The organism is Adlercreutzia sp. St.1H8 (genome assembly GCF_059728655.1).
Genome location: NZ_AP039376.1, coordinates 460,637 through 518,307 on the forward strand (window position 1 = coordinate 460,637; position 57,671 = coordinate 518,307).

Consider the following 57,671-nt stretch of genomic DNA (forward strand, 5'->3'; position numbering starts at 1 on the left):
CCCCTGGCCTGCGCGGGCCGGCGCGGGGCTGGGGGCTGCTGCGGACGTGGGGCTGGGGGGGGCTGCTGCGGGGCGCGGCAGCGGCAGCGCTCGCGTCCGCCGTGCCGGGTCGGCGTGGCTGGCGCGGGGCGCGTGGTCGGCCCCCGCCCTCGTCGCGATGTCCCCGCGTCTCGCCCGTCGCGCGCGATCCGCGCGAGACGATGGTCTCGGATGCGGCGCGGGCGCCGGTGGCGCCAGTCCACGGCTGCAGGCGTTGCGGGCGCCGGGAGCGCGGCGAGCACCGGCTTCGTCGGCGCGCCTCCCGCAGACGGGGACGGGGGACGCGACGCTCAGCGCTCACGGCAGCGGCGCTCGGCCAGGAGCAGCCAGGCGAAGGCGCCGGCCATGACGGCCAGGCCGAAGCCGTCGAAGGCGACGAACCGCATGATGCCGCCGGCCAGGGCGGCGTGGTCTGCGGGCAGTCCGGCCAGGATGGCCGTCTCTCCGGCGAGCCCGACAACCTGCTGGGCCAGCACCACGCCGGCCAGCGCGCGATGGCGGGCCGGCCGCCAGATGACCAGCGGGTAGGTGCAGTTCCACATGAGGAAGGCCACGCCCATGCCGCGCGTAGCCGCCTCGCCCGCCACGCCGGTCAGCTCAAAGCCGCCGGCGTACGAGGCAGGGTCGACGGCAAACGATAGCGCGCAGTGCACGTTGACGGCGAACACGAGCGCGAAGGCGGCGCGACAGGCCCAGATGGCGGCCCGGACGCCCGCGTCCGAGCGCGTGGGGGCCGCGGTGCCGCCCGTCCGCCAGGCAGCGGTTCGGGCGGGGTTTGCGCTCGCGCTGATCTTCGCCATGCCGCCTCCTCGCGCTCTCGTGTCTTTCCCCGATGCTAGCACGCCCGCGTTCCGCCCCGCTCCATCGCCGCCAATCCGTTGCCGGGCCGGTCGTCGCGCCCCCCGCCTCGCGAGCATCCTGGGCGAGCGGTCTTTTTCCGTCCGATTCTGCCCCTGCGCGCTTCCGCTCAGGCAAAGTGGCCAAAAATGACGACCTGACGACGTTTTCGGCGCCTTTTCTGCCCTGCTGGAGCCTTTTTCGTTCGAGGCTCTGCGGGGCGGCTCTCCGTGACCTGGGGTTTTGGAGCGTCGCCTTTGCGTCGTTGCGGTGCCTTTGTCGTCAGGTCGTCATTTTTGGCCACTTTGCGCTCAGGTTTTGCCCGCGTCCGACGGTTGCCTGCTGGGTGCGGGGGTTTGGTGTTAGCATGGCGAGCGAGAATGCTGCCGTGGCGCCGTCGGGCGCCGCGCACCGCGCACGAGAGGGGAGGCCCCATGAGGGAGCGTAGGAACACGGTGCTGCTGTTCAGCAAGCTGCCGGAGGCCGGCAAGGTGAAGACGCGCCTGACGGTGCTGAAGGATGGCGTGTTCCAGCCGGACGTGGCGTCGGCGCTCTACCACTGCATGCTGTTCGACGTAGTGGAGATCATCTGTGGCGCTTTCACCGCGCTCGAGGCGCGCCCGCCGGCGGTGGACGCCGCCACGGGCGAGGAGATCCGCGATACCTACGACCTGGTCATCTCCACGGCGCCGGCGGCCAACGTAGAGGCCATGGAGAAGCTGTTCTCCGACGCGGGGGAGTGGCCCCGGCCGCTCACGTTCATCGCCGACGAGGGCGCCAGCTTCGACGAGCACTATAATCACGCCTTCCAGCAGGCGTGGGAGCGCGGGGCCGACTGCATCCTGTCCATGGGCGCCGACATGCCGGCGCTCACGGCAATGGACGTCGCGGCCGGCTTCGACGGGCTTCACGCGCTGGACGCCGTGCCCGGCGGCGGCATCGTGCTCGCGCCCGACCAGGCCATGGGCGTGTCGGTCATCGGCTGGACCCACGATACCGACTTCGACCACACGGGCGTCTACTACAACCGCGATGGCCTGACCGTGCTGCCCGCCTATATCGCCAAGGCGCGCGAGGCCGGGCTGCCGGCGCGCTACCTGCCCCCCATCCCCGACGTGGACACCATGGGCGACCTCATGCACGCGGTCACCGTGGTGGAGGCGCTCAACTACACGGCCGCCTTCGACGGCAACACGCCGCCCTGGCGCACCGCCGACGCCCTGCGTCAGATGGGCTGGGACGAAGTGCGCGTCCCGCCCAACGACCTCTTCGACCCGCGCGACGAGATCGACAAGTAGGGAGCGGGGGCGCTACCCCCGCAGCGCATAGAAGGCCACGGCGCTGGCGGCGGCCACGTTGAGGGAGTCCACGCCGTGGTCCATGGGGATGCGCACCGTGTGGTCGCAGCGGGACAGGGTGGCCTCCGCCAGGCCGTCGCCCTCGGTGCCGAACACGAGCGCGAGCGGCTGCGGTTGCGGCTCGGCGGACGCGCCGAGGGCGGGTGCCCCCGCCGGTTCGCCGTCGCTCGTCGCCGCGCTCGCGCCCGCGGCCCCTTCGTGTGTCGCGCTCCTCGCCGCGGCCGCGCCCGCCCGCGACGGCCGCCCCGTCAGCGCGGCCAGCTCGTCGAGGGTGATCGAGTCGTCCGAAAGCGCCATCGCCGCCGTCGTGAACCCCAGCTCGTGCAGCAGAGGCACGCCCTCGGCCGCCCAGTCGCGCACGTCCTCGCCGATGCGTGTCCAGGGAATCTGGAACACCGTGCCCATGGACACACGCACGGCGCGGCGGTAGAAGGGGTCGTAGCAGGCGGGGCTCACCAGCACCGCGTCCACGCCGAGCGCCGCGGCCGATCGGAAGATGGCCCCCACGTTGGTGTGGTTGGTGATGTTCTCCAGCACGGCCACCAGGCGCGCGCCGGCCACGGCCTCGGCCACGGTGGGCAGCGCGGGGCGGCGGAAGCAGCCGAGGGCCCCGCGGGTCAGCTCGAACCCGGTCAGCCGCGTCAGCTCCTCGCGGGGCGCCACGAACACGGGCAGTTCGGGCGTGACGGCCTCTGCAGCAGCGATGACCGGCGCCAGGGGCTCGAGCCACTTCTCCTCCATGAGCAGCGACACCGGCGTGAGGCCGCCGGCCAACGCCCGCTCGATCACCTTGCCGGACTCGGCGATGAGCTGCGCCCGCTCGGGCTCGATGCGGCTGCGCAGCTGCGTGTCGGTCAGGCGCGCGAAGGCGTCGAGGCGCGGGTCGTCCAGGGAGCTCACGTATTCGAGGGACATGGTGGGGCCTTTCTGCAAGGGTTTGGCGAGATTTTGGACATTTGCTTCGAAATTCCGAGGTAAGCCGTCGTAAAAGGGAGGCTTTTCCTGCCAGGCTGCCGTCGCGGTCGAAATCGACCTGGGCAAATGCCGGAAACCCTGCGACCGACCTGTCCGCCACCTCGGAATTTCGAAGCAAATGTCCAAAAACGGAACGAAAAAAAGCGCGCACCCCGGAGGATGCGCGCCTTCGTGCTCAAGAGCCGTGCGGCTGAGAGCAGCCCTTAGGCCAGGGCGTCGATGAGGGCCTTCATCTGGTTGGAGCCCAGGCCCTGGATGCGACGGTCGGCGGGGATGCCCAGCTCCTCCATGAGCTTCTCGGTCTTGACCTTGCCGTAGCCGGGCAGGGCGCTGACGAAAGCCTTGACCTTCATGCGGCCGACGACCGGCTTGTCGCTCATGTCGAGGACCTCCTTGGGGGTCATGAGACCCATGGAGAGCTTCTTGGTGAGCTCGGAACGCTCGGCGCGGACGATGCGGGCCTTCTCCAGGGCAGCGGCGCGCTGCTCGGGAGTCATGGTAGGTGCAGCCATGTTGTAACTCTCTTCTCTCGTTCTCTGCGCGCTACGTTTCTGAAGTGCGCGCAAACTTGGCCAATAAAACAAGCGGCTACAGATGTTAGTTGAAGTGGGCCGCGTTTGCACGTCTTTTTTGCGAAATAAGCGGTCGGAGCAGGTTTTTCAGCCCGTGCGGGGGAGAAAACGGGCCTTCGGCGCCAAGGAAGAAGGCCTGGTGGGAGAAATTGTGGGGGCGGGGTAACGAATCGGAGGAGGGGCCTCGGCGGTATAATCGAGCCGTCCCAAGCTCCATTCGCGCGCCCCGGGCGCGCCTGTCAGGAAGGCCTGCCATGACCCAGAAGAAGGTCGCGGACATCACGCCGCGCCCCCACCCCGACTTCGATGCCTTCGCGGCCACCATCGAGGCCCTGCGCGCCCCCGACGGCTGCCCCTGGGATCGCGAGCAGACGCACCAGTCCATCGCGCACAACATGATAGAGGAGGCCTACGAGGCCGTGGACGCCATCGAGGCGGGCGATATGGCGCACCTGCGCGAGGAGTTGGGCGACGTGCTGCTCCAGGTGGTGCTCCAGTCGCAGATAGCCGCCGACGCGGGCGAGTTTGACATCGCGGACGTGTGCCGTGACGTGAACGAGAAGATGATCCGCCGGCACCCCCACGTCTTCGGCGACGCTGCCGCGGCTGACGCCAACGAGGTGCTCGACCTGTGGGACTCGGTGAAGCTGGCCGAGCGGGAGGCCGCCGCGGCCGACGCGCCTGCTGACGTGGAGCCAGCCGGCCTGCTCGACGGCGTGCCCGCCAGCTTTCCCGCGCTCATGCAGGCCCAGAAGGTGTCACGCAAGGCCGCGGCTGTGGGCTTCGAGTGGCCGACGGTCGACGAGGTGTGGGAGAAGGTGGCCGAGGAGGAGGCCGAGCTGCGCGCCGCCTATGCCGCCGCGCCCAAGTCCGCCGACGGCAAGGTGCTCGCCGAGGCCGATCCCGCCGCAGCCACGGCAGTGGAGCTGGAGTTGGGCGACGTGCTGTTCTCGCTCGTGAACGTGGCGCGCAAGATGGGCGTCGACGCCGAGGGCGCGCTGCGCGCCACCTGCGTGAAGTTCCGCCGCCGCTGGGCCTTCATGGAGGGCGCCGCCTGGGGGCAGGGGCAACGCGTCGAGGATCTCTCCGCCGCCGAGCTGGAGGAGCTCTGGGCCGCCGCCAAGCTGCTCGACCCGGTCGAGTAGGGGCGTCCTGCCCCTGCGGATGGCATTGCGCCCCGAGCCCGATGCTGAGCTTTGCGGCCGGGGCTCTCGGGCCTGACACGGCATCTCGCGCTTGACTTAAAGCCGACTCCAACTATTACCATGGGAGACAACGCGCTCCGGCGTTTGCCATTTCGAGAGACGAGGAATCCCATGAGAGAAGACCTGGCATCCATTTCCAAGATGGGCTTCGGCTGCATGCGCCTGCCCCTCATCGATCCCGCCGATCCCACCTCCATCGACATCGACCAGTTCAAGGCTATGGTCGACGTGTTCATGGAGGCTGGCAACACCTACTTCGACACCGCCTTCCTCTACCATGGCGGCGCCTCGGAGGCAGCGGTGCGCCAGGCGCTGGTCGAGCGCTATCCCCGCGAGTCGTTTACCGTGGCCACCAAGTGCCCGGCTGCGTTTCTGCCCACCAAGGAGGCCGCCCATGCCACGCTGGCCACGTCGCTTGAGCGGCTGGGCGTTGCCTACCTCGACTTCTTCCTGCTGCACAACCTGGGCAGCACGCGCACGGCCACGTTCGACGAGTACGGCATGTGGGAGTTCGCGCAGCGCGCTAAAGAGCAGGGGCTCGTCCGCAACATCGGGTTCTCGCTCCACGACGGCCCCGAGGCCCTCGACGAGCTGTTGACGGCCCACCCCGCCCTGGACTTCGTGCAGCTGCAGGTGAACTACCTCGATTGGGACGACCCCCACGCCCAGGCCCGTCGCCTCATGGAGGTGGCCGATAGCCACGGCGTGCCCGTCGTCATCATGGAGCCCTGCCGGGGCGGGCGCCTCTGCGAGCTGCCCGAGGAGGCGGCCGCCATCCTCGCGGAGGGCCACCCTGCCATCACCCAGGCTGAGTGGGCCTACCGGTTCTGCTGGGACTTGCCCAACGTCATCACTGTGCTCTCGGGCATGTCCACCCTTGAGCAGGTGGAGCAGAACACGGCCTCCTATCGCGCTCGTCGGCCGCTCTCGGCCGATGAGCGTGGTACGCTCGGACGTGCTGTCGAGGCTATTCGCGCCCTCGCCGTCGTCCCCTGCACCGGCTGCGGCTACTGCGTGGAGGGGTGTCCGGCCCACGTGATGATCCCCGATGTGATGGAGATGCTCAACTTGGAGGCCATGACGCGCAATCCGGCCTTCGCCAAGGCCACCTACGGTTGGCGCACCGAGGCTGGCCGCGCGTCGTCGTGCATCGGCTGCGGCGCCTGCGAGGCCATGTGCCCGCAGCAGATCGACATCATCCACCAGCTTGAGGTGGCGGCTGGGAAGTTCGAGTAGCCTGGGCTCCCGGCTCCCGCGCCAACCCCGCAGCCATCTTTTCCCGGAAAGATGGCACAGAACGGCAGTTTGGTACGGTTGCGCCGCCCCGGCGGAGTCGGCGAGCGTCGGTTCGAAACGCGCGACCTGGGGTTTTGCCGCGCGCAGGTCGCATCGGGGCTGCCTTCGGTCGTCCAGCGGGCTGCCGTGCCGTACCAAACTGCCGTTTTGTGCCATTTCCGGCCCGAAAAGTGGCTGCGCCTCCCGCGATCGGCTTTCGTGGGCCCGATCTGACCGCGGAGGAGCGTCCCGCCTGCGACGCTTGCACGGCCCCGCCGCCCGCCCGCTAATCCGTAAACACGCCCGAAACACGATAGTTGTTTGATAAGGGTGCCCGGAAACACCATAATGAGCGAATCACTGCTTTAGCGTGTTGGAGCGCATAAGAGGAAAGGGGAAACCTGATGAAGATGAAGAAGTGGGGCGTGCTCGCGGTCAGCGCCGCGATGGTGGCCGCCCTGGGTCTGTTCGGCTGCTCCGGCGGCGATGCCAAGCCGGCCGAGGACAAGAAGGCTGAGGAGCCCAAGACCGAGGCCCCGGCCGAGATGACCCTCATGAAGGAGGGCACGCTGACCATCCTGAGCTCGCCGGACTACCCGCCGTTCGAGAACCTGGAGAACGGCGAGATCGTCGGCTACGAGGTTGACCTGTTCAACGCCATCGCCGACGAGATGGGCCTGAAGCTGGAGATCCAGCCGCTGCAGTTCGACGGCATCATCCCGGCCATCCAGGCTGGCGGCCAGGGCGACGTGGGCGTTTCCGGCTTCTCGGTTGACCCCGAGCGCGCCCAGCAGATCGACTTCACCGAGACGTTCTACATTGACGACCAGGCCGTGGCCGTCATGAACAGCAACACCGAGATCACCAGCGACAACGCCGCCCAGGCCCTGAACCAGGAGGGCGTCATCATCGCGGTTCAGTCCGGCACCACGGGCGAGGCCTACGTTCAGGAGAACTTCCCCAACGCCACGGTCCAGCCCTACGGCAACGGCACTGACTGCTTCGCTGCCATGCAGTCCGGCCAGGCCACGGCCGTGTGCACCAACCTCGCGGTGGTGAAGCGCATGCTGGCCGACGCGTACCCGGATGCCCACATGGTGCTCGAGATCGCTACCGGCGAGGAGTACGCCGCCGTGGTCTCGAAGGACAACCCGGAGCTCACCAAGGCGCTCGACGCCGCCATCAAGAAGCTCCAGGAGAACGGCACCATCGATCAGCTGCAGGACAAGTGGTTCTAATTCTCTCCTGCAGACATCGCTAGGTTTCAAGGCCCTCCGGTGCCCATCGGCTCCGGAGGGTCTTTCCCGTCCAAGACCCGTTTTTGAGGTTAGGCTATGAACAAGACTCCCTGCTTCCCCCCAGTATTCTCCGGCTTTGCTTTACGGGCCCTTGGTCGCTTGGCGTCGGTCGTGCTGGCAGCGATGATGCTGCTGGCGCTGGTTCCGGCCTCGGCGCTGGCCCTCGACACCGCCAAGTGCACGGCGCGCCCCAACGGCTCCACCGGATCCGAGGTCTACGGCGGCACGGAGACGCGGGTGACCTGGGAGGGCCAGGCCGATGCCGACGAGGCCATCACCGGGCTCTCCATCGTCTTCCCCCAGGGCACTACCTTCAACGACGACACTACCGGCAAGGCGCGCATCACGCTGCTCACCGCCGACCAGAGCCAGCGCCTGGGCTTCTTGGACGCCGACTATTCCCTTGATGGCGAGACCTTCACCGCCACGCTGGACGAGCCGGCCCAAGCCGGCGGCTATCTCCGGGTGGAGATCTACGGCGTGTTCTTCCCGGTGGCGGGTGGCGAGATGGCCCTCAACGGCAGCTACGCCTTGGAGGACGGAACCACGTTGCCGGTGGAGGACATCCAGCCCCTGACTGTCACCGGTGTGTCCACCACCGGCCAGATCACCTCGTGGCTCTCTGATCAGGAATGGGTGCAGGCCTGGAACTCGAACCGCTTCCTGCGCATGTTCCTGAATCCCGTCATCATCGTGGACAGCTTTCCCATCGTGTTCCAGGGCTTCCTGATGGCGGTGGCCATCGTGGCCATCGCCTTCCCTCTGGCCATCCCGCTGGGCCTGTGCCTCTCCCTCATGCGTATGGCTAAGCTGCGGGTGCTGCGCGGCTTAGCGTCGCTCTACGTGAACGTGGTGCGCGGCACGCCGTTGTTCCTGCAGATCTACATCGCCTTCTTCGGGCTGCCGCTGGCCGGCCTCAGCATCGACAAGTTCCCCCTGGGCGTCATCGTGCTGGCCATGAACTCCGCCGCCTACCTCTGCGAGATTTTCCGCGCCGGCATCCAGTCCATCCCGGCGGGGCAGAACGAGGCGGCGCGCTCGCTCGGCATGAACGGCGCGCAGACGATGATCTTCGTCATCATCCCCCAGACGGTGCGGCGCGTGATTCCCACCATGACCAGCGAGTTCATCCTGCTGTACAAGGACACCTCGATGCTGGCCGCCGTGGGCGTCATGGAGGTGGTCATGTACGCCAAGACCATCGTGGCCTCCACCGGCTCCATTACGCCCTACATCGTGGCTGCGTGCTTCTACCTGGTGATCACCCTGCCGCTGGCGAAGGTGGTGGGCCGCCTGGAGGCGCGTCTTGCCGGCGGCGGTCGGCGACGCAAGCGCCAAGGCGGTGCCGGCGCGGCTCGGCCGCTGCAAGGGACGGACTCCGCGGGTGTCACGGCTTACGTCACCGACGCGCTGACCTCGCAGCCGGTGATCAAGAACGATGCTCCCGACGCTGGCCGCTAGGCCCCGAGCCCCCAAGGAGGACTTCATGGACGAGAAGACCGGCGCCGCCGGCAGCCACGTGAACTACGACGAGCCCGTCGTGCGCATCGAGGGGCTCAAGAAGGCCTTCGACGACAACGTCGTGCTGCGCAACGTCAACCTGGAGGTGTATCGCGGCGAGGTGGTGGTCATCCTCGGGCCGTCCGGCTCGGGCAAGTCCACCATGCTGCGTTGCATCAACCTGCTGGAGACGCCCACCGACGGACGCATCTTCTTCGAGGACGCCGAGATCACGGGCAAGAAGACCGACATTAATAAAGTACGCGCCCAGCTGGGCATGGTGTTCCAGAGCTTCAACCTGTTCCCGCACCTCACGGCCAAGGGCAACGTCATGCTGGCCCAGCGCAAGGTGCTCGGCCGCTCCAAGGAGGAGGCCGAGCGCATCGCCGTGGAGGAGCTGACCAAGGTGGGCCTGGGCGAGCGCATCGACTACAAGCCGGCGGAGCTCTCCGGTGGCCAGCAGCAGCGCGTGGCCATCGCGCGCGCCTTGGCCATGAGCCCGCATGTGATGCTGTTCGACGAGGCCACGAGCGCGCTCGATCCCGAGCTCGTGCGCGATGTGCTGGGCGTCATGAAGGAGCTCGCCCGCGGCGGCATGACCATGATCGTGGTCACCCACGAGATGGGCTTCGCCCGCGAGGTGGCCGACCGCGTCATCTTCATGGACGGCGGCGTCATCGTGGAGGAGGGCACGCCGGAGGAGGTCTTCGACCATCCCCAGTCCGACCGCACGAAGGACTTCCTCGGCCATATCGCGTAGGTGATCGGTGCTGGCGCGGGCGTTCGCTCCGGCTCACTGCCGGGCCCCGCGGGCGGTTGGCTCGCGGGGCCTTCTTGCGTCGGCGCGCGACCTCGTTGCGGCAGCCTTCGCTCCTTCTTCTCTCCCGAGTGCGCCGAGGGCGGCCGTCGTGTACGCGGCTCCGCCTGCGCCCCGGCGGCCGCGCGGCCGCGTCGCGCGCCCATCCTCCTTCGCTGGTCTGCGGTTTTCCCATCGGCAAGGTCAACTTCGTCATACTTAGTTAATGCACCTGTTACCAAAAGGTGGTATAACGTCACTGCACGTAATAACGAAAGGAGATTTTCATGACGAAAATCGTCAGCTCGTGGAACGACTGGGATCCGCTGAAGCGCGTCATCGTCGGCCGCTGCGACAACTCCGTCATTCCGCCGGAGGAGCCCGCCACCTCCGAGAAGGTGCCCGTTGATTCCGAGATGCGCGGCATGTGGGGCCTCCGCCCGCTCGAGACCGTCGAGCGCGGCAACGAGTGCCTCGAGAACCTCGTGAAGATCCTCGAGGATCACGGCGTCATCGTTGACCGCCCGACCCCGCTGCAGTGGAACCAGGCCATCGGCACGCCGGACTTCCGCAACGACTCCATGATGACCTGCATGCCCCCGCGCGACATCCTGCTGACTGTGGGCAACGAGATCATGGCCGCTGCCAACTCCTTCCGCTGCCGCTACTTCGAGTACCTGGCCTACTGGCCGCTCATGGAGCAGTACTTCGAGGAGGACCCGGAGTTCAAGTGGACCCAGGCCCCCCGCCCGCGCCTGACCGACAAGTCCTACAAGCACAACTACTACGATGAGAAGATCTCCCTGGAGGAGCGCCTCGTCCGCACGGCCAACAAGGACTTCGTCACCACCGAGGTGGAGCCCATGTGGGATGCCGCCGACGTGATGCGCATGGGCAAGGACCTGTTCATCCAGCACGGCCTGACCACCAACCGCGCCGCCATGGACTGGTTCCAGCGCTACTATCCCGACCTGCGCGTGCACGCCGTGAACTTCCCCGGCGACCCGTATCCCATCCATATCGACGCCACCTTCGTGCCGCTGCGTAAGGGCCTGATCATCAATAACCCGGTGCGTCCTCTGCCCGAGGAGCAGCGCGCCATCTTCGAGGCCAACGACTGGCAGATCGTCGAGGCTGCGCAGCCGGCCCACACCGAGCCGCCGGCGCTGTGCTACTCGAGCGTGTGGCTGTCCATGAACTGCCTGGTGCTCGACCCGAAGACGGTCATCGTGGAGGCTTCCGAGGTGTACCAGCAGGAGCAGATGGACAAGCTGGGCATGAACGTCATCCCCTGCGACCTGCGCGACGCCTACCCGTTCGGCGGCGGCCTGCACTGCTCCACCGCAGACGTCTACCGCGAGGGCAAGTGCGAGGACTACTTCCCGAACCGCGTCCCCGACCCGACGCTCGTGCGCCCGGAGATGTGGTCCTAGGCCGCAGCTCGCAAAGGCGCCGGGATGCTTACGCCTCAGCGCTGATCTGGACGAAGGGGCCCGCTTGAGAGAGCGGGTCCCTTTTTTTGTGCCCTCGCGGGGGGTGAGGGGGGCGGTTGGGGCGTGGGGCGGGGTGTGGCGGCCGAGCGAGTTCGCGTGAAACTGTGCAAAATCGACGACTTTGCGACAAACTCATCGGCAACACCCTAGGCGGGCCCCGCAAATCACCAGGTCAGCGGGAATCCTGACTCCTCCCCCAACGAAAACGCGCCGAAGGGGCCGCTGAAATCCCCCGCGTTTGTCGCAAAGTCGTCGATTCTGCACAGTTTCGGCGGCATTGGGCGCGTTCGCGCGTGCGGCTGGCGCGGGCGTGAGGCGATGGGCGCGGCAGCCGTTTGTCGGGGGGGCGAACCTGGCGACCTCGGCGAGCGTCGACGGAGGCGGGGGGGTCGGCTGGCGGCGGGGGCGATGGATGCGGGGCGCGAGGCGGGGCATCGGGCCGCCAAGCCCGGCGGGCGCGGGCGTGCCGGGGCCCCGCCGGCGATCCAGCCGACGCCTCCCGCATCAGTGCGAGAGCCAGGATTCGCCTGCCGCGGGCGGCCCGCTTCGGCTTGCGCGCTGCCCCGCGGGGCCCTACCCGGTGAAGATGCCGGCCCAGGTGGTGGCGGCCCGCTGGACGATGCCCACGAGGCGCACGCCGGTGGCCGGCAGGATGACGTTGTGATACAGCAGGCGCACGGTGGGGCCCACTACCAGCAGGTTCACCGCGATGGCTACGGCCACGGAGAGGGGAGCCTCGGCGGCGATGACGGCCAGCGCTCCGTCGGGGCCTTGCAGCAGCAGCGTGACGACGGCGCACATGAGCGGCGCCATGATGCTCACGTTCAGCACGACCATGGCGACGTTGAGGGCCGCCCCGCGAAGATGCGGACGAATCCAGCGCCCGGCTATGAAGCCCGCGACGCGGTTGGCGAAGCCCAGCTTGAGCGCCACCGCGATGCAGTAGGAGAGCGGATAGAGCCAATGCGAGGTGAGAAAAAAGGAGATCCCGCTATGGTGCATCCCGTTGAAGGTGGTCATGATGGTGACCATACCGCCTACCATAAGCAGCAGGAAGAGGGCGGCGCCAGGGCCCTCCTTGGGAGCGGGGACGGCGCCTCGCAGGCAGTCGAGGTAACCGTATCGACGCTCGCGGGAGGCGACGGGGCGAGACGCGCTCGCCGAATCGAGCGCGCAGGAGGTCGGGGCCTGGTCGGCCCGCTTGTTCGTATCAGCGGATTTCATGGCTTCAGTGTACTCCCGCGCCTGGGTCGGCCATCATTCCTCCACAGCCTTATTCCACGAGCGGCGGCGGGCGGCGCTCGTGGCGGTCGCGCATCGCGCCCGGCAAAGGAGAATGAGCGCTGCCCCATGTTCCCGAGGGCTTGGCCCGTGTACAATGGCGGGGCTGATCTTGAGGGAAGGACGCGCGGTGGCGAACGACGACTACCAGATGAACCGGCGCCTCGGCGTGGCCGCGGTGCTGGTGGCCACGACGGGCATGGGCCTGTCGGGCCTGCTCACGCGCGGTGCCACGCGCGTCGACTTCTTCGGCGCCGAGCTGGTGGGCGGCGAGTCCGTCGGCGCCTTCATGACCGTGGGGCGTATGGTGATGGGGCTCGCCCTGTTCGTCGCGCTGCTGCTGGCCACGGGCAAGGGCGGGCTCTTCCGCCGCACGCGGCTCACGCCTGCCATCGCGCTGGGCGGCCTGCTGTCGGGCGTCTCCTTCGCCTTCTACATGGTGGCGGCGCTGCTGACGACGCTCGCCAACGCGGTGTTTCTCATCTACACGGGCCCGCTGTTCTGCACGCTGCTCGCACGCGTGTTCCGCAAGGAGCCCATCAGCCGCTTTCAGGGCATGTGCTTGGGGGCCGTGTTCGTCGGCATGCTGCTGACCTCGGGGCTCGTGAGCTTCGATGAGGCGGGCCTGACGGTGGGGTCGCTCCTCGGCGCGGCCTCCGAGGAATATCCGCTCCAGGGACTCGGTAACGCCATGGGCCTGCTCTCGGGCGTGCTCTACGGGGTGTCGTTGTTCTGCAACGGCTATCGAAAGGACTGCGACTCCACGGTGCGGGGCGTGTGGAACTTCCTGTTCGCCAGCGCAGGCTCGCTGGCCGTGGCCGTGGCGATGACCGGCGCGTGGCCCCTGGGCGAGGTGGCGCTGGCACCGGTCAACTGGGCCTTCGCCGTGGCGCTGTGGGTGATCTGCGGGCCGGTAGGCATGGGCTGCCTGCTGGTGGCTGGGCGCAACCTGCCTGCTGTGGAGTACGCCACCATCTCGTACTGGGAGTGCGTCGTGTCGCTGGCGGCAAGCGCGCTCGTGTTCGCCGAGCCGCTCTCAGCGGCCACGCTCGCGGGCGGGGCGCTCATCATTGCCGGCGGCGCCCTGCCTGCGCTGAGCGTTCTGCGCGCGCCGGCCGCCCAGCCCGATGCCGCTGTCGCGCCGGCATCGACACCGGCGCCCGCCGAGGCGGAACTCGACCTCGACTTCGATCCCCGAGGCGCCTAGCGCGTCCGGCGTCGGCGTCCTCGCTAGGTACCGCCCGCCCCGCGCGCTCCCTGCCTCGGGTGCCCCCTGCTCCCGCCCTGCGCGCCCCCGCCTCGGCCCTCGCCCCCCCCGCGTGTGCCCCCCCTCCGCCTCTCCCGCCGTCTGCGGCCCCCTCGCGCTGGTCTCGCCTGAAACATGGCCAAAAACGACGACCTGACGACACTCGCGCGCTCGCGCATCGCGGGTTTTCGCGCAAAACCCCAGGTCACGGTTTTCACGCATGAGGTAAAACGTTCCCCCGCCGCGAAATTCGCCTCCCTGCCGTCGTCAGGTCGTCGTTTTTGGCCATTTTCCGCGTCAGATTCGCGCAAGCCAGCAAAGCCTCCCTGCTCTGCGAGCCTTGCCCGCGGTATGATTTCGCCCCTGCCTGTCAGGAGGGCCCGTCGACGGTACCTCCATGCACCATCTGCGGAAATGCCGACGGCCTCACGTGCCACGCCTCCGGGCGGCTCGCTTGTTGCGTATGAGTCTCAACGTTTCGTTCAATCCCCTGCAAGGCCCCGCTTCTGGTGCCCTGGCCGGCGCGTTTGGCACACTGGCCCCGTATTCGACGGCGACGGGAGATAGGGGATCTCATGACGCTTTCCGTGTCGAAGTTCGGTGTTCAAGCGGGCCAGCTCACTCCCGCGCAGCGGTGGCTCTGCTTCTCCGCGCTGTTCTTCTTGGGCTTCACAGCCACGTTCAACCAGTTCAAGGTGGCGCCCGCCATCCAGTACATCGGCATCGACCTGGGCATACCCGTTGACATGCTCAGCCAGATCATGGGCGTGTTCTCCATCGCGGGCATGCTCTTGGCCTATCCGGGGATGTGGGTGATGCAGCGCTGCGGGGTGAAGTCGTCCATCGTGGCAACGGCCTGCATCCAGCTCATCGGATCGGCGGTGTGCGCCGTGGCCACTACCGCACCGGTGTTTCTGGTAGGTCGCACGCTCGAGGGCGTTGCCTACGGCCTGGTATGCGTTATCGGGCCCAACATCATGCCGCGCCTGTTCCCGCTGCGCAACCAGGGAGCGGCCATGGGCATCTGGTCGCAGTGGACGCCGATGGGCGTGGTCATCGCGTTCTTCTCGGCGCCGCTCATCTACGACGCGGCCGGCGGCGTCAACGTGGCGTTCTCGTGGCAGCCTATCTGGTACGTGTCGCTCGTGATGGAGGCCGTGGCCATCCTGTGGCTGCTCGTCAGCTGCAAGATGCCCGCTGTGCCCGAGAACGAGCTGGTGGCCGGCGACCCGTCGCGCCGCCGCGCGCCCGGACGCAACTTCCTGCTGGCCGGCTTCATGGTGTGCGCCGTGTTCTTCGTGTGGGTGTACGTGTACGTGGCCAACATCAACACGCTCTACCCGACGTTCCTGCAGAACGTGAAGGGCCTCGGCGTGTTTGACTCCTCCATGCTGCCCAACTGGACGGCCATCATCACCATTCCGCTCGGCATCGTCTTCGGCATCTTGGCCGACCGCTACCGATTCCGCAAGGCCATGGTGGTCGTGGGCTACCTGATCGTGGCCGTGAGCGTGGCGTTCTTCTTCTACACCTCCGGCGTCGACATGGTCGGCCCTTGGGCGGGCTGCGTCCTCATGGGCCTGGCGGGTGCCCTCGTGCCCACCGGCACCCGTGCCATCGCGCCGGTGCTCGTTCCCGAGCCGCGCAAGACCGACCTGGTGCTGGCCACTATGGCGTTTGCCACGGGGCTTGCGCAGGTGGTGGGCGGCTACGTGGTGTCGCCGCTCGTGACGCAGCTCGGCTATCAGGTCAACGCCCAGGTCATCCTGGCCCCGATGGCGGTGCTCGCCGCGGTGCTGGTGGCCGTGTTCGTGAAGTCCGACCGGGCCGTGGCCCAGGTGCGCGCCGAGGAGGAACGCGGTTAGAGCCAGGTTTCGGCGCCATTTTGGCAGTAATCGGCAGTTTGGTACGCCTGGTTGCGTCCAAGCGCGCGTGGCGCCGCGCAAAACCCCAGGTCGGCGAAAGCTAGGAAGCCGGCGAGACGCTCAAGCAGCCGCCAGGGCCGTCGAAAAGCGTACCAAACTGCCGATTACTGCCATCTCAGAAGGAAAAAGTGGCAGTGGCCTCGGCCTGCGGGCTGGAGGCGCCCGAGAAAGTCCGACAGGTGCGAAGAGAGGAGACCCATGAGGACCAAGGACAGAACCGTCGTGCACAACCTGGGCCTGGAGGCCTGCGGCGGCGGCGCCAACATGGTGGCGGCCGACGTGCTCGACGGCAAGCTGGTACGCATCCGCCCGATGCGCTTCGATGGCGACTACACGGAGGAGGAGCTCAACTACTGGCGTCTGACCGGCCGTAACGGCATTACGTTCGAGCCGGGGATGAAGACGCCCACGCCCAACTTCCCCCTCACCTACAAGCGGCGCACCTACTCGCGCAACCGCGTGCCGTTCCCGATGCGCCGCGTGGACTGGGACCCGGAGGGCGAGCGCAACCCGCAGAACCGCGGCACGAGCAAGTACGTGCGCATCAGCTGGGATGAGGCCTGCCGCCTCATCGCGGCCGAGATTCGCCGCGTGCACGAGGAATACGGCCCCTACTCCATCCTCTGCCAGGCCGACGGCCATGGCGAGAGCAAGGCCGTCCACTGCTGCCATGGCTGCCAGACGCGCCTGCTCGACCTGTGCGGCGGCTACACGGTGCAGGCACGCAACCCCGACAGCTGGGAGGGCTGGTACTGGGGCGCCAAGCACGCCTGGGGCATGGATCCGGTGGGGCAGAACACCTTTTCCACCAACACCGCCCAGGACATCGCGCAGAACTGCGACGCAATGCTCTACTGGGGCTGCGACCTGGAGACCAACACGTCAGCCTGGGGCGGCCAGCTGGCCAGCCGCCTGGCGTACTGGTTCGATGACTGCGGCGTGAAGCACATCGCCATCGCGCCCGACTGCAACTACACTGCGGTGGTGCATGCCGACAAGTGGCTGCCCGTGCTGCCCAACACCGACGCGGCCCTGCAGCTGGCCATCGCGTACGTGTGGATGACCGAGGGCACCTACGAGAAGGAGTACCTGGAGACCCACGCCATCGGCTTCGACTGGTTCGAGTACTACGTGCTCGGCAACGAGGACGGCGTGGCCAAGACGCCGGAGTGGGCCGAGCCTATCTGCGGCATCCCCGCCTACAAGATCAAGGCCCTGGCGCGTTACTGGGCCAAGCACAACGTGTCCATCGCCCACTGCAACGGCGGCTCGTTCATCCGCAGCGCGTTTGCCACGGAGCCGGCGCGCCTGGAGGTGTACCTCATGGCGATGCAGGGCATAGGCATGCCGGGCCGCACCACCATCAAGTTCATCGAGTGGACGCTGTTCGGCATGGCGTCGTGCAGCCCGCTGCCGCCGTCGAAGGTGGCGCCGTCCACGGCGGCCTGCTTCAACGGCTGGGTGATCGGCTCCAACCCCGACCACACCATCGCCAAGTGCCACGTCCACAAGGCGCTGCGTGGTGAGCGGCTTTCCTGGTACGGTCACGGCACCGCCGCCAACGACCGTCCCGACCAGTTCATCGAGCTGGAGTTTCCCGTGGGCGACAACGCGCCGGTGAAGATGCTCTGGTCGGACAACCCCGCGTTCTCCACCAGTCTAAACGGTGGCAACGAGTACCTCGACGCCCTGCGCAGCGAGAACCTGGAGTGCTACGTGGTGCAGGCGCCCTGGTTTGAGGACGATGCCCGCTTCGCCGATATCGTGCTGCCCATCACCACCAAGTTCGAGTCGGCCGACTTCGGCACCGACGCCGACTCGGGCCAGTGGAACGCCGTCATCTACGAGGAGCAGGCCATCGAGCCGGTGGGCGAGGCCCGTACCGACTGGGAGGCGGTGCAGTCGGTGGCGCGGGCGCTCGAGTCCTACGGCGGCGTCTACGAGAACCTGTGGCAGCGCCTGACCGAGGGGAAGGATACCGAGCAGCAGGTGCGCGAGGGCTACGAGGCCTGCGGCATCCCCGAGGCCGAGCGCGACTGGGAGGCGTTCAAGGAGCGCAAGTACCAGCTGATCCCCACCGTAGAGGGCTGGGAGCAGCAGCGCGTGGGCCTGTCGGGCTTCTACGAGAACCCGGAGGCGTTCCCGCTGTCCACCCCCACGGGCAAGATCGAGTTCTATGCGACGGGGCTGGCCGAGCACTTCCCCGACGACGCCCTCCGCGGGCCGGTGGCCCACTGGATCGAGGCGGGCGACGGCCACGATGACCGCCTGTCGAGCGAGCGCGCGCAGGCCTACCCCTTCCTCGTGGAGTCCAACCACCCGCGTTGGCGCGTCCACGCCGAGTTCGACGACGTGGAGTGGTTCCGCGAGATCGAGACGTGCAAGGTGGTGGGCCCCGACGGCTACGCCTACGAGCCCGTGTGGCTCAACCCCGCGGATGCCGCGCGCCTCGGCATCGAGAGCGGGGACGTGGTGCGCGTGTTCAACGAGCGCGGCGGCGTGCTCGGCGGCGCGCGGGTGACCGAGCGCGTGCGTCCGAGCGTGGTGTACATGGACCACGGCGCCAACAGCGACCTCATCGTGCCGGGCATCGGCGGCCTCGACCGCGGCGGCGACATCAACCTCATCTGCCCCACGGCCACTACCTCGCGCAACGCGAGCGGCGAGGTGACGAGCGGGTATCTGGCCGGCGTGGAGAAGGTGGACGTCTTCGAGCTGGCGCGGCGCTATCCCGAGCAGTTCGCCCGCGGCGCCAACCGCGGCGGCGCCGGCGGCGACGTGCGCGATTACCTGGAAGGGGAGGAGTAGGACATGAAGACCATCCTGGTTGACCTCGACCGCTGCAACGGCTGCTTCAACTGCCAGCTGGCCTGCAAGGACGAGCACTGCGGAAACGACTGGCGCCCCATCGCGGCGCCCCAGCCCACCACCGGCCAGTTCTGGTGCCGGGTGGACCAGCGCGAGCGCGGGCGCGTGCCCGTGGTGAAGGTGGCCTACACGCCGGTGTTCTGCGGCATGTGCGACGACGCGCCGTGCCTGGCCGCGGCCACGGACGGCGCCGCCTACCGGCGCGAGGACGGGCTCGTGGTCATCGACCCGGAGAAGGCGCGCGGCCAGCGGGCCATCGCCGAGGCGTGTCCGCTGGGGCTCGTCTACTGGAACGAGGAGCTGGAGACCCCGCAGAAGTGCACCGGCTGCGCCCACCTGCTCGACGACGGCTGGACGGAGCCGCGCTGCGTGGACGCCTGCGCCACCGGCGCCCTGCGCTACGTCGACGCCGAGGAGGCCGCGGCCGAGCTGGCCGCCGCCGAGCCGGCCGATGAGCTGGCGGAGCTGGGCTCGCATGTGCGCTACCTGCACAAGCCGCGCCGCTTCGTGGCGGGTGCCGTGGCCGACCGCTCGGTGAACGAGGTGGTCATCGGCGCGCGCGTGACCGTCCGCGATGAGGGGGGCGCCGTGGTGGCCGAGCTGGCCACCGACGAGTTCGGCGACTTCTCCTACGAGGGCCTGGCCGAGGCGCGCTACCGCGTGTCCATCGAGGCGGACGGCTACGTGCCCGTGGAATTGGAGGCCGACTGCACGGAGCGCGACGTGGTGTTCGACGACGTGCTGGTGGTGCGGGCCGACGCCTAGGGCGGACGGCCCTGCGGGGCGCGTGAGGCGCGCCTCAGGGGATGGAGGGCCCGCGCCCCGCGCGCGGGCCACGTGGGGGCGGCGCGCGGCGCGGCCCCGGAAGGAGCTGTATCTATGAAGCAGAAGAGCATGCCGCTGCGCCTGGGCATCACGCTCATCGGCCTGGCGGCCATCGCGGCGGCCTACCTGGCCCCGGCGCCGGCCGGCCTTACGTCGTCGGCGCTTACGGCGCTCGTCGTATTCCTCGTGGCCATCGTGTTCTGGGTGACCGAGGTCATGCCCATCGCCATCACCGGCTGGGCCATGGTGGGGCTCTTGCCCCTGCTGGGCGTGCTCACGCCCGACGAGGCGTGGGCGGCCTCCATCAACAACGCCATCATCTTCTACCTGTGCTGCTTCGCGTTCGCCTGCTTCATCGGGCGCTCGTCCATCGCCACCCGGCTCACGGGGATGATCCTGCGCTGGGCGGGGACGAGCTCGTCGCGCGTGCTGCTGGGCTTCATGGCGGTGACGGCGCTCATCTCGTCGCTCATGGACAACCTGCCCCTGTGCGCCGTGATGCTGCCCATCGCCTATGGCGTGCTCGACGCCAACGACACGCCCCTCGGCCGCAAGTCGCCGTTCGCGAAGTGCCTGGCTATCGGCATTCCGTGGGCCGCGGCCATCGGCGGCATGATGACGCCCGCCGGCTGCATCATCAACGTACTCACCCTGAGCCTGCTCGAGCAGAGCTTCGGCCTGCAGATCAGCTTCGTGCAGTGGATGGCCCTCGGCATTCCCGCGACCATCATCCTCGTGCCGGTGGGCTGGCTCGCGCTCACGCGCATCTTCAAGCCTGAGGCGCTCTCGCAGCAGGCGGTGGACGCCGGCATCCGCCAGGCCGACGAGCTGCCGGCCATGCCGCGCACCGAGGTGGCCGGCGTCATCGTGATGCTCGGCACGCTGGCCGTGTGGGTGGCCGGGTCGTGGATCCCCGTGCTCAACACCACCGTGGTGAGCCTGGTGGCGCTCGGCCTCATGTTCTTCCCCGGCGTGGACGCCATCCAGTTCGACGACTTTCTGGCGGACAGTCCCTGGGGCATGATGCTGCTGATGATGGCCGTGAACGTGCTCGTGGCCGGGCTTGTCGTCACCGGCGCCATCGAGTGGGTGGTGGCCGTCATCATGGCGCCCATGACCGCATGGCCGCTCGTGGTGACCATGGTGGCCCTGTCGGTGATCGCCTGCCTGCTGCACAACGTCATTCCCGCCGGCCCTGCCTGCGCCGGGCTCATCGCCGTGCCCTTCGCCACCATCGTCGTCTCCATGGGCGGCAACTTGGCGGCGGTGTGCGCCATGGTGGCGTGGTGGTCGGCCATCGCGTTCATGCTGCCGCTCGACGGCGTGCCGCTGCTGTCCTACGCGAGCAGCCGCAAGTACTTCTCGTTCGGCGACATGCTGAAGGTGGGCTGGGCGCCCAGCGTGGCCCTCGTCATCGTCACGGTGACGCTCACGCCCGCCACCTGCCTGCTGCTGGGCCTGGCCTAGGGCCTGCTGGGGCGCGCGGGGCGCGGTCGGCCGACCGCGTGGCGGGCGGATCTGCCCGCAGATCCGGCTCGCGCTCGCGCCGCGCCCCGCTTGCGGTGTCCTGCCGATGCTTTGCCGTTCGCGCCCAAGGTGGTACCCTCGCCTTGGGCGCGGCTCTTTGTGGGGAAGGATGGGCGGTATGAGGACGAGCTACCTGCGACACTTCGTGGATATAGCCGAGCTGGGATCCATCGCGGCGGCGGCCCAGCGCAACTACATCACCTACCAGGGGATGAGCCGCTCGCTCTCGGTGCTCGAGACCGAGCTGGGGTGCGAGCTGTTCAAGCGTACCCCCAACCGCCTGACGCTCACCTCCTGCGGTGAGGCGCTGCTCGGCGACGCGCGGGAGATGCTCGCCCTCCAGCAGCGCATGACCGAGAAGGTGGCCGCCTTGCGCGAGCGCACCGTTCAGGCTTCCGAGCTGCCCATCAACGTGTTCCTCAACAACATCGCCTTCGACGCGGCGCTGTTCAGTCCCCTTACCGACAGCTTCGAGGGCATCTTCGCCAACGCGCGCTACCTCCAGTGCGACAACGCCGGCGTGGTGGACAACCTCATCGCGCGGGCCGACGACGGGCAGAGCGTCAACCTGGGGCTGCTGTGCCTGTTCAGCACCGATGACCAGCGCAACGAGGAGCTCGTGGAGCGCCTGCGGGCCAACGGCTTCGTCTACCAGCCGTACCTGCACTCCTTCGACTCGGCGCTCGTGTCGAGTCGCTCGCCCCTCGCGCGGAAGAAGGCGCTCAGCCGGGCTGATGTGCTCTCGCAGCCCATCGTCTCGTCTGATGGCGATGTGCGCCGCGTGGCCGAGCGGCTCTTCGGCGAGCAGGCCATCCGCATGGTGACGAGCGACAGCGCCTTCCGTTTCCGCGTGGTGGCCAACAACGAGGGCATCACCTTCGTGCCCGCCTTCCACGTGCTGGTGGATGCGGCGGGGATGGAGCGCGATGCCACCGTCATGGTGCCGCTCAAGGAGCCCTACTACCTGGAGGTGGGTTTTGCCGCCCGGCGCGAAGTGTGGGAGAGCCCCTATATCCGCAGCGTGCTCGCGCGGCTCAACGCCTACTACTCGCGGTTTGCGGACTCGCCCTACCTCACCCTCATCGCGAGCGACCTCACGCTGATGCAGCTTGCCGACGGGGAGCAGCGCGGCTGCGACGAGCATCGGCTGAGCGTGCTGGCGGCCGCCTACGACCTCTCGCCGCGTGAGCGTGACGTGTTCCGCCTGCTCGCCGACGGGTTGACTGCCGAGCCGGTGGCCGAGCGCCTGTGCGTATCGGTGCCCACGGCCAAGAGTCACATCTACCGCATCTACAAGAAGCTCGGCATCCACTCCCAGAAGGAGCTCATCGTCCTGGCGGCGGGGGAGGACGTCGGCTGACGCGCTTGCGCGTGTTTCGCGCCCCGGGGGCGGCCTGCGCCCTGGAGGCGGCTGCGTCTTCGGGGGAGTCCGCGTCCCGGTGCGCCCCCACTACTCGGTGCGCCCCCTGTCCCGCCCCCCGTCCCCCCCCGCGCTGGCTTCGTCCGCAAAAGTGGCCAAAAATGACGACCTGACGACGGCTGGACGCCTGCATGCCGCGGGCTGCCGCGCAAAACCCCCAGGTCACGGTTATCCTCGGCGAACAAAACGCCCTCGTACCGCAAAATCCGCCCCTCTTTTGTCGTCAGGTCGTCATTTTTGGCCACTTTTGCGGGCCAGATCTGCGCGTGATGGCGTTGGCTCTCCGCCGGGGGGGGGCTGGTGGCCCTCGGGTGTCAAGGCTCGCGGAGGATGCCGATCCGCCTGCTCCCGCCCCTCCTGCGTGGGGCACACGAGCGCCGTTGGGTTAATTCCCGGGGCGCGTGTCCTCCAGGTGCGGTATGCTAGAACCGGCCCTCGGGGGAGGGGCACGTTCGTTAACAAGTAGTCAGCAGGTCGATGCGCTGGATGCGCCGCCACGGGCGGCAAGGCAAGGCATCCGCGGCGCGGTGGCACGCGGCACCGACCCGTAGACTGGTTAGTTGGCTCTCTTGTCCTTCACGCGAGGCGTAACTGTCCGCGGGTTCGCCGATGCCCGGCTTCGGCGCGTCCTCGTTGGTTGGGAGAAGCTATGAGCCAAGCCACCGCCGCTCCGGAGGGCGGCATCGTCAAGAAGGTCGCGCTCTCGTCGTTCCTCGGGAACTTTATCGAGTGGTTCGACTACGGATCCTACGCGTACTACGCCGTCATCATCTCGGCCGTCCTGTTCTCGGCCGACGACCCCGACACCGCCGACCTCATCGGCACGTTCGCGGTGTTCGCCATCTCCTTCGTCATGCGTCCCATCGGCGCCCTGTTCTGGGGCTCCATGGGCGATAAGAAGGGGCGCAAGTGGACGCTGTCGGTGTCCATCTTCCTCATGTCGGGCGCCACGTTCCTCATCGGCTGCTTGCCCACCTACGCGGCCATCGGCTTCGGCGCGCCGCTGCTCCTGCTGCTGCTCCGCATGATCCAGGGCTTCTCGGCGGCTGGCGAGTACGCCGGCGCGGCCACGTTCCTGGCGGAGTACGCGCCCACCAAGAAGCGCGGCCTGTACTGCTCGCTCGTGCCGGCGTCTACGGCGGTGGGCCTGCTGGCGGCCTCGGCGCTGGCCTTCGCCACCACCGCGTTGCTGTCACAGGAGGCCGTGCTCAGCTGGGGCTGGCGCGTTCCGTTCCTCTTGGCCGGGCCGCTCGGCTTCATCGCCCACTACATCCGTACCAAGCTGGAGGACTCGCCCACCTACCAGGCCATGCAGGAGGTCGTCTCCGGCGAGGAGGGCGACACGCCGCATCCCGTCCGCGACCTGTTCCGGGGGCACCTGCGTGAGCTCATCATCTCGTTCGGCGCCTGCACGCTCAATGCCGTCGGGTTCTACGCGGTGCTCACCTACCTGCCTACCTACCTTGAGACCGCGGTGGGCATGCCCACCGGCGAGGCGCAGATGGCCACCAACATCGCGCTCGTGGTGTACGTGGCGTTCATCTTCATCTCGGGCAAGATGTCCGACCGCTTCGGCCGCAAGAAGATGCTCGTCACGGCCTGCGTGCTGTTCGTGCTGCTGACGGTGCCGGCGTTCATGATCCTCAACACCGCCCAGTTCGGGCTGGTGCTCATCGCCGAGCTGGCGCTGTGCTTCATCCTCACGCTCAACGACGGCACGCTGTCGTCGTACCTGACCGAGACGTTCCCCACCGAGATGCGCTACACCGGCTTCGCGCTGTCGTTCAACCTGGCCAACGCCATCTTCGGCGGCACGGCGCCCATGATCAGCACCTGGCTCATCGCCGTGACCGGCTCCACCATGTCGCCGGCCTGGTACATGGTGGCCGTGGCCCTCGTGGCGCTCGTGGCCATGGCGCTGTCCCACGAGAACTCCCACAAGCACCTGGACGAGATCTAGGGGCGTGCGGAAAGCATCCCAGCGAGAGGGGCCCGGTGCAGCACCGGGCCCCTCGCTTTGCGTTGGGTGGGAAAACTTGACTGAGGAACGCACGGCTCGTTAGTGTCGAAAGACCTACGGATGCCTGATGACGAGTGTAAGGAGGCTGGCTCCCACGGCGGAAACCTATGCTCTGCTGCGTCTTGGTCTCCCCCTCGGACTGACCGCTTCGGTCATCTGGGGAGGATGCCGGGGCGAGCGAGTCAAAGTCGAAGGCGTCTGTTCTCCTGCTGAGCATTCGACGGAGCGGGCCTTCGTCTCCGGATTTGGAGCGCCTGAAAAATCCGATGGCTTCTTCATTGGGTCGCTCCTGCCGAACCGCCTGCTTGACGACCGGGTGTTCAGCGTCTTTCCTTTGACTCGCTCCCACTGCTTAACAATGGTGCCCTCATCGTCCCTCTCTCCTTCGACTGGGAAAAGGGCGACACGGAGGAAAGGTGCGCGCCCGGAGTGATGCCTATCGTGTCGCCCTTTTGTGTTGAGGGAGTGGCTGGCTGATATACTTCTCCTGATACCGGTTTGCTTTGCAGTAGGAAGGCGGGTGTGCTATGCCGGAGATCAGCCGCTTCTACGGCATCATAATCAAGATGGTCTATCAGGACACCGGGCAGCACAACAAGCCTCATGTTCACGTTTACTATGGTGACTATCGGGCATCGGTGGGCATTGATGGCGAGCTGCTGGCGGGTTCTCTGCCTGTCAAGCAGATGAAGCTTGTGTCGGCATGGCTCACGCTCCATGAAGATGAGGCGTATGGTGCTTGGAACAAAGCAGTGGCCGGCATTCCCTTTGAGAGAATCGAGCCGCTTCGTTAGGAGGTTCTTATGTATGTGGTCGATGGCGTCGCCTATGCGGGTGAGCTCGTATCGGGCATAGAGATAGTGGCGGCACGGGTGGTCGACGAGCTCTCCATGCTCGTCGAGTTCTCTACCGGGGAGACACGGCTGTTCGATGCGGCGTACTTGCTTGAGATGCCAGCCTTTGCCCCTTTGGCCGACAAGGCGGTTTTCGATGCTTTCTTCATTGATCACGGGGTGATGACGTGGCTTGATGGTGATATTGATCTTGCCCCAGAGTCCCTCTATGCGCACAGCTTTCCCTATGAGAGGGTGGCTTGACGAGATCTAGGGAAGCACGCCCTCCCCCAGGAGGCGCAACGCAAAGCGAGGGGCCCCGGCGTAGCGCCGGGGCCCCTCGTGCATGTGCGCGGCCTCTTGCGTGTCGGCTGTCCTGCGCTACAGCGTGCCCATGTAGCGGGCGAGCTCGTCGTCCCAGGCGGGGATGTCCACGCCTGACATCTCCAGGAGCAGGCTCTCGAGCACCAGGTGCTCGGCCGTGCGCGGATCCTCCTCGGCCACCAAGACGGCGGCGGGATCGTAGCCGGCCAGCTCGAGGATCTTGGCCGCGAACCCGTAACGGCTGGTCGATCCGGTGTTGGCCACGTGGAAGGTGCCCGTGAGGTGCTTGTCCAGCGCCGCCACCAGGAACTTGCAGTAGAAGTCCACGCTGGTGGGGGAGGCCACCTGGTCGGTGCGCGCCGCGTAGGTGCGCCCGGCCTCCGCTGCGTCCAGGATGTCGCGGAACCGGCCGCTCTGGGCGTGGTAGAGCCACGACGAGCGCACGATGAGATGGTCGTCGGTGGTGTTGCGCACCATCATCTCGCCGGCGCGCTTGGACTTGCCGTAGGGGGTGGTGGGGTGCGGGTTGTCGAACTCGTTGACCGGCTCGGGCACCACGGCGGCGTACACGTCGTCGCTCGACACCTGCACCATGAGCGCGCCGATGGCGTTGGCCGCCAGCGCCACGTTGCGGGCGCCGAGCGCGTTCACCTCGTAGGCCTTGATGCGCGTGCCCAGCGTGGTGGCGTCGCGGCGGATGCCGGCGCAGTTCACGATGGCGGCGGGCATGACCTCCTGCGCGAACCGCTCGAGGTTCTCCGAGTCGCTGACGGAGAGCTCCGCGTCGGTGCCTACCACGCGCTTGCCGGCGGCCTCCAGATGGGCGCACACCTCGCCGCCGAGGAACCCCTTCGCGCCCGTGACCCAGATGATGTCCTGCTTCTCCATATGATCCTCCAACCAGTCGGTGGGCCTGTCTCAGGCGCCGGGCGCCTAGCGGGCCGCCTCCATGTCGTTCGCGTCGTCCTCGAGCGCGGGTACCGCGGCCTCAGCCGGGGTGGCGCTACCCTTGGCGCGCCGCCCGAGCAGCCACTGGAACAGGCAGATGGCGAACACGACGGCGAATCCGACGACGTCGGACAGGCTGCCCGGAATCATCATGGACAGGCCGCCGGCCACCAGCGCCACGCGCAGCACCGGGTTGACCTTGCTCTTGAACAGGAACCCGTTGAGGGCCACGGCCACGCCGAACAGGCCCACGAGCGCCGTTGTCATGTTGAGGGCCACGGTGGCGGTGGTCACGTCGCCCTGAAGCAGCAGGCTCGGGTTCATGGCGAAGATGTAGGGCACGATGAACGCCGCGATGGCCAGCTTGGACGCGTTGACGGCCGTGGCCATGGGCTTGGCCTTGGCGATGGCCGCCGCCGCGTAGGCCGCGAGTGCCACCGGCGGCGTGATGTCGGCCACGATGCCGAAGTAGAACACGAAGAAGTGGGCGCAGATGGGGTTGATGCCGAGCGCCATGAGGATGGGCGCGCAGGTGGAGGCCATGATGCAGTAGTTGGCCGTGGTGGGCACGCCCATGCCCAGCACGATGCAGCAGAGCATGGTGAACACGAGCCCGATGATGAGGAAGTCGCCTGCCGCCATGACGATGACGTTGATGATGGTGGACGCGAGGCCCGTCACCGTGATGCAGCCGGCGATGAGGCCGGCCATCGCGCAGGCCACGGCCACGGAGATGACGTTCTTGGCGCCCGCCGCGAAGGCGTCGATGGTGGTGAACAGCGCCATCTTGCACGTCTCGCCGAAGACCGACCCGAAGCGAGCGCCCTCGGCGCGCTCGCGCCAGTTGGTCAGCAGGAAGTTGATGAAGCCGATGACGAAGGCGCCCGCGATAGAGATGGCGGCCGACACGGCCATGGTGCGCGCGCCCGAGGCCACCAGCCACACGAGCAGGACGAGCGGGATGATGAGGTAGCAGTTCTGCAGCAGGTACTTGAACGTGGGCAGCTCATGGCGCGGGATGCCCTTGAGCCCGAGCTTCTTGGCTTCCAGGTGCACCGAGATGAAGATGCCGGCGAAGTAGAGGAAGGCGGGGATGATGGCCATGACGGCCACCTCGAGGTAGGGGATGCCGATGTACTCGGCCATGAGGAAGGCCGCCGCGCCCATGATGGGGGGCATGATCTGGCCGCCGGTGGACGACGCGGCCTCCACGGCGCCGGCGAAGGGCGGGCGGTAGCCGGTCTTCTTCATCATGGGGATGGTGACCGACCCGGTGGTGACGGTGTTGCCCACCGACGAGCCCGACACCATGCCGCACAGGGCCGACGCGATGACGGCCACCTTGGCCGCGCCGCCGCTCGACCAGCCGGCGATGCGGTTGGCCAGCGCGATGAAGAAGTTCGCGATGCCGGTGCGCTCGAGGAACGCGCCGAAGATGATGAACAGCACGATGTAGGTGTAGCACACGTTGATGGGCGTGCCGATGACGCCGCTCGTGGTGTAGAACAGCTTCTGCACGATCTTGCGCAGGGCGTCGTAGACGGCCACGTTGTTGCCGGTAGTCAGCTGCCAGTAGAACGCGTAGGCCACCAGGCACGCCACCACCACGATGATGGGGATGCCCACGCAGCGGCGGCACAGCTCCGCCAGCACGAGGATGCCCACCACGCCGAGCGCCACGTGGAGCGGCTGGATGCGCGCGCCCATGAGCAGGATGTCGGTGCAGTTGAGCGCGAAGTACATGAACGCCCCGAACCCGGCCAGCATGAGCACGATGTCGTACCAGGGAATGTGGTTGACCTTGTGTCCCGTCTTGCGCGCCGGGAACATGAGGTAGCCGATGACCACGATGAACGCCAGGAAGCGCGCCAGGCGCGCCTCGGCCTGCTCGACGGAGAGCAGCGTCATGGCCATGCAGTAGACGGAGAAGGCCACGAGGATGACCGTGAAGACGATCTTCGGCACGCCCTCCCAGATGCGCGTGTTGGACTCGCGGTCGTACTTGCGCATGACCTCCTCGGCGTCTATCGCCGCGCCGTCGGGGGAGGTGGCCAGAAGCTCGGCCTCCGTCTTGGTCTTCCCCTTCTTCTTGAACAGTGCCATGGGCTCCTCCTTCTCTTCCCTGGCCGAAACGATTTGGGTGAGTAAATCGCTTAGGTAAGGGAAGGATACGGCCAAGGGTCGCGCCGGCGGTGCGTCGGCGCGACCCTTGGTTGGTCTTGCGATGGTGCGTCAGCCGGCGTGGGCTCGCGCCCCTCCGGCCTGGTTAGGCGGCAGCTACTTGCCGACCGTGATCTCCTGCTCCTCGAAGTACTTGGCGGCACCCGGGTGGTAGGGGACCGACGTGATGCCGGCGGCGTCCTCGATCACCAGCTCCTTGTACTTCGCGTGGGCGTCGGCGTTGCTCTCGGCGCCCTCGAAGAGGGACTTGGTGAAGTTGTAGATGGCGTCCTCGGAGACCGAGTTGTTGGCGATGACGACCGCGCCCACGGACACCGTGGTGGTCGGGCCCTCGAGGCCGTAGGTGTCAGCCGGGATGACGGCCTTGCTGTAGTAGGGCGAGATGGCCATGAGCTCATCGACGTGCGCATCATCCATGGAGACCAGGTAGGCGGTCTTGGTGGTGGACAGGTCGGTGATGGCGGTGGTGGGGGCGCCGGCCACGATGAAGGCGGCGTCGATCTTGTTGTCCTTCAGGGAGTCGGCCGAGTCGGCGAAGCTCTGGTAGACGGGGTTGATGTCGTCGAGCGTCAGGTCGTACACGCCGAGCACGTCGAGGGCGTTGAAGTACACGCCAGAGCCGGCGGCGCCGACGGAGACGGTCTTGCCGGCCAGGTCAGCGACGGTCTTGATGGACGGGTCGCAGGTGACGATCTGCACCTGCTCCTGATACAGGTCGGCCACGATGGAGAAGTCCTTGTAGGGCGCGCCCTCGAACAGGTTGGTGCCGTCATAGGCGTAGGCCAGCACGTCGGACTGGCAGAACGCGATGTCAGCGTCGCCGTCCTCGAGGGCCTGGATGTTGGCCTGGGAGCCGTTGCCGGCCAGGGCGGACACGTTCACGCCGTAGTCGCCGTTGGTGGCGAACTGGCCGAGCACGTTGCCGTAGGCGTAGTAGGTGCCGGACTCGCCGCCGGTGACGAAGCGCAGGTTCTCCGTCTGGGTCTTGGGGGCGTCGGCCTTGGCGTCGGTCTTGGAATCGGTCTTGGCGTCGCCGCCGCCGCAGCCGAAGAGCCCGAACGCCAGCAGCGCGGCGCAGGCCGCCGCTGCCAGAATCTTCGTTTTCTTCATGTTCCCTCCTCATAGGGCTCGTTGTCAGAACGCTGTCCATCCTACGCCTCCTGAGCACAATTCCCGCTGCCTTTGACAAGTATTTTCGGTCAAGTCACAAAAAAATATGGTAGATATGACGGAAAGCGAGGTTCGGGCCGCCGCCCCGCGGCGGCTGGCGCCGTGCGGGAGAGCGCATGCGGCGGAGAGGGAGAGGAGCGGCCGTGGCCGTCGAGTCGTTGGACTGGTTCGTGCAGCTGGCGGAGAGCGGCACCTTCACCCGCGCCTCGGAGGAGCTGCAGGTGTCCCAGCAGACCCTGAGCTCGCGGCTGGCGGCGCTTGAGCGCGAGCTGGACACGCGCCTGGTGGTGCGCAGCAACCCGCTGGCCTTCACGCGGTCGGGCGAGACCTTCCTCGCCTACGCCATCGAGCAGCGCGATGCCCGCATCCGCATGCTGCGGCAGCTGGGGGAGACGAGCATCGGCGGCGCCGGCGTGCTGAAGGTGGGCGTGTCCAACGTGCGCGGTCGCCTGCTGCTGCCCAACATCCTGCGTCAGTTCCACGAGAGCCTGCCCAACGTGGCGGTGAAGGTGATAGAGGGCGCGAACGAGGAGCTCGTGCGCCTGGCGGAGGCCCACGAGGCCGATGTGGTGATCGCCCGGTTCGATGGCGCTGCGGGAGACGTGGAGGTGCACCCCCTCTATGAGGAGGAGGTGGTGCTGGTGGCGACGCCTGCGGTGCTCGGCGCCGCCTTGGGCGTAGCGCCAGAGGAGGCTGCGGCCCGCGCGCCCGAGCTGGGCCTGGAGGCCCTGGGGGCCTGCCCGTTTCTGCTTGAGCCCGTTGATGACATATCCGGGCGCATCGCCCATGCCGAGCTGCGCCGCGCCGGCATCCGCCCCCGGGCGCTCGTGGAGGGCAACGACATGATCACCCTGCTGCGCTTGGCCCACGACGGGCTGGGCGCCGCCTTCTGCCCCACCCTCGTGCTGGAGGAGATGCCCCAGGTGGCGGACGGGCTCGTGCGCGTGGGGCTCTCTCCTGCCGCGCGCTACCGCATCTCGCTCGGCACGCCGGCCGGCATCGGCCCGTGGAGCGCGCGCTCCGTCTTCGAGGACATCGCCGGCGCGCTGTACGGGGCCTAGGCTGCCCGCGGCCTCGGCCGCAGGCCGTCTTTCGGGGGCCGGCGCGGCCCGTTGGCGTTATCCTGTTGCTAGCCGCCTCGCGGGCGGCGAAAAGACGGATAACGGAGGATCCCATGAGCACCTACCAACGCATCTTCGCCGCCCTGGACGGCACCGACGCGCAGAACGCCGTCATCAGGCGAGCCGTGGCCCTGGCCCGGGCCAACGGCGCCGCGCTCTACTTCGCCCACGTGGTGGACTCGCTGCCAGCCGACGCCAACGGAGCCGACTACCAGGCCCTGGCCGCCGGCGTGCGCGAGGCCATGGAGGAGAACCTGGCCCCGATGCTCGAGGAGCTCGCGAACGACCCGCGCGTGCCGTCCTGTGAGTTCAAGGTGGGCGTGGGCCGCGTGGTCGATGTGCTCGAGGAGCACGTGGGGGAATGGGAGCCCGATCTCGTGGTCTGCGGCGAGCGCGGGTACTCCGACATCAAGTACGCCTTCGTCGGCAGCGTGTCGAAGCACCTCATCCGCACCTGCCGCTGCGACGTCCTCGTGGTCAAGGAATAAGGGGGAGGAACCGGTGATCAACCAAGCAATGTACGCCCTGGGTGACGAGCCCAGCGCCATCCGCGAGCTGTTCGCCTACGGGATGGCCCGCAAGGCTGAGGTGGGGGCCGAGAACGTCTTCGACTACTCCATCGGCAACCCGAGCGTGCCCGCGCCCGAGCGCGTGCGCGAGACCATCCTCGCGCTGATGGAGGAGGATCCGGTGGCCCTGCACGGCTACACGCCCGCCGCGGGCGACCCGGCCGTGAAGCAGGTCATCGCCGACTACCTCGCCGAGCGCTACGGCGTGCCGGCCACGCCGGGCAACCTGTACCTGACCGCCGGCGCGGCGGCGGGGCTCGCCATCTCCATCAGCGCCCTCACGGTGCCCGGCGATGAGGTCATCGTCATCAGCCCCTACTTCCCCGAGTACAAGACGTGGATCGACATGGCCGGCTGCACCATCGTGGAGGTGCCGGCCAGCGTGCCGAGCTTCCAGGTGGACGCCGAGGCCGTGGCCGCCGCCATCACGCCGCGCACGAGCGCCGTCATCATCAACTCACCCAACAACCCGGTGGGCGCCGTGTACACGCGCGAGACCCTGGAGGCCCTGGCCGCGGTGCTCGTCGCCAAGGAAGAGGAGCTGGGCCGCCCGATCTACCTCATCAGCGACGAGCCCTACCGCGAGATCACCTACGGCGCGGAGGTTCCCTACGTGCCGTGCCTGTACCCGCGCACCGTCGTGTGCTACTCCTACAGCAAGGCGCTCTCGCTGCCGGGCGAGCGCATCGGCTATATCTACGTGTCCGACCTCATGCCCGACGCGGCCGAGGTGTCGTGCGCCGTGGCCGGCGCCGGACGTGCGCTCGGCTACATCTGCGCGCCCGTGCTGCTGCAGCGCGTCATCGCCGCCTGCGTGGCCGAGCCCTCTGACGTGGCGGCCTACGCCGAGAACCGCCGCATCCTCACCGAGGGGCTTTCCGCGCTCGGCTACGAGTACGTGGAGCCGGACGGCGCGTTCTACCTGTGGATGAAGGCGCTCGAGGATGACGCGCAGGCGTTCTCCGACCGCGCGAAGGAGTTCGAGCTGCTGCTCGTGCCCTCCGACAGCTTTGGCGTGGGCGGCTGGGTGCGCCTGAGCTACTGCATCGCCCGCGAGACCATCGAGCGCTCGATGCCCGCCTTCGCGAAGCTGATGGAGAGCTACCGGGGGTAGTCGGCTGGGGCGAGCGGCTCCCGTTGCCGATGCCTGTGCGAGGCGTCCGCCGAGAGGGCGGGCGCCTCGCTTGCGTTTGGGGGGGGGCTAGGTGCGGCGGATGTGGGAGGCGGCGGGGCGAGGACGGGGAGGCGGCGATTGCGCCGGGGCGGGCGGGGGCGGCCGCCGTCTGGCGACGCGGGCGGGGGGGGGAGGGACGACGGTGGCGGTGACGGCTGCGAGCGGGCGGGGGCCGGCGCCGGGGTAGAGTGCGGGCCGTGAGCGGGGAGAGGGGCGACGGTGGCGGTGACGGCTGCGAGCGGGGAGAGGGGCGACGGTGGCGGTTGGGCGAGGGCCGTGAGCGGGCGGGCCGGCGCCGGGGCGGGGCGCTGGGCGCGGCGGCGATTGCGCCGGGGCGGGCGGGGCGGTCGCGGTTTCTGGCCAATTTCGCCATGGTTTACGCAGCCAAAGCCCGTGATTTCGCGTAAACCATGGCGAAATTGGCCATTTCCGGTGCCAAGCACCCGTCATCGAGCGTAAAGCGCAGCGAAATTGGCCAGAAAAGGCCAAGCCTTCGACGACGGAGCTCTCCGCGCATCCGCCTGCCTTTCCGCCACGATTGCGTTCGGTGTCTCTTCTCCGACTCAGGGGGGGCTTACGTTCCGCCGCCCTCGCACCTGGGGCGCGGGGCGAGGCTGGTCAGCCGGCCTCTGCCGCTAAGCCCCTCCGCGCCGATTGCCCTCTGCCTTGAGAAAACGCGCGTTGGCCAGGATCTCTTGCGCGCACCCTCCTGGTGCGCCGGTGCGCTCGCTGCCGGGCCGTCCCGCTCGCTGCCGGAGCCATCCCGTGCTCCGCCCGGCTTCGCTCCGCTCGCCGCCGCTCGGCCTTCGCGCGCCGCTTCGTCTTGGCCCCTTTGCCGTTCGGGGGGCATGACGGGGGCCTCCCGCGCGTGGCCGCTTGCCCCCCGGCGTCCTGATGTGCGCGGGCCGTTCCCTCGCTGCCGTACGTGGCGCGAGTGTGGTGGCCTGGTCACCGTTTGGTTAACGCGGGCGGATCGTGGGAGGCGGTGCGCGTCCCTCCTTCCTATAGTGGGATTCATCGCGCCTCGTGCGCGCCGCTATTGGGAAAGAAGGAATGCCATGACTGAGTCATCGAAGGCCCTCAAGAGTCTGAAGACCGCCGCCAACTATGCCAAGCTGGCCATGCACGACCTGGGGCCGCGCAGCTATAAGAAGGGCCAGGGCGCCCTGCTCAAGGTTATCGAGAAGTTCGGCGAGGACGGCTCGATCGACAAGAAGCGGCTCGAGCGCCTGCTCGGCTGGAGGGGCGACGAGGTGCGTCGCGTTGCCGAGAAGGCCGAGGAGAACGGCTACGTCGCCATTGACGACGGGGGCTTTGAGTTCGCCGTGTCGCTCACCGCTAAGGGCGCGGAGGTGCTGAGGAAGCGCTTCGCGGTGGAGAACCACGCAGCCGATGCCGTGTTGGCTGGCTTGACGCCTGACGAGGTGGACCAGCTCGTGGCTCTGGCCGACAAGATCAGCGCCACCTGCAAGGACGACCTGGGCATCGACTACGCGCGCATCGAGAAGCGGAGTTGTCGCCACGGCCGCGGCCATAAGGCCGATGCCGGCCATCGCGGTCGACGCTGCGCCTGCAAGGGCCACGGCCATGACGCACCGCAGTACGTCTTCGTCTTCGGCGACGACGGTCGTCACGGCCGCGGCCATGGCAAGGGCAAGAAGCACGGCTGCTGCTAGCTGCCGGCGCGTCCCTCGTGGGCGACATGAGACCCGCGCAAAAGCGCCCGCCCTCCCGGCGGGCGTTTTTTCTTGCGTACAGGATATGAGAGAAGTATACTTGCAAATATACTTGTATCCCAAAAAGAAGGGAGAGGGTCATGCCCCAGCTTTCGCTCTACCTGAACGAGTCCGCCATGGACGGCCTGCGCGCAAGCGCCCGGAAAGCCAACCGATCACTCTCCCGCTACGTGGCCGACCTGGTGACGGAGAAGCAGCAGGGCCGCGGATGGCCCGTCGGGTACTGGGAGGACGTCTACGGGGCCCTGGCCGACGACAGCTTCGTCGCCCCGGCTGAGCTGGACGCGGCGCACGACGGCCCGCTGCCGCAGTTCTAGGAGGTGCGGCGGTGTACTTTCTCGACTCCGACGTGTGCATCAACCTGCTGCGGGGACGCCTGCCCCTGGCCCGCCAGCTGATGCGCCAGAGCGACCCGCGCCTGTTCGGCATCCCCGCCGTGGTGGAGGCCGAGCTGCGCACGGGCGCCCGCAAGAGCGTCCGCGCGCAGGAGAACCAGCTGCTCCTCGAGCGGTTCCTCGATCCGTTCGCCCGCATCCCCTTCGACGCCGACTGCGCCGTGGCCTACGGGCGCATCCGAGCCCAGCTCGAGGCGGAGGGGCGCGTCATCGGGCCCAACGACCTGCTCGTAGCCGCCACGGCCGTGGCCCGCGGTGCCACGCTGGTCACGGGCAACGTCCGCGAGTTCAAGCGCGTCCCCGGGCTTGACCTGGAGTCATGGGACGAGGGCGAGCTGCCCGACTGAGGGTGGGTCGCGGCGCTGCGGATGGGCGCGTGCGCCTCGTGCGGCGCCCAGGCGTTCGCGCCGGCGGGGCGGAGCGAGCCGCGATAGGGCATCAGCCCCTTTGGGCTTACATAAGGTGCTATGCTGAGAGCTGCCGGGAAAGCAACCGGCAATCGCAGTCAGTCTTGAGGGGACCGAGGCGCGGCTTCGGTCCTTTTCTTCGATGGGAGGAGACCCCGCCATGAGACAGCTTTCCGACGACATCGTGATAACCGAGGGCAACGCCGCGTTCCAGACGGTGATGGGGGCCCTGGACGCCGAGGCGCCGGTGCGCCTGGTGGTGTGCGGGCCGGCTGGCTCGGGCAAGACCACGGTGCTGCAGGCGCGGGGCCGCGAGCGCGACCTGCTCGCCGAGCGCAAGGCGCTCTACGCCCACGCGCAGGAGATCCTGGCCGCCATCGACCTGGAGATCAACGAGTCGCTGCTGGAGAGCGTGGCCGAGGTTGACCTGCTGTGCCTGGACGGGCTGGATACGCTTGTGGCCGAGGGGCCGCGCGGTTGCCAGACGGCGCAGCTGCTCGTCGACGAGCGCAACCGCCGCGGGCTCTCCACGGTGATCGCCTTCGACGGCGCGCCGGCCGACCTCGACCGAGCGGCCTTCGGCGCGGCGCTGGACGACTTCGAGGTGGCAGAGGTGCTCCCGCTCGATGCCGCCGGCCTGGCGGAGTTCGGCCGTCGCATGGCCGAGCGCTTCGGCGCCGAGGAGGGGGCGGCCGTGCTCTCTGACGAGGCACTGGCCTACCTGGCCGCCGACTTCGCCGGCAGCGCGGACGAGATGCGCAACGCCGTGCGCTTCCTCCTGACCGCCCGCGGCTTCGAGGCCGGCCATGTGGTGACCGCCGCTGACGCCCGCGAGGCGCTGGCGGGCTAGGGCGCGCTGCGCGAGGCGTGGCGTTGCGCAGCCGATTTCGCGGGTTGTTCGAGGCGCGCGGCCCTGTATCGGGGCCGCGCGCCTCTGGTTTTGCCCGCCCTTGTTAGGCGTCGTAGCTCTCCAGGTAGTCGAGGATGTCCTGACGCGAGTGCATGCCCGTCTTCGCGTAGATGCGCTTGATGTGGGTGTGGGCGGTGCCTGGCGAGATGAACAGCTCCTCGGCCACCCGCTTCTGGGTGTAGCCGAGCGCGTAGAGGGTGAGCACCTCGATCTCGCGCTCGGAGAGCATGAAGCGCCGGCCCATCGCCTCGACGCTGGTGGCGAGCGTCGGCTGGCGGGTAGCGAGGGGAGCGTCGGCCTCGTCGAGGCCCATGAGGCGGCTGAGCTGGGGCGATGACCGCCGTGGTGCCGGGCGTGCGGCTGCGGCGCGCGAGCTCGCGGTCGTCGTCGGCGTGGCGGCGCCGAAGGGGGAGGGCGGCGCGTCGTCGCGTTCCATGGCGGCCAGGATGCTCGCGCGTATCTCGTCGGCGGAGGGGCCGGCCGGCGGCTCGTCGCCGGGCGTTGGGGCCGTAGCGGGCGCCGGCGCGCCTGCGGCCGAGGTCGGGTCGAGGCCCGCCCCTGCCCGCGTCGCGCCCTCGTCGGCGCCGGCGCCCGCCCCGCCCGCCTCTACGGCGCGCATGGCCTGGGCCGCCTCCTCGTCCGCCTGACGCTGCATATCGGCATCGTGCAGGCAGCAGCTGAAGACCGCCTGCGTGGACACGAGCAGCAGCAGGCCCATGACGGCGTTCACCACCAGGTCGTTCACGGCGAGCGGATGGACCGCCGCGAGTCCCATGCGCGCTACGCCGCGGCAGCCCAGCCATACGATCCAGCCGGCGAGCGCGTAGTAGTACGGGTCGCGCCACCCATGGGACTCGAAGGCTATCACCGTGTACCACACGAGCCCCACCATGAGCGCGTTCACCGTGGTGGCGAACAGCGCGCCGTTCTCGAGCGCCTGGGGAAACGCCGCATAGACGATAAGCGCCATGCAGGCCAAAAGCTCGAGCGTCACCCAAATGCCCATGGTCATGGTTCGGCGGTTGCCGCGCAGCACGAACAGGATGACGGCCGCGCTGATGACGATGGTGAGGCCGGCGTAGCCGAGCCGCGTGGGCTCGGTGAACACGATGGGCAGCCCGTCGGGGTAGCCGCGCAGCATCCCCACGACGATGCCGAGCAGGCCGATGCCGATGGCCGTGCTCACGAGGAAGCGGCGGTCGTCGACGGAGGTGCGCGTGTAGCCGAAGTAGGCGGTCGGCCCTGGCGGCGCGTCGAGGGTGCGCAGCGGCCGTCCTCGGAAGGCAAGCGCCAGGCAGCCGAACTGCAGGAGCGATCCGGCTGCCGCCGCTGCGAGCGAGGTGGCGGCCGGCAGCAGCGAGAGCACCTCCAAGAACACCTCGCTCACGATGAGCGCGCCGAAGGCGTAGACGGCGGCAAGCGCCCCCGAGCATCCCTTCGCCCGGCGCAGCCAGTAGTACATGGCGCCGCTTGAGAACAGCGAAAGCGCCACGCTCAGCCAGAAGAGCATCAGGGGATGAGGCGCTCCGTCGAGGACGATGGCCGTCTGCGCCACGAGGAGCAGCGTCTCGGCGAGGATGCACAGCTCGGCGAGCAGGGTGACGGTGCGTCGTCGCAGCTGGCGCCGGCTCACGGCTAGCGCGAGCAGCAGCGCGCCCATGATGACGAGCGTGGCCAGCATGGAGCCGTCGGTGTAGATGCCCAGGTCGGTCTGGTTGTAGCTGCCGTAGCTTCCGGCGATGAGTCCCGATCGCGCCAGCGCCAGCCCCAGGATGCCGGGCGCGAGGCCCCGGGCCAAGGTGCCGATAGACCGGGTCTCCAAGCGCGCGAACGCTGCGGCGTCGCCTGCGATGCCGGTATGTGATGAGTCCATGATCCCCTCCAGCGCTCTTCCTCCGTACCGTCCCCGACCCGATGCCGTGGGCCTGCCCTCCCCGGGACGAACGATGCGCGATGCCGCTAAGTTTAGTGCGTTTCACAGGGGGCGATGCTGCGTTTATCCATTGTTTACGGGATGTAAACGACGCGTATCCCCAAAGAGGGTACGTTTCACGGGTCCTGCGGGTGACAATGTTGCCCAGCATGATTCATGAGGCGAGGAGTCAACTATGGGAGAATCCCGCAACGTCTACGTCGAGCTCGAGGACAAGGTGCTCCTGCGTACGGCGGATGTCTACCAGACTGCCGTCGGCGACGACGTGGAGAGCTATTCCGACACGCTCTTGGCCGTGGTGGCCAACTTCAGGAACGCCGGCCGCCCCGAGGGCTTCAACGCCCAGTCCATGGCCGGCAAGTCGAAGCGCGGCGAGGTAGCCTGTCGCCTGTTCGCCGTGGTCGACCCGGACACGCGCGTCGTTCGCAAGGCCGGCTTCAAGGCGCGCGGCTGCCTGGCCATCACGGCCTGCGCGAGCGTCGTGTGCTCGATGATGGAGGGCCGCCGGCTGGAGGACGCGCTGGCCATCACCGTGGATGACGTGCGCGAGGCGCTCGACGGAGTGCCGGCCGGCAAGACGAACACGCTCTACTTCGCGGTGGAGGCCGTGCGCGGCCTGGTGGGCGACTACCTGGTGCGCGAGGGCGCCACTTTGGCCGAGCTGGATGCCGTGGTGGGCTGCGACGAGTCGTCGGTGGCCTGCATGATGTGCGAGCACTGCTCCCTGCGCACCATGCGTACCGAGATGCTCGTGGATGCGCTGGAAGGCGCGGCCGGCGAAGACGATGGGGCGGCTGCCGAGGGCGTCGCCCTGGGCGCGACCGTGTCGGTTGGGGAGGAGCCGGTGGCGCCCGCGCGCGGCGTCGCGGCTGCGTCGGCTGGCTCTGCCACAGTCGCGGCGCCGGCCGGGGCCAGCGGCGATGGCGCGGCCGCCGGCGACTCGGCGGCGAGCGCGGGGATCGCGTCGCCGGCGTTTCCCGAGGACGTGGCGCCTACCGAGCGCAACGCGCTGGCGCTCGCCTTCGAGGCTGTGCGCGGCGCCTCGCGCGCGAGCCGGCTGGCCACGCCGGCGCTCTGGGCCGAGCTGGGCCTCGTGCCGCCGGATATGACCGTCGAAGACCTGGAGATGCGCGTCTACGACTACCTGACGGCGTGGCAGGCCGCGCATCCCGAGGCAGCGCCTGCCTCGCTCGCAGAGGGACAGACCCCCGCGGAGGCTGGCCGCAACCGGGCGGCTCGGCGCTCGCCCTTCGGCCCGCGCCGCGCGGTGGGCGCCCCGACCGGCTTCAAGGAGCGCCTTGCCGCCGCCCAGGCGGCGCAGGCCTCCGAGGGAGCGGCCCCCGTGGGCTCCGCCGCCAGCGCGGCTTCGGCCGGGGAGGCGGTGCCCCCTGCCTCGGCCCCCGGCGCCGTTCCGACCGCAGCCGCAGTCGGGGCGACCCCCGATGCCTCTGCCTTCGCCCCGCAGGTCATCGCCGTGGCGACCGTGGAGCATGTCGCGCCCGCCCCGTCCGCGCCCGACGGACCCGAGCCCGGGGCCGAGGCTGAGCAGGCGCGCGTCGCCGCAGCCCTGGCGGCGCTTGACGACTTCGTGGAGGAGCCCGATGCCGCCCCGCTGAACGATGATGATCCCTTCCCCGCGCTGCGCGCGCCGGAAGGCATGCGCCTCGTCCGGCGAGAGGGCGCCTACGTGCTGGTGCCCGATGCCGCCGGCGCGGATCAGGCCGAGGGGGCGGCGCCTGGCGGCGTCGGCGACGCAGGCCCGGCAAGCGCCCATCCCGGCTCGCCTGCGACTGCGGCGGCCTCCGAGCCCGCCCTGCCCCCAGACGACGAGCTTCCCATTCGCTGCGAGGGCATCGCGCTGCTCATGGGCGCCCGCGGCTACTACCTCTATGACCGCTCGGCCATGACCGACGCCTACGCCCACTGGGCGTTCCTCGCTGCCGAGGACGATCCGGTGGTCACCTTCCTCGACTGCGTGCGCGAGGACTCCCGCGTCTACCCGCGCCCGCTCGCGCGCGCTAGCCTGGCCAACGACCCCTTCCTCATGGACGCCGCTGCCGTTGAGGCCGCCTACCAAGCTGCCCGCGCCGATGCCGCCAACGCCGACATCGAGCGTCTGGAGGCCTCCAACGGAGACGTCTACTTCTTCTCCACGCGCTACTTGGAGCCCGCCTATGCCCAGTCACTGGCCGAGTGGGCCTCCGTCGAGCGCTTCCGCAACGTGTAGCCGCTTGGCACAACGCAGCGACGGCGGCGCGCGCCTCCCGAAGGAGCGCGCCGCCACTTTTTTCGGGTGAGCTGGCACTCATTGGCAGTTTGGTACGGTTTGAGGCCCGCTTGGGGCTGCCGTAGACTTCCTCGGGGGCATGCGCGACGACAAAGCCCCAGGTCGGCAGAATCCCTCGCCCTCGATAAGGGTGCCGATACCGTACCAAACTGCCAATGAGTGCCACTGCGGGCCCAATTCGTGGCAGCGGGCCCGCTTCCGCCCTTCGTCTCCCAGCCCCCTCACGCACGAGGGAGCCCCGCCAGCTGGCGGGGCTCCCTCAGAGTACGGCGCCATGGCAAACGCCGCGGGTTTGGCGAGGTGCGGAACGCGAGGCCGGCTGACGGCTGCCCGTAGCTGCCGTCAGCCGGCCTCATCGGCGCGCTGCTAGGGCAGCAGGTTCAGGTTGGCCAGCTCGTCCTTGACGTCGGCCATGCCGTAGGCGTCCAGGCAGGCGGCCGTGGGGCAGCCCAGCTGCGGATCCCAGCCGAACTGCTCGTAGACCATGGTGAGCGCCGTCTGGAAGTCCTCGCGATCCATCTTGTCGGTGCCCTTGGTGAACGGCTGCAGATCCGGATCCTTCGTGAACACCCACTCGGTGATCACGTCGTGGTCGGCGCGGAGGTTGTTGTTGCCGTAGGTGCCGTCGGCCTTGGTCATGCCGCGCACGGTGTTGGCGCGCTGCAGCGTCATGATCTTGGCTCCGGCCTCGTAGAGCTGCTCGGTGGTCACGTCCTGGCCGGTGACGGCCTTGAAGAACTTGGCCTCCAGGTCCAGGTCGCCGCGGTAGTCGCGCTGGCGCGTGGGGCTCATGGTCATGGGCCACACCCAGTTGCACAGGGTCAGCGAGTCGTGCAGCACGTCGGTGACCACCGACCACCAGCAGAAGTTGGCCTTGTGCTCGTTCATCGGCGAGTAGTCCTTGTTTGGCGTGATGGCGTCAGCGCCGCCCCAGACTTCCTCGGCGATGGCCTGCTTGATCTCGAAGGGCAGGCCGCAGCCCTGGAAGTTGACGGCGGAGTGGATCATGTCGTCGCGGTTGAACAGCATGTTGTACACGCCGCCCACTTGGCCGAAGCACTCGATGGCGTGGTGCACGGGCCAGCCGCGGTAGTTGATCAGCGTGGACTTGGAGTTGTCGAACCACGCCTGCTCGCCCCAGCGCTCGCACCATGTGAGCGGGCCGTGGGCCAGGTAGGAGATCTCGGTGGTGGGGTCGACGATCTTGTTGATGATCTCCACCATGACCGTGGGGTCGCACACCTCGGGCGAGAACTTCTCCCAGTGGATGGAGGCGTACTCCTCCGCCGGCAGCACGCGCTGGAACACGCCGGCCGTGTAGCAGTAGGCGATGTCGCGGTAGAGCTGGGCGTAGTTGCACCACAGGCCCATGTTGTCCATGGTGTTGGAGGTGGTGGTGTCCCACAGCACCGACAGGTCGCCGCGGTCCTTGAGGCCCATCTGCAGGAAGGGCTCCATGTACACGCTGACGGGGAAGTTGGCCGCGCAGGTGTTGCCGGTGGTGGCGAAGCCGGAGGTGTCCTCGGCGGCTTCCACGCGCAGGTCGGAGTAGCAGTGGATGGGGCAGCTGTGGCAGCCGTCCATCTTGATGGTGTACTGCTCGGCGGCCAGGCCCAGGTCCTTGACCGACTTCATGCAGCGGTAGCCCACCTTGTTGATCTCGTAGGGCTGCGGCTCGCCGGTCTCGATGGGGCCGCCCTCGGCTGCGGCCCAGTACAGGCCGTTGCGGGCCGTCCAGCGCGAGCCGGCGTCGTAGAACTCGGCCCACTCCTGCTGGGTGGAGGGCACCACGTGGTTGTTGTTGGAGCCGATGATCTCGCTCAGCATGTAGTCGGACAGGTCGGCCACGGCCTGCGGATCGGCCACGTTGACTGCGCCGGTGCCGCGCACGACGAGCGCCTTGACGTTCTTGGAGCCCAGGACGGCGGCGGTGCCGGCGCCGGCGGAGTGGTTGCGTGAGTTGATGATGCAGGCGTAGGGCAGCAGGTTCTCGCCCGCAGGTCCGATGGCGGCCACGCACACGTCGGTGCCCTCGCGGCGGGAGAGCGCCTCAGTGGTGGCGCGGGTACCCAGGCCCCACACGCCCTCGGCGGACTTGATAGTGACGTCGCCGTTGTCGATGTTCACGTAGACGGGCTCGGCGGCGGCGCCTTCGAGCACCACGGCATCCCAGCCGGCCTGCTTGATGCGTGCGCCCAGCATGCCGCCGCAGTGGGCGTCGACCACCAGGTGATCCTTGGTGAAGGTAGACAGCGAGCAGATGGTGGTGCGGCCCGCCAGGGGCACGCCCGATGCCGTCAGAGGGCCGACGGCGAAGATGATCTTGTTCTCAGGGGAGAGGGGGTCGGTTCCCGCGGGAACCTCGTCGTACATGATCTTGTTGGCCAGTCCCATGCCGCCGATGTACTCTTTATAAGGCTCGGTGGATTGGACTGAGATGGTACCGTCAGTCAGATTGACGCGCAGAATCTTGCCGGTCCAGCCGTACGACGTGTTCGCGTCTTTCGTTGCATCAGCCATGGTTCATACTCCAAATCTCTTGCCTATACGAGACGGTGTTGTGTGGTCGTCTCTCGAGCCGATAGGGAGCACAGATACGGATACCGATGCATGTCCGCTGTCAGGATTGTGCCATGGCGCGCGGGTACCCCGTACCCTCCGACGCAGGGTACTTTTCTTACGGGAAGGTAACGATTCCCTGGCCAGCAGCGCGGTGTACCCTCCTTTTCCTGCGGCGGCGTTACGGGGTACATGATTTCTCCTCATTCAGGGGACACGGTCGGCGGCGTGCTGGCCTACCCTTCGTCATGTTGTGTGGTCTGGTCAGCTTTTCGAGGGCTGGCTGAGCCCGGTGGGGCAGGCACCTGAGTTCCTGACACCATCATTCGACACCCACTTATATAAGCGAGGGGGAAACGAACATGACAGACGCTAACAACAGCAAAGCCCCTGTGGATCAGACGGCCGAGGCCGCCCCGGAGGCTGCGCCGGCCGCCCCTGCCGCCGAGCAGGCCGACGGCGCGAAGAAGTCCAACGTCACGCGCCGCCAGGTTCTGGCCATGGCCGGTTGCGGCGTCGCGGGCCTGGTGGTCGGCGGCGTGCTGGCCTCGTGGGGCGTGACCCAGCAGGCCATCGCGTCGGGGCGCATCGACGTGCGCACCACGCCCACCAAGATGATCATCACCGACCGCGCGCGCTGCTCCGGCTGCCAGCGCTGCGAGATGAGCTGCACGCTCAAGAATGACGGCTACGTCGACCAGCACATCGCCCGCGTGCGCGTGTGGGACACCTATAACTTCGGCTACGGCGTCGGCACCGGCGGCGGCATCTACGGCGACTGCGAGTTCACCGTCAAGCAGTGCTACCAGTGCAAGGACGCCTGGTGCATGAAGTACTGCCCCGTCCACGCCATCCACCCGAGCGAGAAGACGGGCGCGCGCGTGGTCGACGACGAGCTGTGCATCGGCTGCGGCATGTGCACCCAGGCCTGCCCGTGGAACATGCCCCGCATCAGCTCCAAGACGGACAAGTCCACCAAGTGCATCTCGTGCGGCCGCTGCGCCGACCAGTGCCCCAACGGGGCCATTCAGTTCGTCGATTGGGAAGACATCGCGCAGAAGTGCATCGACGAGGGCGTGGTCTCGGCTACCACCGTGTACCAGGCCTAGCGGCCGGTACGCCCCACGCATCCGAAGAGGCGGCGCCCTGCTGCCTGGCAGTCAACGAAAGGAGGGAGCGACTATGGAAGACGCGGCGGTGTTCTCCACCCTGGCCCAGTGCTTTGGCCCGGTGGGGGAGGACGAGTGGAACGAGCTGACCGAATCCGCCCAATGGTCTGACTTCCTGGCGGGCGCCCGGCGCCTGCTGCAGGATAATCGCCCCCTTGGCGCGGAGGGCCAGCGCCTGAGCGACTTGAGGGCGCGGCTCCCGCTTCAGGAGTTCCTGTCGGCGCGCGAGCTCTCGGCGCTGTTCGCCCCTCCGAGCTATCAGGAGAAAAGCGACTTCGCCGCGCGGCACTTCACCGGCGGGCTGCCCGACTCGGCCGTTCCCGTGGAGTCGCTGCACCGCCCCGCTCACCCCACCGATCCCGGCGTTCCCGCTGGGGGCGGGTATCTGGGGGACGCGGCGCTCTACGTGCGCGACGTGACGGACGGCCTGGGGCTGGAGGTGCCCCCCGCGTTCGCCGCCTGCCCCGATCACCTGGCACTCGAGCTCGACCTGGTGGCCGTGCTCCTGCGCTCGGGCATGGAGGGCCCGGCGCTCGCCTTCCTGGCGGAGCGCTTCGGCTGGCTCACCGCGTATCGGGCGCGGCTGCTCGGCCTGGACGAGGACGCGAGCTTCTACATCGGCCTCGTCGACCTGATCATGGGCATCGTCGCCCAGCAGGAGCCCTTCGAAGAGGGCGCGCTGAACGGATGCGCGATGGATTCTGTCGCGTAAGTTATAAGAGAGGAAGCAGCTATGTCAGAAAACGCTATCACGAGGCGCAGCTTTCTGGCGGGAAGCGCTGGCGTGGCCGCGGCAGCGGCTGTGGGCTTCACGAGCTTCGGCGCCTGGCAGCAGGCCCATGCCGAGGAGGAAGCCGGGGAGGGCCGCACCGAGGCCGTCCACACGCTGTGCAACGCCTGCTCCAGCAAATGCGGCTACACCGCCTATGTGGTCGACGGTAAGCTCACCAAGCTCATCGGCGACCCCCAGAACCCCAATGCGAGCGGGCATTTGTGCGCTCGCGGCTACGGCTACTCGCAGATCGCCTACTCCAAAGACCGCCTGACCGATCCCCTGAAGAAGAACGCGCAGGGGCGCTTCGAGGCCATCTCCTGGGATCAGGCCTATGCTGAGATCGCCGAGAAGGTGAGCGAGATCATCGAGAAGGACGGCCCGGGCGCGCTCGCGCTGGTGCAGGACCCGCGTCCGTCGGGCTCCTACTACGCCAAGCGCTTCATGACCGCCCTCGGCTCGCCCAACAGCTACACCCACGGCGCCGCGTGCAACCTGTCGAAGGTCTCGGGCATCACCCAGGCCATCGGCGCCGGCGACTGGGTGTCGGATGTCGAGAACTCCCGCATGACCATGTTCATCGGCCGCAGCTACTGCGACGGCATCCGCCCGAGCCAGGTGGCCGCGCTCGAGCGTGCCTATGAGAACGGCTCGCGCCTGGTCATGGTTGATCCGCGGTGCAACAACTCCACCGTGTTCGCCACCGAGTGGGTGCCCATCACCCCCGGCACCGACCTGGCGCTCGTGCTGGCCATGAGCAACGTGCTCATCAAGAACCACCTCTACGACGCGGACTTCGTGGCCGCCAACGGCGTGGGCTTCGACGAGTGGGCCGCGGCCATCTCCGACTGCACGCCGGCTTGGGCCGAGCAGATCACCGGCATTCCCGCGGACACCATCGAGCGCTTGGCTGCCGAGTTCGCCGAGGCGGCGCCGGCGGCCTCCATCGAGCCGAGCTGGCGCGGCGCCTATGGCTGCGCCTACGCCAACTCCGGCGAGACGGCGCGTGCGGTGGCCCTGTTCAACACCCTGCTCGGCTGCTGGAACCAGCCCGGCGGCGCCCTGCTCACCTCGAGCGCCGCGGCTGGCAAGCTGGACGACCCCCGCTTCGCCGCGCCTCCCAAGCCGGAGGGCACGCTGCTCGGCGCTGCCGAGTACCCGCTGGCCGCGGCTTCCATGGGCTCGGCCGTGTTCGCCGGCGAGATGGCCAAGGCCGGCGTGCTCAAGGGCATGTTCTTCTACAACTCCAACATGGCGGCGGGCTACTCCAACCCGGCCTACCTGGCCGAGGCGCTCTCGAACCTGGAGCTCATGGTGGTCTGCGACGTGCAGATGTCTGAGACGGCGCTGCTCGCCGACTACGTGCTGCCCGAGACCAGCTACCTCGAGCGCGCCGAGCTGCCCGAGTTCGGCGGCGGCAAGGCGCCCTACGTGGCCCTGCGCTCCCAGGTGCTCGACGTCATCCACCCCAACACCCGGTCCTGCGACCAGATCTTCACCGAGCTGGCCGAGGCGTGCGGGGTGGGCGAGTACTTCGCCTTCACCCAGGAGGAGCTGGCTGACGCCCAGCTCAAGACCGTCGGGCTCGACCTGGACAGCCTGAGGCTCGTGGGCACCGTGCAGTTCCCCGAGAAGGCCTTCGCCTACGGCACCGCGCCCAAGTGGAACACCCCCACGAAGAAGGTGCAGTTCACGAGCGAGGCCTGCGCCAAGGCGGGGCTGTCGGCGTGCCCGGTGTGGGTGGAGCCGCAGACCGTCCCCGAGGACGGCGCCTTCCGCCTGGTGGGCGGCAAGGAGGCCATCATGACGCACACCCAGACGGCCAACATCCCCGAGCTCATGAACATCGCCGAGCAGTACGGGCTCGATCGTCCGTGGATCAACGCGGCGGACGCGGCGGCCCTCGGCATCGAGGACAACGACGAGTGCGTGGTGGAGAACGACCAGCACTCCGGCACGTCGAAGGTGCGCGTGACCGAGCGCATCGCGCCGGGCGTCGTCTACATCCCCAGCCACTTCGGCTGCTCGGTGCCCGAGCAGCACACGGCCTACGGGTTCGGCCTGCGCATCATGGACTACGTGCCCTTCCACATCGAGCCCGCCTACGGCTCGGCCATGACGCAGGAGGCCACCGTTAAGATCAAGAAGGTAGGTGCGTAATGGCTAACTACGGAATGCTCATCAACACGAAGAAGTGCATCGGCTGCTACGCCTGCCGCACCGCCTGCCAGCGTCAGAACGACCTGCTTCCCGACGAGGCCTTCATCCGCTTCGAGGAGCGCGAGGTGGGCACCTTCCCCCGCGTGCGGGTGGAGCACGTGCCCCTGCAGTGCATGCACTGCGAGGACGCTCCCTGCGTGTCGGTGTGTCCCACCGGTGCCGCCAAGTACGGCACCGACGGCATCGTCGAGGTGGATCAGGGGCGCTGCATCGGCTGCTTGTACTGCGTGGCCGCCTGCCCCTACCAGGTGCGCGTGCGCAACTCGCAGACCGGCGCGGTGGACAAGTGCCGCTTCTGCACGGTGGCGGCCGAGGACGGCACGAAGATGTGCTCCTGCGTGGAGGCATGCCTGACCGGCTGCCGCATCTTCGGCGATTTGGACGACCCTGACAGCGAGATCTCCAAGGCCATCGTGGAGACCGGCGCCGCGCCCATCGCCGGTGACCTGACCAAAGCGAAAATCTACTACGTGAGGTGATTGAGATGACCTTCGAACCTATCTGGAACTCCATCATCGCGTGGTACCTGTTCCTGGCGGGCCTGGGCGGCGGCGCCTACGTGAGCGCGGCGTTTCTGCGCTGGCGCCATCCCGAGGCCGTGAACATGATCCGCATCGGCCGCGTCATCGCGCCGGTGGTGGTGATCGTGGGACTCTGCCTGCTCATGTTCGACGCGACGGCCGGCCTGCACAACCCGCTGCGCTTCGCGCTGCTGCTCACCAACTTCGGGTCGGTGATGACCTGGGGCGTCGTGTTCCTGGGCGGCTTCACCATCCTGGCGCTCATCGGCGCGGGGCTCGACTTGGCGAAGCGCCGCGTGCCGCTGTGGCTTGACATCGCGGCGGCGGTGTTCGGCGTGTGCGTGGCCGTCTACACCGGCTGCCTGCTGGGCGTGTGCAAGACGTTCCCGCTGTGGAACAACGCGCTGCTGCCCATTCTGTTCCTCGTGTCGGCCATGTCCACCGGCATGGCGGCGGTGCTCTGCGTGGCCATCTTCCGCCATCCGGAGGAGTTCAACCGCGTGGGCGTGTTCAAGAAGTTCCACTTCTGCCTGCCCATCATCGAACTGGTGCTGGTGGCGTCGCTGCTGTTCGTGACGGCGTCGAACGCGAGCCCGGCCGGCTGGGAGTCGGTCATGAACCTGGTGGGCGGAGACTGCGCGCTGGCCTTCTGGTTCCTGTTCGTCCTGGTGGGCCTTGTGCTGCCGACGGCGCTCGAGACGTGGCTGCTGTTCTTCAGCCCCAAGGAGTTCGAGGAGAGCCGCAAGGCTCACTGGATCAGCTTTGCCTCGGATGCCGGCGTGCTGGTGGGCGGCTTCGTCCTGCGCCTGCTGGTGCTGGTGGCCGCCATGCCGCTGACGCTGGTGGTGCCCTGGTACTAGGCCGCGGACGGCGAGAGGCCGAAAGCGGAGAGGGGCGTCGGCCGTCTGGGCCGGCGCCCCTTTTTTGTTGGCGGGGAGGGCGTGGGGATCGCGGGGCGCGGGGGGGCGGGGCTGCGCGGGCGGCGCGCAGGGCGGGAGGCTTGCGGAGGGCGCGCAGGGCGGGAGGCTTGCGGAAGCGCGCGGAGGATGTGCGGCTGGGGAGTGCGCGGGCGTGCGGGGGGGGGCGAAGGCTGGGGCGCGGAACGAGGGGCGCGCGGCTGCGCGGGCGGCGCGCAGGGCGCAGCTGCGTTGGCTTTTGCCACGGCGCTCGGCTGCGCGCACGCGTGCTGCGGCGTTGCCCGCCGTGCTGCCGGGACGCACGGCGCTTCGGCTATCGTGCCAGATCGAGGAGGCGCCGGTAGATTCGCTCGTCCTCGTCGAGCTCGGGGTGGAAGGCGGCGCCTATCTGGCTGCCGTACTGGACGGCGACGGGCTGGTCGCCCAGCGTGACGAGCGGTCGGACGCCGGGGTCCCGCTGCACGATGCGCGGGGCGCGGATGAAGGTGAGGGGGACGGGGGCGGGGGCGAGCCGCGCGCCGTCGGGCTTGCCGGGCTGCTCCTGTGGCTTCGGCGGCTGGCCAGGCGCGGTGGCACGCGATTCGTCAGCGGCCCCGCCTTCCCAGGCGCCCTCGGCGTGGAAGCTGCCGAGCTGGCGCCCGTAGGCGTTGCGGCTCACCGTGACGGGTAGCGTGCGCAGCCCCTCCACCGCCGCGCGACCGGCGGCCGCCTGCGCATCGAGGCCCCGCAGGTCGCCGGTGCCCTCAATACGCTCGGCCAGCAGGATGAGGCCCGCGCAGGTGCCGAGCACCGGCAGCCCCGCGATGATGCGCTCGCGCAGCGGCCCCAGCATCCCCGCGTCACGCAGGAGCCGGGACTGCGTGGTGGACTCGCCGCCTGGCAGCACCAGGGCGTCGAGGGGTTGGTCGAGGTCGCCGCGCTGACGCAGCTCCGCCACGGCGCAGCCGAGCCCGCGCAGCCGCTGGACGTGCTCGGCGAACGCCCCCTGCACGGCGACGACGCCGATGCGGGGCCGGCGATGCTGCGGGCTGCCAAGGGGCCCGCCGGCGGGTCGGGGCGCGGGCGACGCGGGACCGCCGGCCGCCGCGGGCGCGGACGGGGCGTCAGCCATCGAGGGCGCGGACGGGGCGCCTGTGCCGGCTGCCGTGGGCGAGGATGAGGCGGCGAGGCCGGCCTTCGCGGGTGCGGGCGTGGGCGAGGCGGGGCCGCCGGCTGTTGCAGACGGGGTGCGTTCGCTGGCTGCCTCAGGCGCGGATGAGGCGTCAGCCGTCGAGGGCGCGGGCGTGGACGTGGGCGAAACGGGGCCGCTGACCATCGCGGACGGGGTGTGCCGCTGGGCCGCTGCAGTCGCCGGTTCGTCGCCGGTCGCCGAGGACGTTGGCGAGGGCGAGGCGCCCGTGCTGGCCGCGGCGGGCGTGGGCGAGGCGGGGCCGCCGGCTGTTGCAGATGGGGTGCGTTCGCTAGCCGCCGAGGACGTGGGCGAGGCGCCTGTGCTAGCCGCCGTGGACGAGCGGCGCCTGTTGTCTGCGTGGGAGCCGAGGGCTTCCCCTTCGGTCCCCTGAATTCCCATGGGCGCCCCGCCCCTTCGGCTCATTGCCCCCGCTCCTCCATGATGAGGGCGATTTCCTGGGCGTTGATGCCCACCATCGCCTCACCCAGGTTCTCGGAGAGGGCGGCCAGCAGCTCGGCGTCCTCGTAGTTGGTGACGGCCCTGACGATGGCCTCGGCGCGGCGGGCCGGGTCGCCGGACTTGAAGATGCCGCTGCCCACGAACACGCCTTCGGCGCCCAGCTGCATCATGAGCGCGGCATCTGCCGGCGTGGCGATGCCACCGGCGGCGAAGTTGACCACGGGCAGCCGCCCCTCGTCATGCACCCGGCGCAGCAGGTCGAGCGGCACCTCCAGCTGCTTGGCGGCCTCGAACAGCTCGTCGTCGCGCAGGGCCTGGACGCGGCGGATCTCGGCGTTCATCGCGCGCAGGTGGCGTACGGCCTGCACCACGTCACCGGTGCCCGGCTCGCCCTTGGTGCGGATCATCGACGCGCCCTCGGCAATGCGGCGCAGCGCCTCGCCGAGGTTGCGTGCGCCGCAGACGAAGGGCACGGCGAAGCGCGTCTTGTCGATGTGGAAGATGTCGTCGGCGGGGGAGAGCACCTCAGACTCATCGACGTAGTCGATCTCGATGGCCTGGAGGATCTGGGCCTCGGCGAAGTGGCCGATGCGGCATTTCGCCATGACGGGGATAGACACGGCGGCCTGGATGCCCTTGATCATGGCCGGGTCGCTCATGCGCGAGACGCCGCCGGCCGCGCGGATGTCGGCGGGGATGCGCTCAAGGGCCATGACCGCGCAGGCACCCGCCTCCTCGGCCACGCGGGCCTGCTCAGGCGTGGTGACGTCCATGATGACGCCGCCCTTGAGCATCTGAGCTAGCTGTCGGTTAAGGGTCGCCCGCTCGGCGACCTGCTGATTATCCATAGGGATCCTTCCGCTCGACGATAGGGACATCTGAGAGGGTAGTGGCTCTGTGGTCTTGTTGATATAGTCAGATTGTGAGTTTTTGATAGGGCCAGAAAGTGCCTGCAAGCGCGCTCGCAGCCGCGAAAGGCGCGAGGCGCGATGGCGGTAGCGTGCGAGGCGCGACGGGTGCGTGAGGCGACGTGAGGGGGCACGGGGTATGGCGGCGGTCGTGAGGGGGCACGGGGTATGGCGGCAGTCGTAAGGCGCGATGATGCCGCGAGAGGAGTGCGAGGCGCGGGCCGCGGGAGGTGGTGCTGCTGCGAAGGACGCGAGCATGGGCGCGAAATGCGGGCGCGGGTGGAGCGCGGGGCACGGCGAGAGGGCGGGCCGCGAGCGGCCTGGGCACGGGGCGCCCCGCGCGTGCGGGACGGCGTCTGGCGTCGGCGACGCGAGTGCTTCGAGCGAGGTCGCCGCACGCGTGTAGGCAAATGTTTCACGTGAAACATTTGTTTGCAGAGCGCGGAGGTGCAACGTTGCGAAGGATGGGTTTGAAGACAGGGCGATAGCGATTGTGGCCGTCGGAAAGGACTTTCGAGGTGGCAGGTTCTGGCAGGCTGCGCGTGGGGAGTGTTTCACGTGAAACATTCGTTTGCGACGAGAGGGGGCTGCGATGCTGACCTACGAGTTGCGGCGTGAGGGCGCGGGCACGCTGCAGGGGCAGCTCTATGCATTCATCCGCGCGGACGTGGAATCGGGCGTCATCGCGGCGGGGGAGCGCCTGCCCTCCAGACGGGCGCTCGCGCGACACCTGGGCGTGAGTGTCATCACCGTGGAGGGCGCCTATGGGCAGCTCGTCGCCGAGGGTTACCTGGAGTCCCGCGAGCGTCGAGGCTTCTTCGCCGCCGACATTCCCCGCGCGCCCGCTTGCGGGGTCGTCGGCGGTGCCCAATGCTCAAGCGGAGTGTCTGTGGAGCCGCTGTCAGACGCGGTCCCGGCTGCGGGATCGACTGCGGGTGGAGGCGCAAACGCGAGCGCCGCGCGCTCGGCTTCGCTTGAGGTGCACGGCGGAAGTGGGTCAGGCGACGCCAAAAAGGGCAAAAACACCCTGTTGACCTGCAACTATGGCGCTTCTCGCGCAATATCCTCAATCGAGAATATCACCTTCTCAAGCCCCGCCCCGTCGCGGGCGTTTGCAGCAGGCTTCTCGGGCCCCGCCCCGTCACGAGGGCCTGAGGCGGGCTTCTCAAGCCCCGCCCCGTCGCGGGAGCTTGTGGCGGACTTCTCGGGTGCGACAGCGGGGGAGGGGCTGTTTCCCTACGCGGCTTGGGCGCGTACCATCAGGCGCGTGCTGGCGGATGAGTCGGAGCGCACGCTGCTGGCGGCGTCGGGGCCCCGGGGATCCCTCGCGCTGCGGAGGGCCATCGCCGATCATCTGCGCGGATTTCGCGGCATGGTGGTCGACCCCGCGCAGATCGTCGTGGGCGCGGGCGCCCAGGCGCTCTATCACCTGCTGGTGCTGCTGCTCGGGCGGAGCCGTCGATTCGCCGTGGAGGATCCGGGCTATCCGCGGCTGGCGGCTACCTATCGGGCCGAGGGGGTGACGGTGGCTCCCGTGGCCCTGGACGCCGAGGGCCCCTCGCTTTCTGCGCTGCGCGCATCGGGGGCCTCGGTGCTGCACTGCATGCCGTCGCATCAGTTCCCCACGGGGCTGGTCACGCCGGCGCCCCGCCGCTATGAGCTTCTGGCCTGGGCCGCGGAGGAGCCGGGGCGCTATCTCGTCGAGGACGACTACGACTGCGAGTTTCGCATGGCGGGCCGTCCGCTGCCCTCGCTCCAGAGCATCGACGGTGCCGAGCGGGTCATCTACCTCAACACGTTCACCAAGAGCCTGGGCGCCGCCTTCCGCATCGGCTACATGGTGCTGCCGCCGCATCTGGCGCGCGCGTTCGCGCGTGACCTGGGATTCCACGCGTGCACGGTGGGCGCTCTCGAGCAGGCGGCGCTCGCGCGGTTCATCGAGTCGGGTGACTACGAGCGCCACGTCAATCGCACGCGCGCTCGCAGCCGGCGGGTGCGCGACGCCCTCCTGGACGCGCTGCGGGCCACGCCGGCCGCCGACCGCCTGGCCTTCGAGCACGTCGACGCCGGGCTCCACTTCGTGCTACACGTGCGGGGAATGGACGCTCGCGGTCAGGAGGATCTGGTGGCTCGCGCCCTGTCCCGCAGCGTGCGGATGGCGCCGCTGGCGTCCTACGCTTTGGGATCAGCGGCCGATCCGTCGTTGACCGGCCGCTTTCTCATGGCCTATGGTTCGGTTCAGGAGCAGAACGTGGCTGCCGCCGCCCGGGTGATAGGAGATGAGTGTGGCTAACATCGTGTCCTATCTCGCGCGCGAGCAGCGCACGTTCGAGGAGGAGCCGTTCAACGTGGTGGATGGCCTGGTCATGGCTACGCTGGCCTACCTGCGCTATGAGCGCTACGATCGGCTGCCTGCCCGCCCCTCCGAGCCCTTCCGGCTCCACGACGTGCTGGCCCTCGCCTCGTGGCGCGACCTCCTCGCCGGCAGCTGGATGCGCGACGCCGCCGACAGCCGTTCCTTCCTGCGTGCCCTCATGGCCAGCCGCCGCTATCGCGACGCCTTCGTGTCCTTCTACGTCAGCGAGTCCTCCGATGCGGTGGAGAAGCAGTTCTCGGCCATCACCCTCACCGTGGGCGACGGCTGCGTCTACCTGGCGTTTCGCGGCACCGACGGCAGCCTGGCCGGCTGGAAGGAGGACTTCAACCTCTGCTTCATGGACGTCACGCCCTCGCAGCAGGCGGCCGTGGCCTACGTGTCGGGCGTGGCGTCGGCCCTGCCTGGGCGAATCGTGCTGACGGGCCACTCGAAGGGCGGCAACCTCGCCCAGTACGCGGCGCTCTGCGTGGCGTCGGACGTGTACGGCCGCATCACGCGGGTATGCAACTACGACGGGCCCTCGTTCCTTGGCGACCCGTCTCCGCGCGTCGGCGACCCGACGTATCGCGCGATGCTGTTCAAGGCCGTCCCCGAGTCGTCGCTGTTCGGCATGATCCTCGAGGACGGCAGCGACTATCACGTGGTGCAGTCGAGCGCCATGCTCATCTTCCAGCACGAGCCGTTCTCGTGGCTGGTGAGCGATGGCGACTTCCTCTACCGCGACGGGCTCACCCGCACGGCGCTGTGGGCCGATGGCACCCTCGACGGCTGGCTGAAGACGCGCACGCCTGAGCAGCGCGCCCAGTTCATTGACACCATCTACGACTTCGTTGCCGCCTCAGGCGTGAAGACCGCCGCCGATCTGCACCGTAACTTCGGGTCCATCGTGATGAGCGTGGCCTCGTCCACCGCCAAGCTCGATCCTGAGACGCGCGCGTTCATCCTGGACACCTTCAAGGCGCTCGTCGGCGTCGTAGGGCGCGAGACAGCGAAGAGTATCGATCCGCGCACCCGCATTCGCCTGCCCCGTCGCCGCGAGAGCTACGACGGCTCCCGTCCGGCGGATTTCGCTCGGTCGCTGCGTCCTGCGGCCGACGGGTCGCAGCTCGCAGAGGCCGGCAAGCCGTCGCATGCGGAGCCCGACGGGCTGCAGCTCGCAGGGGCCGGTGGCCCGTGCCCTGCGAAGGCCGATGGCGTGCAGCCTGCGAAAGCCGACGATCTCCGACCGGGGGAATGCGGGGCGTCCTTGCCGGCACCCTGCCCCTCCGCCCCGTCTCCGGAGGCTTCCCCCGCAGTGGGCGGCGGCGTGCTTGACAAAGACTAGTTAAAAGGTAGACTTTATCGCTGTAACGTGGGCGGGGCATCGCGTCCCCGGCAAGCGCGTCCGCGAGCGCGTGAGCGTCCGAGAACGCACGAGAGAAAGAGGAACCTCATGAACGTGCATCGCAGCGTATCCGAGCTCATCGGCGACACCCCGCTGGTGGAGCTTGTCAACTTCGAGCGCGACCGCGGCCTGGGCGCCACGGTGCTGGGCAAGGTGGAGTCGTTCAACCCCGCCGGCTCGGTGAAGGATCGCATTGCCCGTGCCATGCTGGAGGCCGCCGAGGCCGCCGGCCGGCTCGACGCCGACACGGTCATCATCGAGCCCACCTCGGGAAACACCGGCATCGGCCTGGCGGCGCTGGCGGCGGCGCGCGGCAACCGCGTGATCATCGTCATGCCCGACACCATGTCCGTCGAGCGGCGCAACCTCATGCGCGCCTACGGGGCCGAGCTCGTGCTGACGCCGGGCGCCGAGGGCATGGCCGGCGCCATCGCGCGGGCTGACGAACTTGCGGCCGCTACGCCGAACTCGTTTATCCCCTCGCAGTTCACCAACCCGGCCAACCCGGCCGTCCATCGCGCCACCACCGGCCCGGAGATCTGGCGCGATACCGAGGGCGCCGTGGACATTCTCGTGGCGGGCGTGGGCACGGGCGGCACGCTTTCGGGCGCGGGCGCCTACCTCAAGGAGCAGAACCCGGCGATCCAGGTGGTGGCCGTGGAGCCGGCTGCCTCGCCGGTGCTCTCCGAGGGACGCGCGGGCGCCCACAAGATCCAGGGCATCGGCGCCGGCTTCGTGCCGGATACGCTGGACACGGCCATCTACGACGAGGTGCTGCCCATCACCGACGAGGAGGCCTTCCAGGCCGGGCGTGACCTGGCTGCCCATGATGGGCTGCTGGTGGGCATCTCGTCTGGCGCGGCGGCCGCGGCCGCGGCCAAGCTGGCCCAGCGGCCGGAGAACGCGGGCAAGACCATCGTGGTGATCCTGCCGGACACGGGCGAGCGCTACCTCACCACCGCGATGTTCGACTTCTAAAGCCCGCCGCCGGGCGGAGGGGCTTGCCCCGAAAGCGACGCCGGGGAGGGGCTCGGCGTCGCTTTCGGGGCCTGCTGCCACGTTTTCGCCGCTTTGTGGCACAGATCGCCAGTTTGGTACGGTGGGACGCCCTAAGTGCGAGCAAAAAGTCATACTGGGTAAACCGCGACCTGGGAAAACGCCGATGCGTTCCCAGGTCGCTTTGCGTGATGCGGCAATCCGGAGGCGCGCGACCGTACCAAACTGGCGATCTGTGCCACTGAGAGCGGAATTCGTGGCAACGGAGGCGCGCCTGCCGGCGGAGGCGTCCGCCGCCCGCCACGAAGAGGGGCCCGCGCCCGCCGACGGGCCGACCTTCGCGGCGTGTCCGCCGGCCCGATGCGCCGCTTCCGGCCTGCGCCGCGCCTACCGCGCCTCGCGCCGGGGGCGCGCTGCGTCCACGAGCGCGTCGAACAGCGGGCCCATGGGGCCGTCGCCGGCGAAGAACTCGGGATGCCACTGCACGCCCACCATGAAGGCGCGCCCCGGGTGCTCAACGCCCTCCACCAGGCCGTCGGCCCAGGCGCAGGCGCGCAGGGCGGGCGCCACGTCGCGCACGGCCTGATGATGCAGGGAGTTCACCGAGAACGGCCCCGGGCCCATCACGGCGCCCAGGCGCGTGCCCCCATCGATGGTCACCTCGTGCACGGGGCAGGACGGCGCGGCGGTCTGCCAGTGGCGGTGGCGGTCGAGCCCCAGGTCGGTGGGCAGGTCGACGTGCAGGGTGCCCCCGTAGTATACGTTCATCAGCTGCATGCCGCGGCAGATGCCCAGCACCGGCACGTCGTGTTCGTCGGCGAAGTTGAGGATCTCGTACTCCAGCGCGTCACGTTCGGGTGTGAGCTGGCTCACGGCGGCGAAGGCCGGGTCGGTGGGGGAGGGCCCGTCGTAGAGCGCGGGATCCACGTCGTGGCCGCCGGTCAGCACGAAGCCGTCCAGGTGTTCGAAGAGGCTCGCGTAGGCGTCGACGTCCTCCATGAACGGCAGGATGACGGGGATGCCGCCGGCCGCTGCCACCGCCGGCGCGTAGTCGGCCGGAAGGCTGAGGAAGCGCTCCTCGGGGAACTGCTTGGCCACCAGCCCGATGAACGGGCGACGCGCGCCCGACGAGGCCCAGGCCCGTCCGCGGCGCGCCGGACGGGCCTGGGCCTCGTCGTCCTCCAACGTCTCGGGCGCAACCGCGCGCACGGCCTTGGTGCACGGCATGCCGGTCGAGGCCGTGCAGAGCGGCACGGTCACGCCAGCCACCACCGTCTCGCCGTAGGCACGCAGGCACGTCTCAGGTGTCGCGTCCCCGCACATCCCCATGTCGGGCGAGGGCTTGATATCGTAGAGGGGCTCTTCCTTATGGCTCACGCTCAATCACCTTCCCACCGGGCGGGGCGTCGCGCGCGAGCCTCCCCTGCGGGGCTACTCGCTGCGCAGCGCCTCCACGGGGTCTTTCCGGCTGGCGCTCGACGCGGGGATGAGCCCCGCGATGAACGACAGGAACACGCTGATCCCCACCAGTATAGCGGCAGCCTGCCACGGCAGCTGCGCGACGTTGGGCACGTCGAAGAGCGAGTACACCACGGCGTTGACCGGAATGCAGACCAGCGCGGTGATCCCCACGCCCAGCAAGCCCGCCACCAGGCCCTCGATGATGGTCTCGGCGTTGAAGATGCGGCTGATGTCGCCCTTCGAGGCGCCGATGGCGCGCAGGATGCCGATCTCCTTGCGGCGCTCGAGCACCGAGATGTAGGTGATGAC

46 protein-coding genes and 1 pseudogene (1 of these 47 cut by a window edge) are annotated in these 57,671 nt (G+C 68.6%); 34 read left to right on the top strand and 13 right to left on the bottom strand.

Translation table 11 applies throughout. The features are described 5' to 3' along the window. Positions 1-329: 329 nt before the first annotated feature. Positions 330-839: a hypothetical protein gene (locus tag AC6I0Y_RS01530; RefSeq protein WP_236643376.1), complete on the bottom strand. Its 510-nt coding sequence runs from the start codon at positions 837-839 to the stop codon at positions 330-332. Positions 840-1,310: 471 nt separating this feature from the next. Between AC6I0Y_RS01530 and AC6I0Y_RS01535 the strand changes: the two genes are divergently transcribed. Continuing rightward, entirely contained in the window at positions 1,311-2,174 is an 864-nt protein-coding gene (locus AC6I0Y_RS01535) for a TIGR04282 family arsenosugar biosynthesis glycosyltransferase (protein WP_160709177.1), read from the top strand. A 12-nt stretch (positions 2,175-2,186) separates the two neighbouring features. On the opposite strand, the gene AC6I0Y_RS01540 is transcribed toward AC6I0Y_RS01535, so the two are convergent. Together AC6I0Y_RS01540 and mihF are read right to left on the bottom strand one after the other, a co-directional pair. After that, complete coding sequence (locus AC6I0Y_RS01540; RefSeq protein ID WP_160709175.1) at positions 2,187-3,149, bottom strand: TrmH family RNA methyltransferase; 963 nt, start codon at positions 3,147-3,149, stop codon at positions 2,187-2,189. A gap of 263 nt (positions 3,150-3,412) precedes the next feature. Continuing rightward, positions 3,413-3,721 (bottom strand): integration host factor, actinobacterial type, encoded by a 309-nt coding sequence (gene mihF, locus AC6I0Y_RS01545; RefSeq protein ID WP_160709173.1) that lies wholly within the window; start codon positions 3,719-3,721, stop codon positions 3,413-3,415. Positions 3,722-4,035: 314 nt separating this feature from the next. Between mihF and mazG the strand changes: the two genes are divergently transcribed. The 6 genes from mazG to AC6I0Y_RS01575 all read left to right on the top strand — a co-directional run bounded on the left by mazG (position 4,036) and on the right by AC6I0Y_RS01575 (position 11,288). Beyond that, complete coding sequence (gene mazG, locus AC6I0Y_RS01550; RefSeq protein ID WP_497732594.1) at positions 4,036-4,926, top strand: nucleoside triphosphate pyrophosphohydrolase; 891 nt, start codon at positions 4,036-4,038, stop codon at positions 4,924-4,926. A gap of 171 nt (positions 4,927-5,097) precedes the next feature. Beyond that, positions 5,098-6,222, top strand: coding sequence for an aldo/keto reductase (locus AC6I0Y_RS01555; protein ID WP_497732596.1), 1,125 nt, complete (start codon positions 5,098-5,100; stop codon positions 6,220-6,222). 443 nt (positions 6,223-6,665) lie between these two features. Continuing rightward, positions 6,666-7,499 (top strand): ABC transporter substrate-binding protein, encoded by an 834-nt coding sequence (locus tag AC6I0Y_RS01560; RefSeq protein WP_160709167.1) that lies wholly within the window; start codon positions 6,666-6,668, stop codon positions 7,497-7,499. Positions 7,500-7,670: 171 nt separating this feature from the next. After that, the gene (locus tag AC6I0Y_RS01565) at positions 7,671-9,020 is read left to right on the top strand and encodes an amino acid ABC transporter permease (protein ID WP_497732598.1); all 1,350 of its coding nucleotides are present in this window, start codon (positions 7,671-7,673) and stop codon (positions 9,018-9,020) included. A 25-nt stretch (positions 9,021-9,045) separates the two neighbouring features. Next, entirely contained in the window at positions 9,046-9,819 is a 774-nt protein-coding gene (locus AC6I0Y_RS01570) for an amino acid ABC transporter ATP-binding protein (RefSeq protein ID WP_497732599.1), read from the top strand. 323 nt (positions 9,820-10,142) lie between these two features. Then, entirely contained in the window at positions 10,143-11,288 is a 1,146-nt protein-coding gene (locus AC6I0Y_RS01575; RefSeq protein WP_497732601.1) for a serine/threonine protein kinase, read from the top strand. 633 nt (positions 11,289-11,921) lie between these two features. On the opposite strand, the gene AC6I0Y_RS01580 is transcribed toward AC6I0Y_RS01575, so the two are convergent. Beyond that, positions 11,922-12,572 (bottom strand): hypothetical protein, encoded by a 651-nt coding sequence (locus tag AC6I0Y_RS01580; protein WP_497732602.1) that lies wholly within the window; start codon positions 12,570-12,572, stop codon positions 11,922-11,924. Between the two features lie 187 nt (positions 12,573-12,759). On the opposite strand from AC6I0Y_RS01580, the gene AC6I0Y_RS01585 reads away from it, so the two are divergent. The 9 genes from AC6I0Y_RS01585 (at position 12,760) to AC6I0Y_RS01625 (ending at position 25,557) form a co-directional block, all read left to right on the top strand. Beyond that, positions 12,760-13,836, top strand: a complete 1,077-nt coding sequence (locus tag AC6I0Y_RS01585) for a DMT family transporter (protein WP_497732603.1) — start codon at positions 12,760-12,762, stop codon at positions 13,834-13,836. A gap of 614 nt (positions 13,837-14,450) precedes the next feature. After that, positions 14,451-15,740 carry an MFS transporter gene (locus tag AC6I0Y_RS01590; protein WP_497732604.1) on the top strand — a complete coding sequence of 430 codons (1,290 nt, stop codon included), beginning with the start codon at positions 14,451-14,453 and terminating at the stop codon, positions 15,738-15,740. A 258-nt stretch (positions 15,741-15,998) separates the two neighbouring features. Next, positions 15,999-18,608, top strand: a complete 2,610-nt coding sequence (locus AC6I0Y_RS01595; RefSeq protein WP_497732605.1) for a molybdopterin-dependent oxidoreductase — start codon at positions 15,999-16,001, stop codon at positions 18,606-18,608. A 3-nt stretch (positions 18,609-18,611) separates the two neighbouring features. Then, complete coding sequence (locus AC6I0Y_RS01600; protein ID WP_497732607.1) at positions 18,612-19,433, top strand: 4Fe-4S dicluster domain-containing protein; 822 nt, start codon at positions 18,612-18,614, stop codon at positions 19,431-19,433. 114 nt (positions 19,434-19,547) lie between these two features. Then, positions 19,548-20,960: an SLC13 family permease gene (locus AC6I0Y_RS01605; RefSeq protein WP_497732609.1), complete on the top strand. Its 1,413-nt coding sequence runs from the start codon at positions 19,548-19,550 to the stop codon at positions 20,958-20,960. Between the two features lie 178 nt (positions 20,961-21,138). Beyond that, positions 21,139-22,380, top strand: a complete 1,242-nt coding sequence (locus AC6I0Y_RS01610) for a LysR family transcriptional regulator (protein WP_497732611.1) — start codon at positions 21,139-21,141, stop codon at positions 22,378-22,380. Between the two features lie 709 nt (positions 22,381-23,089). Then, complete coding sequence (locus tag AC6I0Y_RS01615; RefSeq protein WP_497732613.1) at positions 23,090-24,400, top strand: MFS transporter; 1,311 nt, start codon at positions 23,090-23,092, stop codon at positions 24,398-24,400. A 587-nt stretch (positions 24,401-24,987) separates the two neighbouring features. Next, complete coding sequence (locus AC6I0Y_RS01620; protein WP_497732615.1) at positions 24,988-25,254, top strand: DUF4160 domain-containing protein; 267 nt, start codon at positions 24,988-24,990, stop codon at positions 25,252-25,254. A gap of 9 nt (positions 25,255-25,263) precedes the next feature. Next, entirely contained in the window at positions 25,264-25,557 is a 294-nt protein-coding gene (locus AC6I0Y_RS01625; RefSeq protein ID WP_497732617.1) for a DUF2442 domain-containing protein, read from the top strand. A gap of 117 nt (positions 25,558-25,674) precedes the next feature. On the opposite strand, the gene AC6I0Y_RS01630 is transcribed toward AC6I0Y_RS01625, so the two are convergent. From AC6I0Y_RS01630 to AC6I0Y_RS01640, 3 genes are all read right to left on the bottom strand, one after another. After that, on the bottom strand, positions 25,675-26,505 hold the full coding sequence (locus tag AC6I0Y_RS01630) for an SDR family oxidoreductase (RefSeq protein WP_160710063.1): 831 nt from the start codon (positions 26,503-26,505) through the stop codon (positions 25,675-25,677). 45 nt (positions 26,506-26,550) lie between these two features. Further along, positions 26,551-28,668, bottom strand: a complete 2,118-nt coding sequence (locus AC6I0Y_RS01635) for a TRAP transporter permease (protein WP_497732619.1) — start codon at positions 28,666-28,668, stop codon at positions 26,551-26,553. A 174-nt stretch (positions 28,669-28,842) separates the two neighbouring features. Continuing rightward, positions 28,843-29,856, bottom strand: a complete 1,014-nt coding sequence (locus AC6I0Y_RS01640) for a TAXI family TRAP transporter solute-binding subunit (RefSeq protein ID WP_160710061.1) — start codon at positions 29,854-29,856, stop codon at positions 28,843-28,845. Between the two features lie 203 nt (positions 29,857-30,059). Between AC6I0Y_RS01640 and AC6I0Y_RS01645 the strand changes: the two genes are divergently transcribed. The 7 genes from AC6I0Y_RS01645 (at position 30,060) to AC6I0Y_RS01675 (ending at position 36,168) form a co-directional block, all read left to right on the top strand. After that, positions 30,060-30,977: a LysR family transcriptional regulator gene (locus AC6I0Y_RS01645; protein WP_497732621.1), complete on the top strand. Its 918-nt coding sequence runs from the start codon at positions 30,060-30,062 to the stop codon at positions 30,975-30,977. A gap of 113 nt (positions 30,978-31,090) precedes the next feature. After that, complete coding sequence (locus AC6I0Y_RS01650; protein WP_160710059.1) at positions 31,091-31,525, top strand: universal stress protein; 435 nt, start codon at positions 31,091-31,093, stop codon at positions 31,523-31,525. Positions 31,526-31,538: 13 nt separating this feature from the next. Then, positions 31,539-32,720 (top strand): pyridoxal phosphate-dependent aminotransferase, encoded by a 1,182-nt coding sequence (locus tag AC6I0Y_RS01655; protein ID WP_370520316.1) that lies wholly within the window; start codon positions 31,539-31,541, stop codon positions 32,718-32,720. Positions 32,721-33,838: 1,118 nt separating this feature from the next. After that, positions 33,839-34,456: a winged helix DNA-binding protein gene (locus AC6I0Y_RS01660; RefSeq protein WP_160710058.1), complete on the top strand. Its 618-nt coding sequence runs from the start codon at positions 33,839-33,841 to the stop codon at positions 34,454-34,456. Positions 34,457-34,596: 140 nt separating this feature from the next. Then, the gene (locus tag AC6I0Y_RS01665; protein WP_497732624.1) at positions 34,597-34,833 is read left to right on the top strand and encodes an antitoxin; all 237 of its coding nucleotides are present in this window, start codon (positions 34,597-34,599) and stop codon (positions 34,831-34,833) included. An 11-nt stretch (positions 34,834-34,844) separates the two neighbouring features. Then, complete coding sequence (locus AC6I0Y_RS01670) at positions 34,845-35,258, top strand: type II toxin-antitoxin system VapC family toxin (protein WP_160710056.1); 414 nt, start codon at positions 34,845-34,847, stop codon at positions 35,256-35,258. 220 nt (positions 35,259-35,478) lie between these two features. After that, positions 35,479-36,168, top strand: a complete 690-nt coding sequence (locus AC6I0Y_RS01675; RefSeq protein WP_160710055.1) for a hypothetical protein — start codon at positions 35,479-35,481, stop codon at positions 36,166-36,168. A gap of 103 nt (positions 36,169-36,271) precedes the next feature. On the opposite strand, the gene AC6I0Y_RS01680 is transcribed toward AC6I0Y_RS01675, so the two are convergent. Further along, on the bottom strand, positions 36,272-38,101 hold the full coding sequence (locus tag AC6I0Y_RS01680) for a helix-turn-helix transcriptional regulator (RefSeq protein WP_497732626.1): 1,830 nt from the start codon (positions 38,099-38,101) through the stop codon (positions 36,272-36,274). Between the two features lie 235 nt (positions 38,102-38,336). On the opposite strand from AC6I0Y_RS01680, the gene AC6I0Y_RS01685 reads away from it, so the two are divergent. Next, positions 38,337-40,388, top strand: coding sequence for a YdhW C-terminal domain-containing protein (locus AC6I0Y_RS01685; RefSeq protein ID WP_497732628.1), 2,052 nt, complete (start codon positions 38,337-38,339; stop codon positions 40,386-40,388). Between the two features lie 426 nt (positions 40,389-40,814). Here AC6I0Y_RS01685 and AC6I0Y_RS01690 read toward each other — a convergent pair whose 3' ends face one another. Further along, positions 40,815-42,968 carry an aldehyde ferredoxin oxidoreductase gene (locus AC6I0Y_RS01690; protein WP_160710217.1) on the bottom strand — a complete coding sequence of 718 codons (2,154 nt, stop codon included), beginning with the start codon at positions 42,966-42,968 and terminating at the stop codon, positions 40,815-40,817. 401 nt (positions 42,969-43,369) lie between these two features. On the opposite strand from AC6I0Y_RS01690, the gene AC6I0Y_RS01695 reads away from it, so the two are divergent. The 5 genes from AC6I0Y_RS01695 to nrfD all read left to right on the top strand — a co-directional run bounded on the left by AC6I0Y_RS01695 (position 43,370) and on the right by nrfD (position 48,549). Continuing rightward, positions 43,370-44,116 carry a ferredoxin-like protein gene (locus AC6I0Y_RS01695; RefSeq protein WP_160710218.1) on the top strand — a complete coding sequence of 249 codons (747 nt, stop codon included), beginning with the start codon at positions 43,370-43,372 and terminating at the stop codon, positions 44,114-44,116. A gap of 73 nt (positions 44,117-44,189) precedes the next feature. Next, a complete protein-coding gene (locus AC6I0Y_RS01700; RefSeq protein ID WP_160710219.1) occupies positions 44,190-44,888 on the top strand; it encodes a molecular chaperone TorD family protein in 699 nt (232 codons plus the stop codon). Between the two features lie 21 nt (positions 44,889-44,909). Further along, positions 44,910-47,108: a molybdopterin-containing oxidoreductase family protein gene (locus AC6I0Y_RS01705; protein ID WP_497732631.1), complete on the top strand. Its 2,199-nt coding sequence runs from the start codon at positions 44,910-44,912 to the stop codon at positions 47,106-47,108. After that, complete coding sequence (locus AC6I0Y_RS01710; protein WP_160710221.1) at positions 47,108-47,647, top strand: 4Fe-4S dicluster domain-containing protein; 540 nt, start codon at positions 47,108-47,110, stop codon at positions 47,645-47,647. Before AC6I0Y_RS01705 ends, AC6I0Y_RS01710 begins: the two co-directional genes overlap by 1 nt. A gap of 5 nt (positions 47,648-47,652) precedes the next feature. Then, positions 47,653-48,549: an NrfD/PsrC family molybdoenzyme membrane anchor subunit gene (gene nrfD, locus AC6I0Y_RS01715; RefSeq protein ID WP_160710222.1), complete on the top strand. Its 897-nt coding sequence runs from the start codon at positions 47,653-47,655 to the stop codon at positions 48,547-48,549. A gap of 370 nt (positions 48,550-48,919) precedes the next feature. On the opposite strand, the gene pdxT is transcribed toward nrfD, so the two are convergent. Then, a complete protein-coding gene (gene pdxT / locus AC6I0Y_RS01720; protein WP_160710657.1) occupies positions 48,920-49,612 on the bottom strand; it encodes a pyridoxal 5'-phosphate synthase glutaminase subunit PdxT in 693 nt (230 codons plus the stop codon). Positions 49,613-49,739: 127 nt separating this feature from the next. Between pdxT and AC6I0Y_RS01725 the strand changes: the two genes are divergently transcribed. After that, positions 49,740-50,168 (top strand): hypothetical protein, encoded by a 429-nt coding sequence (locus AC6I0Y_RS01725; RefSeq protein WP_497732633.1) that lies wholly within the window; start codon positions 49,740-49,742, stop codon positions 50,166-50,168. A gap of 28 nt (positions 50,169-50,196) precedes the next feature. On the opposite strand, the gene pdxS is transcribed toward AC6I0Y_RS01725, so the two are convergent. After that, entirely contained in the window at positions 50,197-51,084 is an 888-nt protein-coding gene (gene pdxS / locus AC6I0Y_RS01730) for a pyridoxal 5'-phosphate synthase lyase subunit PdxS (RefSeq protein ID WP_201751023.1), read from the bottom strand. A gap of 652 nt (positions 51,085-51,736) precedes the next feature. Between pdxS and AC6I0Y_RS01735 the strand changes: the two are divergent. The 4 genes and pseudogenes from AC6I0Y_RS01735 to cysK form a co-directional block, all read left to right on the top strand. Then, positions 51,737-51,952: pseudogene (locus AC6I0Y_RS01735) on the top strand (GntR family transcriptional regulator); the annotation flags it as partial. Positions 51,953-52,336: 384 nt separating this feature from the next. Continuing rightward, positions 52,337-53,437, top strand: a complete 1,101-nt coding sequence (pdxR, locus tag AC6I0Y_RS01740; RefSeq protein ID WP_497733628.1) for a MocR-like pyridoxine biosynthesis transcription factor PdxR — start codon at positions 52,337-52,339, stop codon at positions 53,435-53,437. Beyond that, positions 53,430-54,845 carry an Mbeg1-like protein gene (locus AC6I0Y_RS01745; RefSeq protein ID WP_497732636.1) on the top strand — a complete coding sequence of 472 codons (1,416 nt, stop codon included), beginning with the start codon at positions 53,430-53,432 and terminating at the stop codon, positions 54,843-54,845. The genes pdxR and AC6I0Y_RS01745 overlap by 8 nt, the downstream gene beginning before the upstream one ends. Before the next feature lie 108 nt (positions 54,846-54,953). Continuing rightward, complete coding sequence (cysK, locus tag AC6I0Y_RS01750; RefSeq protein ID WP_160710021.1) at positions 54,954-55,883, top strand: cysteine synthase A; 930 nt, start codon at positions 54,954-54,956, stop codon at positions 55,881-55,883. Positions 55,884-56,288: 405 nt separating this feature from the next. Here the strand turns inward: cysK and AC6I0Y_RS01755 are convergent, their stop codons facing one another. Then, the gene (locus tag AC6I0Y_RS01755; RefSeq protein ID WP_497732638.1) at positions 56,289-57,278 is read right to left on the bottom strand and encodes a gamma-glutamyl-gamma-aminobutyrate hydrolase family protein; all 990 of its coding nucleotides are present in this window, start codon (positions 57,276-57,278) and stop codon (positions 56,289-56,291) included. Positions 57,279-57,332: 54 nt separating this feature from the next. Continuing rightward, positions 57,333-57,671 carry the final stretch of an ABC transporter ATP-binding protein/permease gene (locus tag AC6I0Y_RS01760; protein WP_497732640.1) on the bottom strand. It continues 2,802 nt past the right edge of the window, so only the last 339 of its 3,141 coding nucleotides appear in the window; the start codon falls outside the window, past its right edge — the gene reads right to left on this strand; it ends in the stop codon at positions 57,333-57,335.

What these genes read in the sequence shown, in the direction of transcription:
- AC6I0Y_RS01530 (WP_236643376.1), bottom strand. Translation starts at nt 839, where the DNA reads ATGGCGAAGATCAGCGCGAGCGCAAACCCCGCCCGAACCGCTGCCTGG.
- AC6I0Y_RS01535 (WP_160709177.1), top strand. Translation starts at nt 1,311, where the DNA reads ATGAGGGAGCGTAGGAACACGGTGCTGCTGTTCAGCAAGCTGCCGGAG.
- AC6I0Y_RS01540 (WP_160709175.1), bottom strand. Translation starts at nt 3,149, where the DNA reads ATGTCCCTCGAATACGTGAGCTCCCTGGACGACCCGCGCCTCGACGCC.
- mihF (WP_160709173.1), bottom strand. Translation starts at nt 3,721, where the DNA reads ATGGCTGCACCTACCATGACTCCCGAGCAGCGCGCCGCTGCCCTGGAG.
- mazG (WP_497732594.1), top strand. Translation starts at nt 4,036, where the DNA reads ATGACCCAGAAGAAGGTCGCGGACATCACGCCGCGCCCCCACCCCGAC.
- AC6I0Y_RS01555 (WP_497732596.1), top strand. Translation starts at nt 5,098, where the DNA reads ATGAGAGAAGACCTGGCATCCATTTCCAAGATGGGCTTCGGCTGCATG.
- AC6I0Y_RS01560 (WP_160709167.1), top strand. Translation starts at nt 6,666, where the DNA reads ATGAAGATGAAGAAGTGGGGCGTGCTCGCGGTCAGCGCCGCGATGGTG.
- AC6I0Y_RS01570 (WP_497732599.1), top strand. Translation starts at nt 9,046, where the DNA reads ATGGACGAGAAGACCGGCGCCGCCGGCAGCCACGTGAACTACGACGAG.
- AC6I0Y_RS01575 (WP_497732601.1), top strand. Translation starts at nt 10,143, where the DNA reads ATGACGAAAATCGTCAGCTCGTGGAACGACTGGGATCCGCTGAAGCGC.
- AC6I0Y_RS01580 (WP_497732602.1), bottom strand. Translation starts at nt 12,572, where the DNA reads ATGAAATCCGCTGATACGAACAAGCGGGCCGACCAGGCCCCGACCTCC.
- AC6I0Y_RS01590 (WP_497732604.1), top strand. Translation starts at nt 14,451, where the DNA reads ATGACGCTTTCCGTGTCGAAGTTCGGTGTTCAAGCGGGCCAGCTCACT.
- AC6I0Y_RS01595 (WP_497732605.1), top strand. Translation starts at nt 15,999, where the DNA reads ATGAGGACCAAGGACAGAACCGTCGTGCACAACCTGGGCCTGGAGGCC.
- AC6I0Y_RS01600 (WP_497732607.1), top strand. Translation starts at nt 18,612, where the DNA reads ATGAAGACCATCCTGGTTGACCTCGACCGCTGCAACGGCTGCTTCAAC.
- AC6I0Y_RS01605 (WP_497732609.1), top strand. Translation starts at nt 19,548, where the DNA reads ATGAAGCAGAAGAGCATGCCGCTGCGCCTGGGCATCACGCTCATCGGC.
- AC6I0Y_RS01610 (WP_497732611.1), top strand. Translation starts at nt 21,139, where the DNA reads ATGAGGACGAGCTACCTGCGACACTTCGTGGATATAGCCGAGCTGGGA.
- AC6I0Y_RS01615 (WP_497732613.1), top strand. Translation starts at nt 23,090, where the DNA reads ATGAGCCAAGCCACCGCCGCTCCGGAGGGCGGCATCGTCAAGAAGGTC.
- AC6I0Y_RS01620 (WP_497732615.1), top strand. Translation starts at nt 24,988, where the DNA reads ATGCCGGAGATCAGCCGCTTCTACGGCATCATAATCAAGATGGTCTAT.
- AC6I0Y_RS01625 (WP_497732617.1), top strand. Translation starts at nt 25,264, where the DNA reads ATGTATGTGGTCGATGGCGTCGCCTATGCGGGTGAGCTCGTATCGGGC.
- AC6I0Y_RS01630 (WP_160710063.1), bottom strand. Translation starts at nt 26,505, where the DNA reads ATGGAGAAGCAGGACATCATCTGGGTCACGGGCGCGAAGGGGTTCCTC.
- AC6I0Y_RS01635 (WP_497732619.1), bottom strand. Translation starts at nt 28,668, where the DNA reads ATGGCACTGTTCAAGAAGAAGGGGAAGACCAAGACGGAGGCCGAGCTT.
- AC6I0Y_RS01640 (WP_160710061.1), bottom strand. Translation starts at nt 29,856, where the DNA reads ATGAAGAAAACGAAGATTCTGGCAGCGGCGGCCTGCGCCGCGCTGCTG.
- AC6I0Y_RS01650 (WP_160710059.1), top strand. Translation starts at nt 31,091, where the DNA reads ATGAGCACCTACCAACGCATCTTCGCCGCCCTGGACGGCACCGACGCG.
- AC6I0Y_RS01660 (WP_160710058.1), top strand. Translation starts at nt 33,839, where the DNA reads ATGACTGAGTCATCGAAGGCCCTCAAGAGTCTGAAGACCGCCGCCAAC.
- AC6I0Y_RS01665 (WP_497732624.1), top strand. Translation starts at nt 34,597, where the DNA reads ATGCCCCAGCTTTCGCTCTACCTGAACGAGTCCGCCATGGACGGCCTG.
- AC6I0Y_RS01675 (WP_160710055.1), top strand. Translation starts at nt 35,479, where the DNA reads ATGAGACAGCTTTCCGACGACATCGTGATAACCGAGGGCAACGCCGCG.
- AC6I0Y_RS01680 (WP_497732626.1), bottom strand. Translation starts at nt 38,101, where the DNA reads ATGGACTCATCACATACCGGCATCGCAGGCGACGCCGCAGCGTTCGCG.
- AC6I0Y_RS01685 (WP_497732628.1), top strand. Translation starts at nt 38,337, where the DNA reads ATGGGAGAATCCCGCAACGTCTACGTCGAGCTCGAGGACAAGGTGCTC.
- AC6I0Y_RS01690 (WP_160710217.1), bottom strand. Translation starts at nt 42,968, where the DNA reads ATGGCTGATGCAACGAAAGACGCGAACACGTCGTACGGCTGGACCGGC.
- AC6I0Y_RS01695 (WP_160710218.1), top strand. Translation starts at nt 43,370, where the DNA reads ATGACAGACGCTAACAACAGCAAAGCCCCTGTGGATCAGACGGCCGAG.
- AC6I0Y_RS01700 (WP_160710219.1), top strand. Translation starts at nt 44,190, where the DNA reads ATGGAAGACGCGGCGGTGTTCTCCACCCTGGCCCAGTGCTTTGGCCCG.
- AC6I0Y_RS01705 (WP_497732631.1), top strand. Translation starts at nt 44,910, where the DNA reads ATGTCAGAAAACGCTATCACGAGGCGCAGCTTTCTGGCGGGAAGCGCT.
- AC6I0Y_RS01710 (WP_160710221.1), top strand. Translation starts at nt 47,108, where the DNA reads ATGGCTAACTACGGAATGCTCATCAACACGAAGAAGTGCATCGGCTGC.
- nrfD (WP_160710222.1), top strand. Translation starts at nt 47,653, where the DNA reads ATGACCTTCGAACCTATCTGGAACTCCATCATCGCGTGGTACCTGTTC.
- pdxS (WP_201751023.1), bottom strand. Translation starts at nt 51,084, where the DNA reads ATGGATAATCAGCAGGTCGCCGAGCGGGCGACCCTTAACCGACAGCTA.
- cysK (WP_160710021.1), top strand. Translation starts at nt 54,954, where the DNA reads ATGAACGTGCATCGCAGCGTATCCGAGCTCATCGGCGACACCCCGCTG.